The organism is Sphingomonas sp. PAMC 26605, assembly GCF_000241485.1.
Classification (GTDB): domain Bacteria; phylum Pseudomonadota; class Alphaproteobacteria; order Sphingomonadales; family Sphingomonadaceae; genus Sphingomonas.
Genome location: NZ_JH584241.1, coordinates 2622146 through 2667252 on the forward strand (window position 1 = coordinate 2622146; position 45107 = coordinate 2667252).

The window sequence follows — 45107 nt, forward strand, 5'->3', positions numbered from 1 at the left end:
GTGCCTGCGGCGGTTGGTCTCGGTGAGACTCGGCTCCACCCCCAGCCCCTCCCCTGAAGGGGAGGGGAGCAATGGCTACCGCACCCGCACCCCGATCCACAGCGTCCGCGGCGTACCCAAATCGATCGGATTCGCCCCGCCGCTCTCGATCGTCACGTTGCGCGTGATGACGGTCGCGTCGAACAGATTCTCCGCCCGCCCGACGATCGCGACCCGGCGGCTGACCGGCACGGTGATCACCCCGTCGATCGTCGTCACCGCGGGGATCACGTCGGTCTGCTGGTCGTCCTCATACTGATTGCCGACATAACGCACCGTCGCCGACGCGCCGAACCCGGTCTTGCCCGCCCAGGCGAGCGTCGCGCTGCCGGTATGGCGCGGGCTTTGCGACGGGATCTGCCCGTCGAGCAGCCGCTGGCTCCCCGAAGCCTCGACCTTGCTGTCGCTGAACGCATAGGAGCCGTCGAGCGAGAAGGCCCCATGCGACGCATGCGCGGTCAGCTCGACGCCCTTGGCGACGATCGCATCGACATTCTGCCGCTGCCGCAACGTGCTCGACAGCGTGACGTTTGCGATCGCATTCTCGAGCCGGTTGTAGAAGCCGGTGACGCTCAGCGTGACATGGTCGAGCGGCGTGAGATCGACCCCGCCCTCGACCCCGCGCAGCCGCTCGAGCCCGAGCGCGGCATTGGCCTGTGTCGTGATCGGGAAGACGACGAACGGCCGGTAGAGCTCGTTGAGCGTCGGCAGGCGGAAGCCGGTATAGGCCGCCGCCCGCAACGCGATCGCATCGCTCGCATGGAACAGCGCCCCCGCGCGACCCGTCCCCTCGAACCCGTCGCGATCGGCATAGCGCGTGCTGCTGGTGATCGCCCCCGCCGCACTCGCCTCGCGGAAGAAGCCGTCGGTGATCGTCCAGCGATCGCCACGCACTCCTGCGGTCAGCACGAGCTTGCCGAGCGTCCAGTCATCCTCGACGAACGCGCCGAGCGTGCTCGTCGCGCCGCCCGCGGTGCGTCGCGTCGTTATAAGGCCGGACGCGGCATAGGCGTCTTCGTACAGCGTCCCGTTGCCGAGCCGCGCATCGACGCCGACACGCAGCACATGGTCGGCCCCGACCGGCGGCCGCAGCTCGATCTTGCCGCCGAGCCCGGTGGCTGGCGTGTTGCGCTGGTCGAGCGTCAGCTTGGCGGTCGTCGCGCTGATCACGCGGTTGGTGAAGTTCCGCGTCTGGACGTAAGCGAGCGCGTCGATCGCCCACGGCCCACGATGGATCACCCGCACGCTCGCGTCGTTCGCTTCCGAACTGCTGTCCGCCCCGGCGAAGCGCAGCGTGCGGTAATCGCGATAGAGCAGCCCGCGCGCCTGGATCTCGGTCTCGGCGTCGATCGGCACGACCGCGCGCACCCCGCCCGAGAAATCGCGATAGCGCGCCCGCACGGTGGTGGCGGTGAATTGGTCGGCGGGCGTCGTATAGAAGCCGTCGCCTCGCTCGAACTTGCCCGAGAGACTGACGAACCCGCCGCCCACGTTCGGCGAGACGCTCGCCGACACCTCCTGCGCGTTGTTGCTCCCGTAAAAGGCCTCGCCCGCGACCAACGGCAAATCCCGCCGCGTCGCGCTTGCCAGCTCGATCGTCCCCGCGACCGCGCCAGCACCGAACGCCCCCGCGCCGCCGCCACGCGTCACGCGCACCCCGCCGAGCCGATCGGCCGAGATCGCATTGAACGGGATATAGCCGAAGAACGGATCGGCCAGCGGCACCCCGTCGAGCAGCACCAGCGCCCGGCTCGACGCATTGCCGCCGAGGGCGCGCAGCGTCACCCCCTGCGCCGAAGGATTGGCCGAGCGGCTGTCGGCGCGGCGGAACTGCTGGAAGCCCGCGACGTCGAGCAGCACGTCCTCGACCCGGCCCGAGGCGTCGCCGGTCAGCCGGTCGCGCGAGATCGTCACCGAACCATAGGCCGGCACGCCAGGCGGCACCGGCAATGGCTGGCCGAGCACGACGATGTCGGGACCGTCGGTCGGCGGCGGCGGCGGGACCTGCTGCTGCGCCAGCGCGGGGCAGGGCGCGGCGAGCGCGAGGAGCGGCAGGAGCGATACGCGGGAGAAGGGCAAAGCCGGACTTTCAAACGAAACGAGCGGCTTGGCTCCGAATCATTCCGGCGGAACGACTCCGGGCACCGCCTGCAACAGCGACCAGCCCTCTGGCAGATAATCGAGCGACATGTAGAAATAAAACGCGCACGACCCGTCGCCGCGATAGCTCGCGCCCTTCAATATGCCGAGCGCGGTGGTGCCGCTGAACACCGGCGACCCGCTGTCGCCGCCCTTGCAGGTCGGCCCCGACACGGTGACCCAGGTCGGCAGGCAGGGGCCCCCGCACAGATCCCCCGCCGGCGCGAAATCGGTGAGCTGGACGAGCGCGCAGCTATAGCCGGTGCGCTCGCCGCGATGGCAGACGAAGTCGCCCGCGCGCGTGCTCGCCCGGCCGCGCGCACCCGTCACCGGGCGCAACCGGGTGCGCGCCGCATCGGCATAGAAGGTCGGCGGCAGCGGCCCCAGCGCCGCGTTGATCTGCACGTCGCGATAGCCCCAGCCCCATTGCCCGACGAAGCTCAATGGCTCGATGACCCCACGCGCGCCGCGATAGTCGAGATTGTCGACGCAATGCGCCGCCGTCGTCACCGCGCTGCGCACGCCATCGGTGATGTTGAAGCCGGTGGTGCAGACATAGCGCCGGTTGTCGTCGGGGTTGAGCCCCTCGACCCGCGCGCCGCCCTCGGGCGAGAGGTTGACGTCCTTCTGGTTGAGCGCGCGGACCTTGACCGGCACGCCCGCGATCGCGCCGAGCCGCTGCTCGAGGCTGGCGGCGCCCTCGGCGGCGTCGGTGCTGCCGATCGTCACGACGAGCGCGCCGCTATGCGGATCGAGCCCCATGCCGGGCGGGGTGCGAAGCGCCGCGCGGATCGCCGCCTGATGATTGGTCATCGCCCAGATCACGCGCTCGCGCGTGACCGCGGCGCCGGGGCGGAACACGATCGGCACGGTGATCCCGCCCGCGCTGATCTGCTCGGGCGCGACGGGGGCGGTGCCGGTGAGATTGACGACGATGCGATAGGCCGGGCGATGCTCGATCGCGATCCCGGCGAGCCGGTTCCGATATTGCTCGGCGATCCGGTCGGTGACGGGAACGCTCGCGTCCTGCACCGCCAGCCGCGCGATCGCCTCGCGCAAGGGGACGGCGAAGAGCCTGGCATATTCGGCGGCATCCTCGGCGCGCGCGGCGGCGGGGGTTTCGAGGATCGGCAGCGCAACGAGCGGGGGCGGGGCGGTGTGGGGGTCGAGGAGCGGGGAGACCGTTGCGGAGATTGGCGCGGGAAGCGAGATTTGCGGCGGCGGGATCGTCGTCGGGATCGTCGTCGGGATCGACGGGGTGGCCGATTGCGCCCACGCGCTCACCGGCGCGAGCAGGAAGGTGATGGCGAGGGTCAGGATGCGCACGACGCGATGCTAGCGGATCGCGGCGGCGCGGGAAACCGCGGCGATCCCCGCGCACATCGCGCGAGGCGGGGGCCGCTGCTCGACGATACCGGCCGGGGCGCAGGCGGGACGCGCGATGGCCTCCGGTCAAGTGGTTTCGGGGAGGCTCCCTGGAAACGGATATTCCGCGCCGGCGCTCTGCAACAGCTAGGCCATCGCTCCTAGGATCAGCAGCCTGCGGCTATGAACGAGCGCCTTTTGCGCCGCATCGGTCGCCGACTCGCGGACATCATCCAGCCGAGGACCGCACCCTCGCGCATCGTTGACACCGCGCGACGACATGGTGTCACACAGCCGCATCGGACACTCCAGTCCACTCGCGAGGAACCTGCCATGTTTTCGCTCTTCTGGTCCTTCTTGCTGGTCGCGACCTCCGCCGTTCCGGCGAGCTTCGATCCGGGGGCTCACAAGACGCTCTTCGCGGCGCATGGCGAGGGCGCGCAGATCTATGAATGCAGGGTCGGCGCAGGCGGAGTTCTCGCCTGGGCGTTCCGCGAGCCGATCGCCTCGCTGATCGTCGACGGCAAGACGGTAGGTCGCCATTATGCAGGTCCATATTGGGCGCTCGCCGACGGCAGCCTGCTCGAAGGCAAGGTGACCGCGACGATCCCGGGCGCGACGCCGACCGACATACCGCAGCTCAAGCTCGCCGTGGTCGCCCGCCATGGCAAGGGCGCCCTGGCGCAAGCGACGCTGGTGTATCGCATCCGAACGCATGGTGGCACGCTCGCCGGCCCTTGCGGCACCGCAGGCACGTTGCGATCCGTCGGCTATTCCGCCGACTATCTCTTCGAGAAATAGGTCGCCCGATCGACGTTGCGAGAACGTCGGCTATCGATCGGTCGAACCCACCCCCAAAGTCGGTCGGCCGCGGGTCATCAACGCTGGTTCGCGTTTTGCCCGCCGCTCGAATCCAGCCCTCCGGCTACGGCTCGCTCGGGTCCACATCCCAAGTTTGGATCACGTCTCCGACGACGCCTCGAGCCCTGCTCGAACGGACGCTGAGCGCCGGCCTAGAAAATAGAGGAGTTCGGGGACATCCCGAGCAGGAGCCTTCCGTGCAGTTCGTTGCTCGCATCGGCATCGAAGGCAACGTGGCTCGCCATCGTGCCGAGGTCGCGCACGATCCGCTGAAACGGCTGGTCGAGATGATGCACGCTCGATCCTGCGCCTTCCATCATCAGCGCGGCTGCATCGCGGCAGAGTTTCACCGCGAACGCCAGTTCCGCTCGAAGCCGTACGCGTAGCGGTACCTGTTCGCCCGGTTCCAGCCCTGCGGCCGTCTGGCCGAGCCTGCTGGCGTTGCGAACGATCTGTTCGGCGGCGGAAATCATCACGTCGGCTTGCGCCAGCCGCGATTGCGCGAGCGGGTTTTCCGACTGACGGGCCTGACTGCCCTTGACCGTCCTCTCCGGCAGCAACTGCCGGTACAAGTCCAGCAGGCCCTTGGCCGCTCCCAACACGGGAACAACCGCGACGAGGCCTGCAAAGGTTACCATCGGCATGTGGAAAACAGGCTCGGGATGACCGCGCGCACCAATCGTCCCGCCGGCAATCATGCTTCCGATATCGACCATCATGCGATGCTCTGGAATGAAAAGCTCGGTGACGGAAACGTCGTTGCTGCCCGACGACGCTAAGCCATCCATTCGCCACGTATCGGTCACCGTGGCTTCCGCCGCCGGGAAGACCGTCATGACGAATTGCGGGTCTGCCCCTTCGCTTGCGAGCATTGCCATCGCCAGAACCCAGTCGGCGTCCATGATGCCGCTCCCCCAGCTCCAAGCGCCCGAGATGCGGCAGCCGCCATCGACGCGCACGCCCTTGGCGGGCGGCGCGCCGAGACTGGGCGCCACGATGTAGGGAAAGTCGCCGCCCCAGATTTCTTGCTGGGCCTCGACCGGGAACTGGGCGAGCGTCCGGTTGTGCCCGGCGCAGAAGCAGGCGGACCACGCCGTGCCCGGGTCGGCCATCGCCAGCGGCAGCGCAGCATCGATGAAGCCATCCGTGTCCGTCGCCATGCCGCCAAACGCCTTGGGCACAAATTGATAAAAGAAGCCGGACCGACGGATCGCGGACCACACTTCGGCGACCGGACGGCGCAGCGTTTCCGCCTCCGCGGCATGGTCGCGAAGCAAAGGAACGAGGGCCTGCGTTCGTCGTGCCAGCTCGGGGGCGTCGAGTGTGAGCACTTCCGCGGGATCGAGGAAATCGTCACCTTCGGGAATATGTCGCTCGATCAACATCATGCTCCTGTGGTTGTCGAAGCGTCCCTAGGCGCCGCCGCCTCCTTCTCAACGCTCAAAATGGTGTTTGACGGTGGAGCGAGCCGTATTGTCGATGACGGACTTCATCGTCCGCGCGGCGCCGCCACGACCGGCGGTTCGCTATCGACGCGCGTGATACCTGATCAACGGTTCGATTTGAGAAAGCCGGCATGCGAGATGCAAGAATCAAAAGTTTTGCATCAAGAGCACTTCAGGCAGTAATTTTTGTTGACGTACGGTAGTGCACTGACGTAGGGGGTGCATGCACTACGGGAACCGGAGTGCTCGTCAACAATGTTGACGGTAACCTCAGAGAAGGAACTTCTCTTATGACCACTACCCTCACCGCCGCCACTGCCGTTGCCGCCCTTGAAGGCCATCGTACCGAACTGATCGACTACATCAACCGGACGACAGATGTCCTGATCGCTAAGATTGGGGGTACAGGTGCCAGCCACGGCATCGGGGTTAAAATCCCGACGCTGGAACAGGCGCAGGATCCCCGCAACAAAGAGGGCGCAAACCTCACTGGTCGGGGCGCGGAAATCATCTACCGCCTGTTCGATGACGGTGCCGGGTACAATCGGGCGTCCAAGGCCTTGGGGATTACTCAAACCGCAGCGCGCAACCGTAAAGGTCTGTGGGAAAAGCTGGGCGGGATGAACCGCACGCGCGCACCCCTGGACATTGACGAATAGAACAAACGAATGCCTCCGGAGATAATCCGGAGGCATTATTCAGTCTAATATAAAAATAAAACTTGCATCAAAACGATTGAAAATGCCGGGTAAATATCCGGATTCTGCCCTTTCAACGCGTACCCACCAACAACCCCTAGACGATCAGTTAGGCTGTTTCCTCCTCGATAACCCTCTTCATTACATCGTAACAATCCGTAACATGTGAATTTCCCATCCACTTCATGGCTCCGAAACTTACCGTTGCCGAAATAGCAGACCCTACAAATGGGATGTATTTGGCGACAGAAGACGAGGCAATGCGCACACCTACCTTTTTGAGAAGAACAATAGCACTTTCTTTTGTAACGTAGCTTCCAATAAAACTGCTGCCGATGCTGGTAATAATAACTGCCAACTTTTGCTTAATTTCTGGAGAAAGGCTATCGATCTGCTCAGGCGTCAAACCAAACTTACGATTTATAGCTGGGATCAATTCGACTAATAAACCAAGGTCGGCTGCTATATCCACGCCTGGTACCGGGACGACTGCTGCAGCGGCCGAAAGGCCTGCACGGGTGGTAACAAGGCTAAAGCATTCATCGCGAACGCGATCGAGTTCCTTCAAGGTGGTAATCAAAGTCGCGTTCCTATCTGCATGCGCCGATTGGAAAGCTGCCACTCGCGACGACACCGAGCAACCGGTTTTAACCGTTCGCGATGCATAACTCACGACCTGTGCATCAGGCTCGAAACGGCGGAAATCGCGGCATCCCGTGATGGAGCAATCTGATGCGCTATGGCCGCGAGTGTTTGGTTTTGAGTGGAGAGCGGCCCGGCCGCTTTCAGGAAGCAAGATCGTGATAGCTCGCATCTGCTGCCGTCGCCGCTTTCCCGCACAGGAGGGTAGCCCGAACGACCGTCGCGATCGCCGTTTACGCTGACGGTGCGTCGAGCAGCGTGGCAAGCTCGTCAACATAGGCATCCGCTATGTCGAGCTTGCGCAGCTGCTGCGCAAGCTTCGCCACATAGGCCCTGTTCTCGCCTTTGACGCCCTTGGCGGCGCCGATCATGGCGGCCGTCGCAGAACGGGAAAGGCCGCCGACATAGCGCGGATCCTGCTTGTCGGATGCCAGCAGCTGCACCGCGATCTCGCCCTGTGGCGTCATGGCGGTTGCTGTCTCGACCGAATAGTTGAACAGCACGAACTCTCGCCGCGCCAGTATGGCGGTTTCCGCTTCCACGCGGTCAGCCGCTATTCGAAACGCGAGCCCGGCGCATTGGCCCTGTTCCTGCTCCAGCGTCAGCGCCAGACCCGGACGGTCCGGAGAACCCGTCATGATCTCGACCTTCATCGCGAAGCGGCGCTGATATCCATCGACCGTCGCCCGCCGCACTTCCGCGAAGTGGAAACCAGGATCCCACATCAGCGATCCGTAGCCAAAGACCCACAGGTCGCCAGACCCGACACGGTTGGACAATAACTGTCCCCAAGCTTGCGCCATCGCAGCATCGGACTGGCGCCAATCGGCGGCATACCCCATCTCCCGCATGCGTGCGTCCCGCTCCGCCAGTACCTCGGGCGTAAAGCGCATCGTCGATTCCGCAACGGGCACCACATCGCCTCGCAGCTCGGGAAGATGGACGAACGGGTCTTGCGGCACAGGCTGCTCCTCGCGGACGCCCGGGTCATGGATCACGCGACCGACAAAGGACAGGCCGCATCCGAAGCGCGCCCCGTAATCGGAACATCTCGCCTCTCCGCGAACCGCAATGTCCGGTTTCGAGCGCCGCCGTCTAACGCCGGAACGTGTAAGCGGTCACGCGCGCAATGCCTCGCCAGCTCCTGCAGCGATACGCCACTGTCCTACAACCGCCCTTGCATGGTATACGCCTACCGGCTCTTTGACATCGCCCGCCCGCAAGGCCGGCATCGGCACCAAAACGGAAACGATCGCGCTGGAAGACAGCGCGTCTTGGGGTCAATCGAGTCAACCGAACACGGTTCGTCGCAAAAAGGCGCCCGCCATCGCACGGCGGGCGCCCCCTTAATCAGCCAGCCCAGGCCTCGAACGGCAGGTCGAGCGCATCCGCCACAGCCTGGTGGCGGATCTTGCCCGCCGAGACGTTGAGCCCGTTCGCCAGATGCGCATCGGCCTGCATCGCGCCCTCGGCCCCCAGCGTCGCGAGCTTGAGCACGAACGGCAGCGTCGCATTGTTGAGCGCGAACGCCGAGGTCCGCGCGACCGCGCCGGGCATGTTGGCGACGCAATAATGGATCACGCCGTCGACCTCGAACACCGGGTCCTCGTGCGTCGTCGCATGGCTGGTCTCGAAGCAGCCGCCCTGGTCGATCGCGATGTCGACCAGCACCGAGCCGCGCTTCATCGTCTTGAGCATGTCGCGCGTGACGAGCTTGGGCGCCGCCGCGCCGGGAACGAGCACCGCGCCGATCACGAGATGCGCATTCTTCACCGCCGCCGCGATCGCCGCGCGTGAGGCGTAGGCGGTCTTGATCTGGCTGCCGAAGAACATGTCGAGTTCGGCGAGCCGCGCGTTCGAAATGTCGTAGATCGTCACGTCGGCGCGCATGCCGACCGCCATCTGCGCGGCGTTGACGCCCGAGACGCCGCCGCCGAGAATCGCGACCTTGGCCGGCGCCACGCCCGGCACGCCGCCGAGCAGGATGCCGCGGCCGCCCTGCTCCTTTTCGAGATAGTGCGCGCCGACCTGGATCGACATGCGCCCGGCGACTTCGGACATGGGTTTCAGCAGCGGCAGCGAGCGGTCGGCGGCGGTGACGGTCTCGTATGCGATGCAGGTCGCGCCCGACTTCATCAGCCCTTCGGCCTGCGGCTTGTCGGCGGCGAGGTGGAGGTAGGTGAAGAGCAAATGGCGCGGCTCGAGCAAGGCGATCTCGCTCGCCTGTGGCTCCTTGACCTTCACGATCATGTCGCTCTGCGCGAACACCGCGGCTGCGTCGGGCAGGATCGTCGCGCCGGCGGCGACATAATCCTGGTCCTCGAAGTCGATGCCGAGGCCAGCACCTGTCTCGACCGCGACGCTGTGGCCCGCGGCGACGAGGTCGGAGACCGAGGGCGGGGTCAGGCCGACACGATATTCGTGATTCTTGATTTCCTTGGGGACACCGATGCGCATCGAAACTCTCCTATTGAGTGCGCGCCTTTTACCGCAGCGCGCGCGGGAAGTGCGTGCAATCTTCACAGGCAGGCCTTGTACGGCGCGATTGGATTGCAAATATGGGCCGGAATGCGCAACAGCGTCCCGCATGGATACGATCGACAGCAAGATCATCGCGCAGCTCGGGCGGGAGTCGGGGCTGACCAGCGAAGCTTTGGGCGAGCGCGTCGGGCTTTCCCCTTCGGCCGCGCACCGACGGGTGAAGACACTCGAACAGCAGGGACTGATCCTCGGTTACCGCGCCCGCCTGTCGCGCGCGGCGCGCGGCAATCCCTCGACGGTGTTCGTTTCGGTGACGCTGACCGACCAGCGCCAGGCGACGATGCAGCAGTTCGAACAGGCGTTGGAGCGCACCCATCAGGTGAACGAAGCGCATCTGATGAGCGGCGAATCGGACTATCTGCTCAAGGTACTGGTCCGCGACGACGACAGCTACGAGCGGATCCACCGCGAGGTGCTTTCGGCGCTTCCCGGCGTTCACCGCCTTGTCACGCAATTCACGATCCGCACGCTCGCGACCGAGGATTGAGCGTGGCTGAACGCGCGCTGTACGAACGTTGCGGGGGGCAGGGGCGCGTGCTATTGCGCCGCACCATCGGGACCGAGGCCTTCGCCGTCATCCATGACCTATCTGCATGAAATCCGGGCAAGAACACCCTTAGCGTGACCATCACTCAGGCAAGTGCGGGCGGATTGCCCGCCGATCGCGACTCGGCGCCGGATACCGGCGCGGATGACGCGCACCATCACGGCAAGGACGGCATCGCCAAGCTCGCGCTCGGCGCGATCGGCATCGTCTTCGGCGATATCGGCACCAGCCCGATCTACGCCTTCCGCGAGACCTTCGCCGGGCATCACAAGCTCGCGCTCGATCCGGTCCACATCATGGGCGTCGTCAGCCTGATGTTCTGGTCGATGATGATCGTCGTCAGCCTCAAATACGTCACCATCATCATGCGCGCCGACAATAAGGGCGAGGGCGGGAGCCTCGCGCTGCTCGCGCTCGTCAACGGGCGGACCAAGAACAAGCGTTGGTCGCGCGGCATCATCCTGCTCGGCGTGTTCGCGACCGCGCTGTTCTACGGCGACTCGATGATCACCCCGGCGGTGTCAGTGCTGTCCGCGGTCGAGGGGCTCGCGGTCGTCTCGCCAGGGCTCGGTGCGCTGGTGATGCCGATCGCGATGACGATCATCATCGCCCTGTTCTGGATCCAGCGCAGCGGGACGGCGCGGGTCGGGCTGTTCTTCGGGCCGATCATGATCGTCTATTTCGGCGTGATCGCGACGCTCGGCGTGCTCAGCATCGTCAAGACGCCCGAGATCCTGTGGGCCTTCTCGCCGCACTACGCGGTCGAGTTCTTCGCGCTCGACCCGCTGCGCGCGTTCCTCGCGCTCGGGTCGGTCGTGCTCGCGGTGACCGGCGCCGAGGCGCTCTACGCCGATATGGGGCATTTCGGGCGCAATCCGATCCGCGTGTCGTGGCTGTTCGTCGTGCTGCCGGCGCTGATGATGAATTACATGGGGCAGGGAGCGCTGCTTTCGCGCCTCGGGCAGCCCGCGCTCGAGAGCCCGTTCTACGAGCTCGCCTCCGACAACCTCCAGCTTCCGCTCGTCATCCTCGCGACGATGGCCGCGGTGATCGCGTCGCAGGCGGTGATCTCGGGCGCCTTCTCGGTGACGCAGCAGGCGATCCAGTTGGGCTTCATGCCGCGGCTGCGGATCGAGCATACCAGCGCGGCGACGGTCGGGCAGATCTACATCCCGCTGGTCAACTGGCTGCTGCTGACGATGGTCTTGCTGCTGGTGATCTTCTTCCGTACGTCGTCGAACCTAACCTCGGCGTACGGGATCGCCGTGACGGGGGCGATGTTCATCGACACCTGCCTGCTGAGTGTCGTGCTGTTCCGGCTGTGGAACTGGCCGGTCTATTACGCCGTGCCGCTCCTTGCCGTGTTCTTCCTGGTCGACGGCGCCTATTTCTCGGCGAATCTGACCAAGGTGCCGGCGGGCGGCTGGTTCCCGCTGTTGGTCGGCTTCATCATCTTCACGATCCTGACGACCTGGTCGAAGGGGCGGCAGCTGATGATCGACCGGATGCGCGAGGGCGCGATGCCGATCAAGATCTTCATCCAGTCGGCCGCCACCTCGGCGACGCGCGTGCCCGGCACCGCGGTGTTCATGACGTCTTCGCCCGAGGGCGTGCCGCACGCGCTGCTGCACAACCTCAAGCACAACAAGGTGCTCCACGAGCGGATCATCCTGCTGACGATCAAGATCGCCGACGTGCCCTATGTGTCCGAGGGGCATCGCTGCATGATCGAGGATCTGGGGGCCGGCTTCCACCGCATGGTGCTCAAGTACGGCTTCATCGAGGAGCCCGACGTGCCGGTGGCGCTCGCCAACGTGCATCGCTGTGGCGCCGATTTCCGGATGATCGACACGAGCTTCTTCCTGTCGCGCCAGACGCTGCTGCCGTCTTCGCGGCCCGGGATGATGATCTGGCGCGAGAAGCTCTTCTCGTGGATGCTGCGCAACGCCGAGAGCGCGATGGAGTTCTTCCGCCTGCCGACCAATCGCGTGGTCGAACTCGGCAGCCAGCTCGAGATTTGAGCGACGGCGCGCCCGTATCGGCACCCGTGCCGATCATCGTCACCGCGCTGTTCGGCGCGGGTGATGCGGCGTGGTTCGACGCGCTGCGCGTCCGGCACTTCCCGCCCGAGCGCAACCAGCTGAAGGCGCATCTGACGATGTTCCATCACCTCGCGCCGAGCCTCGAGCGCGAGCTCAAGCAGCGGCTCGCGGCGGAGACGAGCCGCGTGCGTGCGCCCGAGGCGCGGATCGCCGGGCTGATGTCGTTGGGGCGCGGTGTGGCGTTCCGGATCGAATCGCCCGCGCTCGAGGATATTCGCGATCGGCTCGCCGATGCGTTCGCGGCCGTACTGACGCCGCAGGACCGCGCCGGCTGGCGCCCGCACGTCACGGTGCAGAACAAGGTCGAGCCGGCGGTCGCCAAGGCGCTGCAGGCCGAGCTCGCCCGCGAATTTCAGCCCCGCACCGTGCGGCTCGCGGGCTTGGCAAGCTGGTGGTATCGTGGCGGCCCGTGGGAGCCGCTCTCGCGCCATATGTTCGCCTGAGATAAAACCGGCGCAAAGGTGGGTTGACCGTCCGGATGTGCCTACTTATAGCCCGCGCCTCGCACACAGCGGCACGCCCCGGTTCGGCCGGGGCCACGGCGAAGTAGCTCAGTTGGTTAGAGCACGGGAATCATAATCCTGGGGTCGGGGGTTCAAGTCCCTCCTTCGCTACCATCGCTGTCACTCGCGAGCTCCCCCTCTGGGGTCCGTCAGTCCCGGTCGCCAAAGCCACCGCGGACTGAAGGGAGCTGACTATCTCAAATTGCCATTCGCCCGATTCGAGCGGGATGGCGTAGATTACGGCGATCAGGTCGCGGATTTGTGCCGCGACCTCTTCGCTCTTGGCGTCGCCGGCGGCGAGGCTATCGGCAAGGCCGCGGATCCTCGCTCGGTACGCTTTGGCGATATGCGGATGCAGCGCGATCACTTGCTCTGCGCCAGCCTCCTCGAGCTCGCGCTTCGCGTTGTCGCGTTCAGCCGTCTTTGTCGCCAGGGCCTCGCGAATATCTGCGAAATCCGCCGCGCCCGACGAGATCGCCCCGACAAGTCGCTTGATCGCCGATTCGGCGGCCTGCAGGCGGCGCGCTAACGTCGCGCGCTCTCGATCCGACTTCTCTTGCCCCCGGCCGAGCTGGCGATGATATTCGCTCACCGCCTCACGCTCGGCCTCTTCCGATAGGAGCTGTTGCTCGAGGCCCGCGAGAACGCGCCGCTGCAATTCGTCCGCCGCAATGCGCCGCGCGTTTTTGCAGGTGCCGCCGCCTCGGTGTGAACCGCAGCCGAAGCGACCGCTCACGACCATGACCATCGTGCCTTCGCAGACCGCGCAGCGCACCAGGCCGGATAGCAGGTGCTTCGGGCGACGCCGCACCGCCAGCGGTTGGCTGGCGCGCACCATGCGAGCCTCCTGGACCGCCTGCCACTCTGCCTCGCTGACGATGGCGAGTTCCGGCATTTCCACAAAGAGCAGTTCCGCCGCCTTGTTCGGTCGCGAGACGCGCTTGCGCGATTCCGGGTCGCGCACCATCCGGACGCGGTTGTAGACCAAGCGGCCGACGTAGATCGGGTTATGCAGCATCCCGATCATGCGCGCGCGATTGCCGACGATCGACGGCGCGCGCCACTCCCCGCCCCGCGGGGCGGGGATGCCCTCGCGGTTCAGATCCCGGGAGATCAGCTTAGGGCTCCGCCCGGCCGCATATTCGCGATAGATGCGCCGCACGACTTCGGCCTGGTCGGGATTGATGGTGCGCTTGCCCTTCACAGCATCGCCCTTGGCGTCGAGCTCGCGGACAACGTCGTATCCATAGCAGAGCCCACCCGGCATCGAGCCGCGCGCCGCCGCGCCGCGCTGCCCCCGCCGGATCTTCTGCCCAAGCTCTTTCAGGAAGAGCGCACCCATGGTGCCCTTCAGGCCGATGTGGAGTTCGTTCACCGATCCTTCGCTGAGCGTCTCGATCCGCACGTCGGCAAATTCGAGGGACTGGAAGATGGTGGCGATATCGGCCTGATTGCGGGCGATCCGATCGAGCGCTTCGGACAGAACGATCTCGAACGAACCTTTCGCGGCGGCCGCGAGCATCATGCTCATGCCCGGTCGCCTGTTCGATGTGCCGGAGATCGCAAGGTCGCTGTAGACTTCGACGACGTCCCATCCTTCGCGATCGGCGCGGTCCTGGCAGACGCGGACTTGATCTTCGGCCGAGGTGGCAGACTGGAGATCGCTGGAATAACGAGCGTAGATTGCGCAACGGGGGCGGGACATTGGCGACTCCGGGATAAGGTTTTTGCGCGCGCAACATCCTCTTCCGCCATCTGGCGGGCAATCGTGCGTACGAGCTCGGCGACAGCAGGGTGCATCACTGCCACTCCATCAGCGCGGGATTGAGCCGGACCTGCTTGCCATTCTCTTCGAGCATTCCTCGGCTGCGTAGCCGTCCGAGGTATGTCGTGAACGTGCCGGCGTTTGCTGTGAGGGTCGCTCCGGCCGCGAGCTCGTTTCGGGACATCATTTGCGGCCAGCGCTTCAAAAGGACTTCCGCGAGCCGACCGCTGGACGGCTGCTTCCCGGCCCAGCGTCGGACCAGATCGGGTCCTGGCGACAGCGCCAAGGCTTCCCACTGCCGCGTGGCGAGGTCGCCTGCGGGTGTGTTTTGCCATCGGCCTCCTCGCTCCTCGATGAGCCCTGCGCCACGAAGCGCGGCCTTATAGGTCGACCAGGTCCCACCCTTGCGAGCGAAGCCCGCCAAGAAAGCCCATTGCTCCTCGGTGACCGACGGCGCGCGGTGATCGGTGATCGAAGCCAGAACCTGTAGTGCCGCCGCGCCTCGAATTGCGTGACGCGCATTTGCCGTCTCACCGGCTGGCACATCTGTCTGCGTCGATGTCCGCACCGACCCGAGGTCATCCAGTTGGCTCGGAGCCGCCCCTTCGAGCGGCAAGGTCTCGGCATGCATATTTGCATCACCAGGATGCATATTCGCAGGCGCGATCGCGGCCTCGATCGCCGCGACCCTCGAGACTAGCGTATCCCAAGCTCCAGGCTCGCGCGCGTCGGCGGCAGCGATCGGATCGGAGGTCGGGCGGCTCGCGGCGAGCGCTTCAGCCAGCGCGACGAAATCGACGTCGGCAAGTGCCTTCGGCTCGCTGGCCTCCTGCCCAGCAACTGGCGCGGCGGAGCTGTCGAAGGTTGTCAGCGCCGGCGATAGGCCGCGCTCGAGCACGGCTTCGACCGGGCTGTAGATCCAGCGCTCGCCACGGCCTAGCCCCGCGAGCGATCCCATCACTTCCTTGCGTACGTTCGCCGCCGCGTGGCTCTTGAGATAGCGATCGATCGGCGCCTGATCCTGCGGCGCGATCAGCCGGTGGACGACCATCGTCTGGGCGAGCGCGAGCACAGACTTGGCGATATCGGCCGGCCGTTGGGTGATGATCGTAAGCACGAAACCGCGGATGCGGCCGCGCTTTGCGATCCACGCGAGCGCGCGCTTGAGCTTGAACGCATCGCTATCTGGGACGAGCTCCGGCGCGATCTCATCGGCCTCATCGATGACGAGGTGGAGATTGCCTATAGGTTTGGTCCGCAAGCGGCTGATGAAAGCCAAGGCAAAGGCCCGCTGCTCTTCCTCATCGAACTCGCTGAGGTCGATGATCGCCGAAACGCGCTGCTCAATGAGCAGCTCGGCCAGGCGGAAACCATCGTCCGCCTCCAGCGGCGCGTTACTATGGAGTCCACCGAACACCGCGATATGGAGACCAGGGCCGTCGCCGGCGGCGTTGGCACGCATGCCCCACCACGCGCCGGTCGGATCGATCACGATCACCTGGCGCCCATCGGCGAGCAGCTGCTCGACATAGCCTTTGCCGGTCACCGTTTTGCCCGCACCGGTCGTGCCGACGATCGCGACATGCGTCTCGAGATACGCAGCGACGGTCATGCCGCGGCCTGCGCTTTCCATTTCGGCAGGTCGGAGACGCGCACGTAGAGCCGGTTGCCACTCTCGTGGACACCAACACGTTCGAGCCGCTCGGTGCCGCCATCGGCCGCCAACATTTCTGCGCCGTACGAAAGCTCGAGGATGACGTTCGTGCGGGCGGCTTTGTCGAGCAGCCATGAGCGCATTGGTTCGCGCGTCCACGATCCGGGGTGCTCGCAGTGGGCGAGGACCGTACCAGCTGCGTTGAGATCGATCACGATCCCGGCTCGATCGGGGCGCATCGCTGCGGGCAGCGCGAGCTGCGCGATCTGCTGCGATGCCAGCCACAGGCACTGAAAGCCGCGGCAGGCATCAGGTCGCGCGTCGTAGATCGAGCAGCCATCGGCCGAGCAATGCTCGCACGTTTGCCGGTCCGGCTTGGGCGGCGTCATCTCAACCCGCATGAGTGTGCAGCATAGCGTGCAGGATCCACAGGCGCCGCTCATTCCGCCGCCTCGAGCGTCTCTGCCGGCGAGGGGGCGATCGGCGCGAACCGCAGCAGCGGATGGACCCAACGCGCGGCCGCATCGGCCATCGATGCGCGGACGGTGGCGGCGGCGCCGGTGACGACCTGCAGCACGAGCGTGGTAATCTCGCTCGACTTTTGGCGCGACCAGGGCGCGAAGCTGGCCGTCTCGACGAACGGCTCGGCGATCGCGAGGCGGTCTGACTTGGGGAGTAGATCGAGCATCGCCCCTGTCGGCCGCCAGAATGTCCGAATTCGCTCATCGTCGAGCAGATCGAGATCCGCCGCGACGGCGTCATGGATCGGCAAGCGATAGGTGCTGCCGCCGAGCGAGCGCTGAAGCGCCATCCCGGTCACGACGGCCGCGGCCATCCGCTTGAGGTGCGAGGCTGAAGCCCGATAGTCGAGATAGGCTTCGGCGAGATCCTCGCATGTGAGGAACGACTGCTGTTGGAGCTCGTGCAGCGCAAGGGCGAAGCGTCGGCTGGCTTCGGTCGCGCCGATATGATCGCGTGCGGAATCCGGGCCGCGCTCTGCAGAAGTAAGCCCGCGCACGCCCACCAGATGAGCCATGTCGCCTTTGACCAGGATCCGAAGCTGGGCCCAGACGAGATAGTCCGTCGCGGCATCCCCGCCCGGCGCGGACGCCTCAGCATTCTCGATCAGGGCGCCGCGCAGGATGGTGGTCCGGATCGAGCGGAAGATCTCAATCCCTTCCTGTGTGAGGCCGGATTCCTGCTTGATCTCGGCGTCGGCCAGCGGCTTCGCGCCGTAAGCCACCATTCCGCCGATCGCCGCGCCGGGCGCACTCAATGACGCGCTGCGCGGCGGGAACGTCGCGGCCGATGTCCCGGGCCGATCCTTCTTACTGCCGTATTTCGCCTTGGAGGTCTCCCACCAGTACGAGACATCGGGCTCGCCGCCCTCGGCTATCCGAATGAAGGCGACGATATCGCCATCGGGAAGCTCGAGGCGATCAGGATTGCCGAGCATGTCGCGGCTGAGCACCTTGGCGGACACGCCCAAGAACAGGTCTGGACCGCCGTGCGAGGCTTGCGGCGGCTGTGCGACAAAGCGGAGATCGGGCCGGCCGGTGCGCTGGCGCGTGCTTTCCTGTACGCCGGCAAGCTTGTCGAACGCGAGTTGGCGCAGCAGATCCTCGTGCTTAATCCGTGCGCGCTCGTCAGCGCCATCTGAGAACAGGTCGAGCTCCAGCGCACCGCCGGCAGCGGTATACGCGTCGGCGCCGACGAAGCGCAGCAGTCGGGTGGTCTCCACATCACTGACGCGCAGGTAAGCGCGGATCTTCGCAGGCGCCTTGTCCCAGTCGTGCAGCTTGTGGAGATGCTCGAACGCATCGATCTGCAGCGCATGGTCTTCGGTCGCGGCATAGGCTTTGGCCTGCTCCTCGGTGATCGCGCCAGCCTCGAGCGCGTTGAACACCGGCTTGGCGAGATTGCCGAGGCGGATCCATTTGCGGATCGTGATGACCTCCTGGCCGCAGATCGCGGCGATCTTCTCTGGGCTGTCGCCGCGGCGATGCGACTTCGCGACGCCCTGGAAGATCTCGTACGATCGGAGCTCGCGCCGCAGGATATTCTCGGCCGCGCTCTCGGCCTGCAGGTCGGCATCGCTCGCCTCGCGGATGACGACGTCGATCGGCCAGTCGCCCGGCAGGTCCCCGCGGCCGATCAGCGCTTTGATCGCGCGGTAGCGGCGGCCGCCGGCGTGCACGCCCCATTTGTTCTTGCGGCCCTTCATTGGATGGACGCGCAGCGCGTGGATTAGGCCGAAGGCGAGGATGGACTTTTCCATCGCGTCGTTCGGACTTGTGTCCTCAGCGTTGGTGCGAACGTTGAACGGCGACAGCTCGAGCTGACCGATGGTCATCGTGCGTCGATCGGCGAGCAATCCCCCTTTCTGGGGATTGACAAAATCTTGGGTGAGTTCGGCGATGCTGGTCATGAGCTTGCTCCGGCGATAGGCCGCGAGCGCGTCTCGACTGTGCGGCTGAAGGGTGCGCTCACGTCGACGGTTGCAGCCGTCGGCGCGTCGGGATCAGAAACGGGGAGGGGGACCGCATCCGGCCGGTCCCCCGAACCGAGCGGGAGTGCCAGCTGCCAGCCCTGGGCCGGATAGCGGCGATCGAGACGCGCGCAGGCGCCGCAGCAGCAGCGCCCAGCCGCGACGTCGGCAATGTCGATTACCACCAGCTGGGCGCGCCGCGCGTTCATGCCTGTTGCTCGATCGCGAGCTTCATAAGCCGCAGGCTGGCCGTCTTGGTCCAGTTCTCGAGCAATCCCTTGTCGGGGCTGAAGGTGCAGGTGGAAACGACGCCGGCGCAGGACAGGCGGCTGCCATCCCACCGCGTGCGGTGCGCGGCGCCGTGATTGGCAACCAGGCCATCAATGATCGTCGCCGGTGCGACCCGAGCCCGCGTCAGCTTGCCGACATAGTCGAAAGCCGCCTGCAGCTTGGGATTATCGGCGCTCACTTCGGCATTCCGAGCAAGCGGATCGCGCCTCGGAGTTCCAGCGTCAGCGCCGAATTCCAGAATAGGTTTCCCCAGTCGATCGGCTGCACGATTCGGGGATCGTGTCGGTACTCGACGATAAAGGGGCGGCTCGATTGATCACGGACGAAGTGATGGCCCGCGACTAGATCTCCCAGGGTCGTGCCCTGACCGGGCTTCGTGAACCGGTCGATCGCAAAGATGATCTCTTTCGGACGATTGAGCGCCCACTCCGTCAGCATGAAGGCGTATGCCTGATCGATCGGAACGGCCAAGGCGACAACGGTCAGATTGTCGTCGTCCCCCAGGACAAGGCCATGAGGGATCGATACCCCAGCTTCGTCGATCGTGGACAACAGCCAGTCATGGAAGGTCTCGGTCAGACGCATCAGTCGAGCCCCAGCGCTTGCTTGTAGGTCTCGAGCAGCGCCTCGGCCTCTTCGCGCTGGTGCTTTTCCATCTTGCGCAGGCGCACGATCGCGCGGGTCGTTTTGACGTCGAAGCCGGTCGATTTGGCCTCGCCGTAGACATCCTTGATGTCGTCAGCGATGCCCTTCTTTTCCTCCTCGAGACGCTCGATCCGGTCGATGAGCAGACGCAGCTGGTCGGCGGCGATGATGTCGCTCATGCCGCCGCTGCCTCTTTCAGGCTTTCGAATCTTGGGTCCTCAAAAGCAGCGCGTTCCACGCCGCCCAGCTCGCGCCAGAGATCGCGCACGGCGCGCGAACCCCAGCAGTGATACGGCGCATAATTGTGAAGGAAGCGCATCAAGTCCGGCAGGCGCTCGAACGACACCTCGTCCGCACCGGTCGCGGCATTAAGCAGATCGTTAGCGAAGGCCGCGCTGAGAAAATTGCCGCTCCGCCTACCGAACAGGATATGCTCGCGGACACCGGTCCACAGATGATCCGGTACGAGCGCACGACCTGCGGCGATTTGCTCGTCTACAGACGCGATAGTGACGCTCACTGGCCAACCAGCGCGCGAAGCGCCGCTCCCAGATTGCCGGTTGCAGCGACAATTACGGCACCGATCGCCATGCCGGCGGCGAACTGCGCGGCCGCGCGGCGCGCCAGGCGCTCGAGCAGCGCGCGACGCGGGTTGCAGCAGGCGTGCGGGCAATCGAGCGGGTGCACGATGTCGGGGCGAATGTGGACGGATTGGGCAGGCTTCATCGTTGCGTCTCCCGCTGGATGATGGCGAACGCGGTGGCGGCGACGAACAGGGCGACCCACAGGGCTGCCATCGCCAGGGAAGGGCGGGTAAGCAGGCGTAAGCTGACGCAGACGCCGATCAGGACGATCGCGATCTCGATGCCGACGAGCGCGCGCGCGACACGCCGATCGCGGCGGTTGGACGGACGATCGCCGCTCACGCGTGCTGCCCCACTGGAGCATCGCCACAGGCCGAGCAGAGATCCTCAGCGACCCACGTGCATCCGTCGCCCATTTCGCTCATGCAGGGGGCGTGATCACTGCAGGCGCAGATTCGGCATAGCCGCGGCGGGGTTGCCTCGATCCCCTGCGCGATTGCCTCGAGCAGTGAAAGGACGTGGATGTCGAAGCGGAAGCCGCGTGTCCGCAAGGCGATGATCGTCCGAAAGCTCGCTGGCGTTGCATCCGCTTCGATCAGTTCGAGCCATTCGCCGCGGAGGTGCTCAGGCGAAGGCGGATCCGTCGGGAGCCGTGCAGCGACGTCAGCGACGGACAGACCGGCCGCCTGCCGACACCGCTTAAGGTACGCGCCTGGCGTAATCACCGCGGTCATGCCCCGGCCCCGGCCTGGCAGGGCGCGGCCTGCTCGGCGATTGCGACCAGATCGATGACCGGGTCGATCGACGCCAGTGAAACCGCGAGGCGCATCTTCGCGTGGATCATGCAATCGCGCGCGGCGTCGATCTGGCACGCCGCCCGGATCGAGGACGTGCCCGCGCGGAGCGCGCGCAGGCGATCGTCGATCGCGTCGAACTCGGTCATGATCGTGATGAGGGCGGCGCGGTTGCTCATGCGGGTTTCCAGGCAACAGGTTTTCCGTCCCGCGACGGCAGTCGTCAGCGGGTTGGGGATCGGGCGATGGTGGTGGGGGCGGCCCGGCGTCAGCCGGATCGGTCGATCAGGATCATGGCGATTCCCCCTGCAGCAACGGTAAGGTCGATGTCAGCGAAGCGATGCCTTCCTCGACCTCACGAAGCGCGCACACGCGGTCGGTGTCAGTTGCGCCCGGCATCGAGGCGCGGACGAGTGCTTCCTCGGCCTGGCTGACCTCGCGTATGACGTCGCAGGTGCGGCGGCCGAGCTCGATCTGATCGGCGAACACGTCGGCGCGCGATTGCTCGAGCAGCAGCGAATAGGTCTCGTGCATCGGCGCGCCGCCACCGCCGGCCGCCTGAAATGCGACGTCGAGCTTGACCGCGGCGTTGATCGTGGGCTGCTGACCCGTGTCGGGATCGCCCCAATTGCGCACGGTCTTTTCAGCCTGGCCGACAACACGGGCCATCTCGGCCCAGCCGATCAGGCCGGCGATGCGCGCCAGTGCGTTGTCGAACGTGAGGGGCGCGCGGACCTTGGTCATCGCGCAGCGCCAACAAGAAGGGACGCCGGCAGCGGGCAGGGGAGCCCCCGCCGCCGGCGCTCGCCGCCCGGATGGCGGCCGAGGGAAAAGGGATGGCTGCACACCTGCGAAAACGGGACGCCGATCGCAAAAGACGACCGACGCCCCGCGCTGGTACGCAGTACAGGCAGACGAAGCGCACTCGTGACGGTGGTGAATGCCAAAACCCCCGAGATCGGGTCCACGTCACAGGTGATCCGGCCGGTCTGCTGGCGGCCGAAAGGGGGGAGGGATGTTGCGGTCATCGCGCTGGCGCCAGATCGTCGAGGGGGCCTGTATTGCGCGCGGTGTGATCGAGACGGTGGGGGGGCTGGTCGGATTCGTCGGGATAGATGTCGGGGGCGAGAAGGTGGCGGGAGACGCCCGTTGCAGCTTCAGCCTTCAGAACGAATCGATGCGAGAGAGGCGACCTCTTTTTGAGCAACTGGTTAATGTTGCCCGGTGTGCAGCCGACGATCCGTGCAAATTCCGACTCGCTCTCCGTCTTTGAGACGGCGAGTTCGAAGGCTTCGAAGGGGGTCAGCGCTACGTCCATGGCAAGGACTTATAGCCAGCTATCAGCTAAGCGCAATAGCAAACAATTATTAGAGCCCTATCAAGCGCGGGTTAGACGTTCTTCGTGATCGGGATCAATCTTGAGCGGCTCGAGCTGGCAATGAACGACTGGGGAAAGGACCAGTCAGCGCTCGCTCGCGTGGTTGGCTGCACCCCGGGTGCTATCAATCAGATCTTCGGTGGCAACGTACAGCGCTCAAAGTTTCTTCCAGACATCGCTGATGCGCTGGGCGTGTCGTTGCGGTGGCTTCGAGGAGAAGACGTCCCGCGTGAGCCCAGCGCACCAATCCAGCCGCGAACCCCCTTGCCAGTTCAGTTCGTGACGTTGCAGGTGGCTCTTCCTAGTGAAGATGCGCTGGCGCGGATGTTTGAGGGCTTACTCCTCTCTGCAGGACAGGCGAAGCCCGTGGACGGGCTTGCTCGAACGCTCGCCAAGCGATTGCCAGTTGGCCTGTCGCAATTGCGAGATCTTCTTCCCGCTGGACCGATGGATGAAGCACCTGCGCTCCCTGCAGGGCGTCGACCTCGCGGCAGAGCTCGTCCCGCACCGCTGCAATCACAGCGCAACTGATCTCGCAGCGTGCGCACCCTTCATCACAACCAGGCGTCGATCGAAATACGGCTACGTTCATCGAGTTCCCCCTTTTGCGAGGGCGTTGTCTTTGGACAGATTTTCCGAGCAAGTGATGAAGGTGAACCAACGATTATGTATACCGCGATATCGCTTCAGGTTTGGAGTGGCAGCCTATGACAGCCGCCGCGATCACATCCATGATGGCCTTCAACTTGGTGTGTTCGGGGACAACCACGACGGAATATGTCGCTCGCAGCAGCAGCGAACCCTACTCCGCAATATACCGCGTCGATCTCGATCGCAGCGAATTTTGCGAGGGTGTATGTGAGGCACCGAGGAAAATATACCGCGTGGAGCCGACCGAGCTCCTTTTAGAATTAAGCGACAATCCTGACGGGATGGTTCGTAGCTCGTTTCTAAATCAAGTCGATCGAAGGACAGGTGAGCAGCGGATTGATCAAACCAATCAAGAAAGTGACGATCACGACGTGATGTGGATCGTGCGATCACGCGGGCATTGCGAAAAAGCGCCGTTCACTGGCTTCCCCAAATTCGATACGAAATTTTGAGCTATGACGAGCGATGCCATCTTCGGCGCAGTCGTGGCCATCGAAACGGCGTGGCTGGGTGCCCTGACTGCTCTCGCCCTCAACCGCCGCAGGCGGTCTCTAGCCCCGATTATCGTCAGCTTGGCGGTTTTCATATTTGCGTACTTCGCGATGCTGATTTGGAATCAAGCGGTTCAGAGCACTGCTATCGCCGTGGCCAGGACCGCGATCCGAGCGACACCGCCCGACACGACGCGCGCTGTCGATGCTCTCTATTTTGGCTGGGAACTCATCACCGCCGCGATCGTGGGTTCCATCTATTGCAGCCTGCTGCCGAAGGTCGCGGACTACGTTAATCCAGATCGGGATGCAGGCGACCTGGATTAGAGCGAACACCTTCACGACCAACATTAGGTCTTCCCATAAGGGCGTGCGCACTCTCATATCGATCACCATGCCCAGTTCTGTGCCATCGGATCTATGGCGTATGTGAAGCATTCCCGCTATGTTCTTCGGGCAGGGGTGCGGACGCTAGCTTACCGATGGATGCGCAATTCGGGCTGACGCCAGTGATGGCCAGTCGCAAGCTGCAAGTGCTCGATTTCGCCAAGGCGTATTTCGTGCGTTGGGGCCGTTCGCCTAGCTACGGCGAGATCGCTCACGGTCTTAGCGTCAGCCGCGACACTGTGAAAAAGCACGTGGCCACGCTCACCCGCGAGGGGCTTATTCGCCGCGAGGCCGGCGATCGCCGCGGCATGTCGTTTCCCGAGCTCGAGGGGCGGCCTAGCATCGAGGAGGCGGCGCGGGTGCTCGCCCTGGCAGGCTGGAAGGTCAACACCAGCGATCAGGCCGTGTCGATCGCGCAGCCCCTTACATTTCCTCCCCTCCCGCGCGTGCCCGAGCTCGGTCATACCTCCGCGTCAGAATTCGGGGGAAATCATGTCGGACAGCAATCCAGCGCAGGCCAAGGTCATGCGGGCGATCATCGATCGCGAACACAAGAAGGCGCTGGCTGAGCGCGAGGCTGCGAAGGCCGCGATACCAGCACCAGAGCCGCGCGGCGTCGGTTGGTCGACCAAGGCGCCGAAACGGCGCAAGCGATCGGAGCTCGAGAAGAGCATCGCCGACGACGTCGAGCTCAACCGCCGGCGCTGGGCGCACAACCACCCGGACATCGCCGGCAGTGAGCGCGCGCTGCGGAAGGGCCGCGCTGAGATGCACGAGCGCTGGGACCACAAGGCGCACGGGACACCCGAGACCCACGAGCACAACGCGCGCCGGCAGGACGGATCTCTGGCCCGCCTGTATATATCCGGCGGCATCGATGCCGAGCAGCTCGCCTCGGCGGTCGAGATCGCCACGGTCGCCGAGCGGATCAGCGCGGCCGTCGAGGTGCGGACCTCGAGCGCCGAGCAACGCGTCGACAAATCCCGCAACGGCGACGACACCTTCTACGAGAAGCTCGGCACAGTGCGACGCGAGATGGCCTATTCGCAATGGCGTCGCGAGGTGCGCGGCCCGATCGCCGCGGTACTGGAAATGGTTGTCGGCGAAACGGTCGGCTTCACGGTCGTCGCCCAGCGCTATCGGATGCACAATCGCCGCGCCAAGCAGCTGCTGATCGATGCGCTGGATCTCTGGCCGGAGATCTACGGCCGGATCTGCAAGCAGGTCGATGGCGCGGCTCTCGACCGCGCCCACGCCAGCATTCTTGGATAATCTGCAGGGGGCTTACAAAAACTCCCCTCGGAAATGGCCACGCAACCTGCCATTTCGACCCCGCGACAATTGCGCCTGACGCCGACCGCCTTCCCCCCGGGCCGGTCGGCGTTCCCGTATCTGGAGCGCTTCCCATGCCCCAGCCGCGCGTCTCCATTGCTGACCAGCTCGAGCGCCTAACGCCCGACTGGGATCGGCTGGTGCACGACGCCCGGCTGGGGCGCCCGGGCCATACGGACTTCGAGGATCTCGAAGAGCGAGCACAGCTGCTCGCCCGCGCGATTGTCGCACCATTTCGTGGAGACCGCCGTTGATCGACCTGACGTCGTTGCGCACCTTCATTGCGGGCCTGAACGGCGACAAGGCCGAGATCTCGAAAGCCAGCCTAGTCGCGATCGAGCGCGAGCTCACCGCAGCGCGGACCGCTGCGGCGCACGCTGGCGCCAATCGTGGCATCCTCGGCGTCGTCGACGAGCTGCTCGCGCCTCGCGACGCAGCGGCTGCGTGAACCGCCAGCTATCGTCGCTCCTGGTCGGCGCTCGCGAGCGCCAGGCGGTCTCGCCGACATCGGCAATGCAAAGGCACATGCCAGCGGGTACCGACGGGGCATCGATCCCCGCCTGCGGTCTCCAACGCGCGGTTTTCCGCCAGATATTCTGAACGGGGCGGAGGGGTTCTCCGCCATTCCTGGAGCCTAAAATGCGACAGACCTCTCTGCTCCTCTGCGCGGCTGCGATGGCATCTTGTGCCACAGTGGCCACGGCCTCGGCGGTTGACCGCCAGCCCCGCGACGTCCAGCCGATGCCGCCCGGACAAGATACCCGGCAGCAGCGCCGGGCCCGCGAGCGCCGCATGCTGAAGCGCCTGGCGTGACCAAGCCGAGCTTCAAGCCGCCGCGCGCGCCGCGCACCGCCGAGCATGCCACAGAGTTGCTCGAGCGCGTCTCCCGCCTCGATGGTGAAGCGGCGACGATCGCCAGCAACCGCGATGCAGCGATCGCCGCTACCAACGCCGTCGCGGACTCCCTGCTGTTGCCTGTGCTCGAGGAGCGGTCGGCGGTCGCCGGCGTGCTCGAGGCGTGGTGGAGCAAGGATGGTAAGTCGCTGCTGACCGGCAAGCGGAAGACCGTCGAGCTGGGCGGCTGCATGATCGGCACCAAGGCGGCTTCCACCTCGCTGACCTTCACAGCCGACGACTTCGAAGCGGCGGTCAGGGCCTTGCAGGCCGAGCGCTGGGCCAAGCCCTACGTCAGCACCAAGGTGTCGGTCGACAAGGCAGCCACCAAGAAGGCGCTCGAGGGCAAGCACGGCGAGCAGCTGCGCACGCTCGGGTTCGGCACCAGCGGCGGCGCCGACGTCTTCGTGCTCACCACGGTCGCCCAGGCCGGCACCGTCGCCGCCTGACGCCGGTGCGCAAGGTCGAGCGACTCCGCGGCAGGGCAGGGCAGGCGCAACGCCTGCGACGCCTGCGTCGCACCAATGGCCTTTGCGAGATGTGCTTGGCCAACGGCCGCACCACCGAGGCCACTCGAGTCGATCATATCAAGCCGCTCGACCATGGCGGCAGCGACGAGGATTCGAACACCCGCAACCTTTGCCAGCCTCATCACCTCGAGGTGACGGCTGAGCAGTTCGGGCATCAGCGCAAGGCGGGCAAGCGCGGCTGCGACGCAAGCGGCCGACCGCTCGATCCCAACCACCCGTGGAAGCACGGAAAAGCGCGGCAACCGGGCTGATCTGGGCTCGAAATGGCACGGATCATGCCCGGCAGCCCGCTGCGGGCGCCGCGGCGGCCCCCCGGGGGGTCGAAAGTCAGCGAGCCGGGTCGCCGGACACCGCTTGCAACCCCCGTGTGCATTGATCGCGTTTTCAAAGTAAAAAGTTCGGGAGAAACGGGTCATGGCGAAGCGACCCGTCACCGCTTCCGGCATCGTCGAGCCGGCATGGAAAGTCCTTCTGCCGACCCCGGCCGAGCGCAAGATCGCGGCTGAGCATTGGCGCCGCATCACCGAGGAGATGAGCAGCCGCGAGACGCTGTCCACCTCGAACGGCCACGCGCTTCAGCGCCTGGTGCTCGCCTACTTGGTGTATGATCGCTGCTCGCGCCAAGTCGCCGACGACGGCATCGTGACCGAACCGAGCGCCGACAACCCGAAGGCGATCGCGCGCCTCTCGATCTATTTCAAGGCGATGCGCGAAGCCGAGAACACGGCCGAGCGCCTCGAGGCGCAGTTGGGGCTCTCGCCCGGGCGTCGCGCCAAGGTCGCGAAGGTGACGAAGCCGCGCGACCGGAGCGCGAGCGCCGATGCCTTCCTCGGTTCCCGTACGGGCTGACGCCCCCGGGGAGATCGACCCGACCACCCGCTGGGCGCAGGCGGCCGTTCGGGGCGACTTCCCGGTCGGCGACTTTGTCCGGGGCTCGGCCGAGCGACACCTCCGCGATCTCCGCGATGCGGAGACACGAGGCTACTTCTTCCGCCCTGAGCTCGCCCAGCGCGCTTTGGATTTCTTCCCGTCGGTCTTCACGATCACCGACGGCCCTGCAGCGGGGAAGCCGTTCCACCTGCTGCCCTACCATGTGTTCGCCGTCGGCTCGCTTATGGGGTGGGTCAACGCGGACGGGCGATGGCGCTTCCGATCGGCTTGGATCGAGACCGGCAAGGGGCAAGCGAAGTCGCCGTTGATGGGCGGGCTCGGCCTCTACGCGATGGGCTGGTGTGGCTTCCCGCGCAGTCAGGTCTACGCGATCGGCGGCGACAAGAACACGGCCAACGTCCTATTCCAGGATGCCGTAGCGATGTGCCGGGCGCAGGTGCCCGGGTACGACGAGGGCGAGACGCTAGAGGGGCTCGGGCACGTTAAGATCGGCGGCGTCGGCAAGAACGCCCACACAATCGAGCATCCAGCCAGCCAGTCGTTCTTCCTGCCGCTCGCCAGCGGCGAGAACCAATCGGGGCCGCGGCCACGCATGGTGCTTGCCGACGAAATTCACGAGTTCAAGACCGACGCGCAGATCGAGATCTGGCGTCGAGCCATCACCAAGGTGGCAGGCTCGGCGATGATGATCCTGGGCACGAACACTGCGGCGATCTCGAGCCATGTCGGCAACGGCTACTCCGAGGTCTACCAGGAGATCGCGACCGGCAAGAAGCGGGATGACACCGCCTTCAGCCTCGTGTTCCGCGTCGACAAGAAAGACCGGGAAACGGTCTTCACCAACGAGGCCGTTTGGCAGAAATCTCTGCCAGCGCTCGGTATCACCTATCCGGTCGCGAATATCCGCGAGGAGGTCCAGACCGCAAAGACCAGGCTGTCGACCGCATCGTCGGTCAAGCGCCTGTATTTCGGGATCCCGACCGGTGCGGCTGACTTCTGGATCGACGAGGAGAAGTTCGCGGCGGTCCTCGGCCCGGTCGATGACGCGGCGATCGCGGCGCTGAAGGGCTGCCGGTGCTGGCTGTCGCTGGATCTGTCGAAGAAGAACGATCTCACCGCGCTCACCGCCACCTGGTTGGACGGCGCCGGCGTGCTTTGGCAGAAGACCTGGTACTGGACGACGCAGGACGGCTTGGCTGACCGGGCGAAGACCGACAACGCGCCGTATGAGGAATGGGTCGAGGCCGGGCACTTGGTCGCAGTCCCGGGCGCGACGATCGACAAGAGCTTCGTAGCCGCCCAGGTCGCGCGGATCTGCGCGGAGCACAATGTCGTCGAGCTGGTGTTCGATCCGGCCCAGTTCGCCGACTTCGAGACCGCATGCGAGGAAATCGCGTTCCCGGCGTGGAAATTTGAAGGACCGGACAAGCCCGAGGGCACCGGCCTCAAGATGGTTCGGCACGCGCAGGGGGTGAAGGTGGTCTTCGAAGACCGTCAGCACTGTATGCCGCGGTCGATCGAGCGGTTCGAGGATCGCATCCTCAAGCAAACGATCGTCATCGACGATTCGCCGGTCACCTACAGCTGCGCGGCCAACGCCGCGATGGCGACCGATGGCCAGGCCAACCGGGCTTTCGACAAGAAACGCTCGCGCGGGAAAATTGACGGCATCGTCACCTGCGCGATGGGCGCCGGTGCGGCCGACAATATCGAGCTCGAAGGGACGAAGTACGATGGCAAGTTCTTCGTCGACCTCGATGACGATGATGACGAGGATCCTCTGTGAGCGTTGACGGCTACAAGCTCTCGCCGCGCGCGGCCGCGGCCGAGGCGCGCCGCGGCGGCGCTGTGCAGAACGCCGTCGAGAGCGCGCCGCTGATCGCCGGCGGCGAAATGTTCGAATGGTTCGGGAGCGGCCAGCGCGCGGCTGGAATGAACGTCACGCCGGAAACGGCGATGCGGTCGACCGCGGTGTGGCGGTGCGTCACGCTGATCTCGGGCGCGCTGATGTCACAGGCGCTGGGCGTCTTTCGGGTGACCGACAAGGGCGAGCTGGTCCGGGACTACGGCCATGCGTACAATCGCTTCCTGTCGGTCGAGCCCAACGAGGAAATGTCGGGCCCGACGTTCGTCGAGAATCAGGCAATCCAGATGCTGCTTCGCGGCAACGGCTACGGCCTGATGCGCCAGGCGCGCAACGGCACCCTGACCGATATCGACTTCTACTTTGCGGCGCGCGTGCTACCGTTTCGCTCTGCCGACCGCTCGATCTGGTACCGGTTCACCAACGAGGACGGCACGACCGAGGATCATCATTCCTCCTACGTGCTGCACTTCAAGGGCCCCGGGCTGAGCATCGACGGGATCCGTGCGCTTTCCCCGATCTCGCACCACGCCCAGTCGGTCGGGATCAGCCTCGCTACCCGCGATTACGAAGCCGGGCAGTTCGAGCGCGGGCTCATGACCAACGATTTCTTCCAGTTTCCGAATGGCGTCACCACCGAACAACGGCGCGACTTCAAGGAGTATCTGCGCAAGAAGGCCCAGGGTGTTGCGAACGCGCACAACCCCCTGCTGCTCGAGCAAGGCGCCGAGTGGAAGCGGGTCGCGGTCACCGCGAAAGACGCGCAGCTGCTCGAGTTGCTGCAATATTCCGTGGTCGACGTCTGCCGGATCTACGGCGTGCCGCCAAACATGGCCGGCGAAACATCGGGCACTTCGAATTGGGGCACCGGCGTCGAGCAGCAGACGATCGGCTTCGATCGCTGGACGATGCTGCCGCACAAGAAGCGCATCGCCGCCGAATACACCCGCAAGCTCTTTCCTGTCGTCGGCGCGCGCGTGTCGCCCTTCGTGGTGTGGTGGGACGACGACTTCCTGCTCTCCGGCGATAGCAAGGCGATCGCCGCCTATCTGCGCGCCGCGCTCGGCGGAAACCAGCTGCCCGGCTGGATCAGCCAGAACGAAGCGCGTCGCAAGGTGAACCTCCCGCCCGTGCCGGATGGCGACGAGATCTACCAGCCAACCGGCGCGCCGGCAGCGCCTGGCGCGCCGGCTGCCGAACCCGAAGAGGAACCCACCGATGCGCAAGCTGCTTAACCTCGCCCAGGACAACCGCGGGAAGGGTTCCGGCCTGCGCTCGGAGGCGACCGGCGCCGATACCACGACGGTCTATCTGTACGACGTAATCGACAGCTTTTGGGGGATCAACGCCGCCGACTTCGCGCGCGAGATCGCCGCGATCACGACCCCGAACGTGGCGCTGCGCATCAATTGCCCCGGCGGCGATGTGTTCGAAGCACGCGCGATGATGACGGCGATCGCCGAGCATCCCGCCAATTTCACCGCCAAGGTTGACGGGCTTGCGGCTTCGGCCGCGACCGCGATCACGCTCGCATGCGACACCGTCGAGATCGCCGACGGGGGTTTCTACATGATCCATCAGGCATGGACGTTCGCGATGGGCAATTCCGACGACATGACCGCGACGGCGGCGCTGCTCGGCAAGATCGATGACGTCCTCGTCGCGGGCTATGCCGGCAAGACCGGCAAGCCGAACGACGAAATCGCGGCGCTCATGCGTGCGGAGACCTGGTTCACGGCGCAGGAAGCAGTCGATGCCGGCTTTGCAGATGCCGTCACCGAATCGCCCGCCAAGAAGGCGAAGGCGCAGGCCAGCGCCTTCAACCTCGCGGCCTTCGCGAACACGCCGAAGTCACTCACCGAACAGGAGCCCGTCCTGGACGAAACGATGCGCACGCGCTCGCTCGCCCGTCTCGGTCTGTACGAGCGAACGGCCGCGTAAGCAGCCGCTCAAACCCGGCGCCGGTCCCCCCGGTCGCCTTTCCGAAGCCTCGCCTCACCAGCGGGGCTTTTTCTTTGGAGACGACACATGATCAATATCAAGGCGCTCCGGGACCAGCGCGCCGCCAAGGCAACCGAAGCCCGCAACCTGCTCGACACCAACACCACGACCTATACCGCCGCGATCGGCGTGCAGGTCGACGCGATCTATGAAGAGATCGACCGCATCGACGAGCAGATCGTGCGCGCCGAGCGCCAAGCGAAGATCGATGGCGATGCTGCAGCCGACGAAGGCAACCAGGAGCGCCAGCAGCAGGCGCTCAACGTCCTTTCGCCCGACGAGCGCGCGAAAGCGATCGCCTACAACGCCGCATTCCGCAATTTCCTGGTGCGCGGCGAGCGCGGTCTTACCAATGACGAGATCACCCTGCTCGTCGCCGGTCGTCCGCAGAACGCACAGTCCGGTCAGCAGTCGAACGGCGCGGCGGGCGGCTATCTCGTGCCGACCGGTTGGGGCGGCGAGCTGCTCGAGGCGCTGAAGGCATTCGGCGGGATGCGCTCGGTCGCTACGGTCGTGCAGACCGCCGGCGGCAACCCGCTGCCGTGGCCGACGGTCGATGAAACCGGACAGGAAGGCGAGCTGGTCGCGGAAAATCAGCCGGCCAGCGCGCAGGACGCGTCCTTCGGCACGATCGATATCGGCGCTTTCAAGTTCAGCTCGAAGATCTTCACGATCCCGTTCGAGCTGCTCCAGGATCAGGGCCCCGGCATCGACATCGAGGCGTTCATCCGTCGCGCGGCAGCCACCCGCATCGCACGCATCCAGAACCGGATGTACACGACCGGCACCGGCACCAATCAGCCGCGTGGCATCGTCACAGCGGCTGTCGCCGGCAAGGTCGGCATGACCGGGCAGACCGCGACCGTGCAGACCGACGACCTGATCGACCTCGAGCATTCGGTCGATCCGGCCTATCGCGCGATGCCGGGCGTCGGCTGGATGTTCCACGACAACACGTTGCGCGTCCTCAAGAAGATGAAGGACAGCCAGAACCGGCCGCTCTGGATGCCGGGCTACACCACCAAGGAGCCGGATACCTTCAACGGCTACAAGTACACGATCAATCAGCAAATGCCGACGATGGCGGCGAATGCGAAGTCGATCCTGTTCGGCGACATGTCGCAGTACATGATCCGCGACGTGATGGCGGTCACGCTGTTCCGCTTCGACGACAGCACCTACACCTCGCGCGGCCAGGTCGGCTTCCTCGCCTGGGCCCGAGGCGACGGCGACCTGATGAGCGCCGGTCAGCCCGTCGCCTACTATCAGAACGCGGCCAGCTGAGCCGATCCACGCCGACGCGCTCCGCGCGTCGGCGCCTGGGCTGATCGACCGAGCCGCGGCGATCGCCAATCTCACCGAAAGGAACCGAAATGGCTGACAAAATCGAGGACGCTCCGGCGTCGGACGTCAAGGTGCGCGTGCTGCTCAAGCATAAGGACCATCTCCCCAATCATGTCATCACCCTTTCGGCCGCCGCGGCCAAGGTGGCCGTGAAGGCTGGCTGGGCAGACGATGATGCCGACGGCGTCGCATACGCCGAAGCCAACGAGCTCCAGCCCGAGGCCGGTGCTTAAGCCATGACTGAGCCCGTCGCGCTCTCCGATATCAAGACGCACCTGCGTCTCGACCAGGGCGCGACGGATGAGGATGGCTATCTCACGATCCTGCTCACCGCGGCGCGCCGCGCGTGCGAGGGCCGGATCCATCGCGCCGTGGTGGGGACCGCCGCGATCGCGACCTTCGATAGTTTCCCGTCGGCGCCGATCGGCGTACCGCTCGAGGTGCAGCAGCCGGATGCGCTTTATCTCGAGCTCGAGGGCGGCACCGTCGCTTCGGTCACCTCGATCTCCTATTTCGACGGCGCCGCCGCCGCGCAAACGCTGGATCCGGCGACCTATATCGTGGACTTGGACCAGATCCCCGCACGCGTCGCTCCGCTCGATGCTTGGCCGATCGCGAAGCAGCGCCCGGGCGCGATCAAGATTTCCTACGTCCTCTCGCCGCTACCGCTGGATGATTTGGCAGCGGTGAAGCAGGCGATCTTCCTGCTCGTCGAGAATTGGTACAGCCATCGCGGCGCGGCCGTCGTGGACACGAAGGGTGTACCGACCGAACTGCCGCTCGCCGTCACCTGGTTGCTATGGCCGCTGACGCAGTTCGCGACCTCGTGACCCTCGCGGCCGGTCGGCTTCGCCAGCGAGTGCGGATCGAGCAGAACAATCCCGTCCGCGTCGGCGCCGGCCGCGAAGACGCCTGGTCGGCGATCGCGAGCGACGTCCCAGCCGAGGTTCTGTCGAAGAACGGGGGCGAGATTTTCGCCCAGGGGCTGGAGCGATCGACGCAGTTCTACGCCATCACGATCCGGTTTCGCACCGACGTGAAGGTCGAGCACCGCCTCATCTGGGGCGACATAACGATGGCGATCCGCACCTGCGCAGATCCGGACAATCGCCGGGAAAGCCTGTTGATCATTGCCGAGTCCGGGGTGCCGACCTGATGGCTTCGCGGGTCAAGGGGATCATTTCGACGCGTCGCCTGCTGAAGCGCATGCCCGATGCGATCCGCAGTGAGCTCGCGACGACGATCCGCGCGGCGGGGCCCGAGCTGCAGAACGCGATCGTCGCGCGCGCGCCGCGCGGAAAGACCGGGCGTCTGGTCGCTGGCGTGTCGTGGAAGTTCTATGCGTCCACGCTACGCCTAGTGGTCGGGTTCGTCGGAAAGCCGACCAACCGGAAGCTGTTCTATGCGCGGATCCTCGAATTCGGCCGCCGTGCGCAGACAGTGACGGTGCATCGGTTGAACAGGAAACACCGGAAGGAATGGGTCGGCCGTATCGGCGCTGGGACCGCGCGCGGAAGCGTGAAGCCCGCGGATCTCGGCACGACCTATAGTCTCCGCGTCAAGGCGCTGAAGCCGCGCCGCTTCGTCTACTCGCCCACAACCAACCTGCGCACCGTGATGAACCAGCGCCTGAACGGGATCTGGGATCGCGCGCTGAAGCGGGTGTCGGGGGGCGGCGATGAGTAGCGCAATGGCGGCGGCCGAGCTCGCGGTCTTCGATGCGCTCACCGCCGGCGTCACGCTCGGCGTGGTGTATCAAGACGTACCCGCGGGCACTCAGGCGCCGATCGTCATTGTCGCCGAGATGACCGAGGATCCGCTGCCGTCGAAAACCTCGAGAACGGTGCAGATCTCGCTCACCATCTCGAGCGAGGTGTGGCAGCCGGCACGCCGGCCGATCTTGCTGCTCAGACAACAGGTGAAGGATGCCCTGCACGGCAAAACGCTCCTGCAGGACAGCTTCGAGATCAAGGTGCTCTGGCTAAACGGCGACGCCCGTCAGGTCGACGAGCGCACGTACTTCGGCACCGACGAATTTACCGTCTTCGCCTCGCCGGTCTGAGAACGGCCGCGCTCCCAAGATTTAACCGATGCGGCTGCCCGGCTGCGTCTTTTCATGGAGGTCCCAATGGGCATCAAACTCGGCAATGACTATCTGCTCTGGATCAAGCCGGCGACCGGCCAGACCTTCCTGGTCGTGATGGGGCAGGGTGATCTCTCCATCAAGCGCACCGCGGCGACGATCGACACCGGTTCGAAGACTTCGGGAGGCTTCGCCACGAAGGCTGCAGGCCTGCGCGACGGCTCCGCGACGCTGAAGATCAATCCCGAACTGCCCGATGCCGGTTATACCGCGCTCGAGAGCGATGCGAAGTCGACGCCGCCCGTGCCGTTCGTCGTCCAGGTCCGCAAGGGCGGCCTCGAGGCGGATACTACCGATGCGGTGTTCGAATGCGAGGTGTACGCTACCGACTTCAACGACGACTACGGCAAGAACAATGTCGTGACAGTCGACACCACGCTGGTCTTCGCCGGTGCGCCGACCATCGACACGCTCGCCTGATGAGCGCGAACGCCGTACGCGGCGAGGTCGATCTCGATCTCGGCGGCGTCACCTTCACGCTGCGACCGTCGTATGACGCGGTCGTGGAGTGCGAGGACGCGACGGGCATGTCGCTGACCGAGATGGCGCTCGCTGCCGATGACGGCAGCATGAAACTCGGCGCGGCGGCGATCATCGTGACCGAGACGGTCAAGGCATGGGGCAAGGCCGAGAAGCGCAATAGCGCGATCGGCGTCGACCGCACCAAGATCGGCCGCCTGATCTTCGACATCGGCGTGATGCACGTCCTGCCGCGGATCGCGATCGTCATGCTCAATGCGGCCTCGGGCGGGGTCGACGCCTCGGGAAAACCGAAGCCGATACCGGAACCGATCCTGCCCGGTATCGGCGAAACCTCGCAGGAATCGCCTCCGCCGCCCTCGGGTGGAGCGCGGACGCCTTCTGGTCGTCGACGTCGCACGAGTTCTTCGCCGCGTTCGAAGCCTGGAAGCAAATGAACTGTCCCGACGAGTCGTGATGGTCAGCAAGGGAGACGTCGATGGCTGACAGTCCAGACGTCAAGCAGCTGCTGCTACAGGTCGACGCTACCACCGAGCTGTTGCGGCGCAACCTCGACCGTGCCCAAGGCGAACTCACGCGCTTCCAGCAGGGCGCGCAGCGTACCCTCGATGCTACCGATCGCGGTTTCGCCAACCTCGGCCAAGGCCTCGACCGCGTTGCGCCGGCCGTCGCGCGCGTCAACGCCCAGATCGGGACGATCGGCGCGTCGGCTGTGCGGATCCAGCACCAGGTCGAGGCATCCTCGCGCGCGATGGCGACCGCGCTTGCCGCGTCGGCGGCGGGGCTCGCTGCAGGTTTCTCGGTGCAAAAGGTAGCTGAATATGCCGATGGCTATACGCGGTTCACCAACGCGCTGAAGATCGCGGGCTTGGAGGGTAGCAACCTCACCTCGGTGCAGGAAAAGCTGTTCCAGTCGGCGCAGAAATACGGCGCGCCGCTTGAGGCACTCGGCACGCTCTACGGTCGCACCGCCCAGTCGGGAAAGGCGCTTGGCGCCAGCCAGAACGATTTGCTCAAATTCACCGATGCCGTGGCGGCTTCGATCAAGGTCCAGGGCGTGTCGGCCGAGGAAGCCAAGGGCGCGCTGCTGCAGCTCTCCCAGGCGTTGGGCACCGGCGTTGTACACGCGCAGGATTACAACTCGGTCGCCGATCAGCTGCGCCCGCTACTGCAGGCGGCGGCCGATGCGAGCGAGAAGTATCGTGGCAACGTCGCGGCGATCAAGAACGACGTGAACGACCAGAAGCTGGCGTCGGCTGATCTTTTCCGCCTAGTGCTCGCCGGCTACGACGGCCTGCAGAAAAAGGCAGGTGCGGCATCGCTGACGATCGCTGCGTCGCTCCAGACGCTCAACAACGCACTCGGCAAGTATATCGGTGAAACCGACGAGGGCCTATCGGCCACTGACCGGTTTGGGATCGGCATCAAGGTGCTGGCGGATAATCTTGGCACGGTGTTGCCCGCGTTGACGGCTATCGCGATTGGCTTTGGTGTCACCAAGGCGGCCGGCCTCGGGTTCAACGCCGTCGCCGGCGTTCTCGCGCACGTCGCTGAAGCTGACCAGGCGCTGGCGCGTCAGGTGCTGCTCGGCAATGCGCAATTCATTGATCGGACGGCGAACGCGGCGGCTTCAGCAATTGCGGTGCAAGAGGCGGCCGCCGCGGAGGTATCCTCGATCGAGGCGACGATCGTAGCACGCCGCGCCGAGCAGGAAGTGCTTCGCGAATCTATTGCGGAAACGCAGGCACTGGCGGCGTCGAAGCGAGCAGAGGCGGCTCTGGCTGCAAACTCCAACATCGCCAATGGCGGAATAAATCTTGCTGCGGCCAACAAGGCTCGCGCCGTAGCGGAAAACGATGCGGCGTTCGCTTCGCAGCGTTTGGCCGCCATGCGCACGCGGCAGGCGGCGGTCGATGTCGAACTGATCGCGGCCGAAGAATCGCTCGCAGCTGCGACCGCAACCTCGGCAACCGCCACTGAAGCCGCTACCGTTGCTACCGCCGCTGCGACTATCGGCGCCCGGGCGGCCGCGACTTCTACGGCTCTCTTCGCCGGAGCGCTCGAACTGGTCTCTGGCGCACTGCCGATCATCGCGATCGCGGCGGTCGTCGCAGCTATCATGTATTTTCGGAGTGAAGCGGAGCGCGCTACTGAGCAAACCAAGGCTTTCGCGGAGCGCCATCGTGAAGCCGCAACCGTGCTTGGGCAGACGGCGATTTTCGCGACCTCGGCGGCCGGGGCCATCACACAGGTCGGCACGAATGCAGCCGCCGCCACTGGGAAGATGGCAGCGTTTGCGGGCAAGGTGGGCGAAGCCGCCGAGCAGCTCCGCCAACTCGCTATTCAGCAACGCGATACCGCATTGGGCAAACTTCAGATCGTCGGCAATTCGGCATCGGCGACGATCCGCGAAGCCTCTTATCGTATTCGCGAGCGTAATTCGCAGGTGCGGGGTAGAGGCGATACTCTGGACTTCTCGTTGACCGACGAGCGTCCAGCCGAAAATGCGAAGGACCAGGCCGCGATCACCAAGGCGCGCGCAGATCTCGCCGAAGCCCGTCGCCAGTATCAGGCTATCGCCGGTCGCCCGCTCGAGAAGAATTTGTCCGCCTCAGCGCTGACGGGCGGCCGCGACATCAAAGGGGACCTCGCGCAGGCTCGAAATGATCTCAAGATCGCGCAGGCCGGCGGCGATAAGACCGAAATCAACAGGCTTAAGGCGACGGTTTACGAGCTCACCCAATATCAGGCGTACCGGAAGGCAGGAGCATCCGACGATTCTGCCAAGGCCCGATCGTCGGCTGATGCGCAGCGGCTTCGTGACGCCGGGCAAGGCAAGATCGACGCCGGCGACGCCAAGCGCAATGCAGCGGCGGGCGCGCGCGCCGATCGAGCGGCCGCGGCTGCTGCGCGTAAGGGCGCGGCCGAGGTAAAGGACGAGGCGAACGATACGCGCGCCTACAAAGCGGCCGAGCGCGCGGCCAACGACAAGATCGCTCAGTCCAATGCCGAGCTGACCAACTCGACCGCCGCGCGGGCGCAGATCGAGCGCGATCGCATCGAAGCCGATCGTATTTCGAAAAACGAGGAGATCGCGCAGCAGGGCAAGGCTGGCCACTATAACGATGAGCGCGTTAGGAATCTCCAGAAGCTGAACGACCAGGCGGCGAAGGCCGCGACCAACGTCGTCGACGTGAAGGAGCGCCGCCAGAACGACCAGGACGGGCTGTCGCTTTACGGGCGGCAGAACGAGATCGATCGCGATCGGTTGGCCAATTACGAGCAACTGGGCCTGACCGTCGCCCAGCGCCGCACGACCGAGCTGCAACTGCTCGCGCTCGCCAAGGAGGAAGAGCGCAGGAAAATCGCGGCGGTCCTCGCGAAGGATAGCGGTGCCAGCGAAGGCGACCGCGCGATCGCCACGCTGGATCAGAATACGCTCGATGAGCGGTATGCTTCCAAGGGCGCAGTCCTCGCCAGCCAGAATGAGGGGCCGTTCGACCAATATCGGCGGAAGCTGAAGGTTAGCACTGCCGATACGAAGAGTGCGCTCGAGCAGCTGAAGGTCAACGGCCTGCAGGGGCTGGAGGATGGGCTCGTCGGTCTTCTCAACGGGACCGAAAGCGTCGCCTCAGCCTTCAAGAAGATGGCATCGTCGATCATTTCTGACCTCGCGCGTATCGCGATCGAGAAAGGCATCTTCTCGCTGATCGGCGCGCCGTTTGGGTTGAGCGTGGGCGGACGGATCCCGGGCAAGGCAACCGGCGGCCGTATCTCGGGCGCAGGTACCGGCACGTCGGATAGCATCCTCGCAATGATCGACGGAAAGGAGCCGCTCGCGGTTTCGAACGGCGAGTCGATCGTCACGGCCGAGGCGACCGCCAAATGGTGGCCGCTGATCGACGCCATGAACAAGGGCAAGCTGCGCGGCCGCGCGGCCGGCGGACGGGTCGGGCCCTCGGTCGGCAGCATTTTTCAGCCCGCGGCGCCTGATATGCGCTCGATCGGCGAGGCGCAGCGCGCAAACCGCACGACGCGCGAGATCCTCTACGTCCAGATCGACAAGTCCGATCTGTTCGATGCGCATGTGCAGCGCGCCGCCGCGCCGCTCGCTCAGGTTGCAATGGTCGGCGGTTCGGCGATGGCGCAGCAGGAATATGCCGACGATCGATCGCGGAGCATCCCATAATGGCGACACCGATCGCCGGCCCGATCCCGCTGCCAAGCTATCCTGGCTTGAAAACCGACAGCCCATCTATGCTCGATTGGGGCGGGGCGTTGGTCGCTACCAACGGCGGCGCGACGCAGACGCTGATGCGCCTCGGAACTCGGCACGCGCTGGAGTTCGCCATCCCGACGATGCCGACCGAGCCTCTCGGCCGGATCTGGTCGGCGCAGCTGCGCCTGGCGAAGCTGTTCGGTGCGCTGGTGCCGTTCGGCCAGGATGGATTCGATGTCGGCGCCCCCGGCGCGCCTGTGGTGGCTGGCGCGGGCCAGTCCGGCATGGCGCTTGCGGTGCGGGGCTTTCGGCGCGGATACAACGTGCGGGTGGGGCAGGCGTTCAGCCACATCCATCTCGGCCGGCGTTATCTCTATTTCATCGCCGCACAGGATCTCTCGCTCGACGGCACGCTCGAGCTGTCGATCTTCCCCATGCTGCGCGTGATCCCGGCCGACGGCGACGTGCTCGAATTCGCGAAGCCGATGATCCAGGGCAGCCTCTCTGGGCAGTCGGTGAAGTGGACCCGGCAGACCGCGCCGTGGAGCGATTTCGGTTCCATAACCGTGACGGAGGACGAGTGATCATGGCCGACGACATCGCAAGCGCGACCGCGCGCCTTGATTACGAGGCGGCGATCGCCGACGCTTCGGAGCGGGTGAAGTATCAGGTCGCGCTCGTCGATCGGGGCCTGCAGAGCCTTATGCTGATCAACGGCGGCGCGCTGGTCGCGCTGTTCACCTTGCTCGGCAGCAAGGCACCGCCGCATTTCGACGCCAGGTTGCTGTGGTACGCCTTCGGCTTTTTCGCGCTCGGCCTGGCCATGACGTTGCTCGCCAACCTCTCGGCCTTCCTGTCGCAAGCCGCATTCTACGCGGTGAGCATGATGGAAGCTTGGGATGCTCAGCGCGCGATCGGCGGGCTCGCTGCCGAGCGGACCACTGATATGCATCGAGCGCATCGCGGCGGGCTGCATGCGCAATATGCCGGCGTCGCTACGGCGGCCCTCGCGCTTTTCGCGTTCGTGCTTGGCTGCGGCCTCGCCTTCGCCGGCGTGCTGCCTAGCTAACCGGGATGTCAGAATTACCACCAGTACTCGCCGCGGCGCTCCGCGGCGAGCGACCGCTGCTGTTCGGGTGCGTCGAGATCAACCTGCCCGGGTACGACCTGATGCTGCTCGACGGATCCGGCCAGTTGATGGTCGGCAACCGGCTCTTCGTCGGGCGCGACCCGACATGGGGCGTGCTCGACACGATCAAGGGCCTTTCCGATACGCTCGACGACCAGGCGCCCTCGATCAGCCTGGGCTTGATCCCCTCGACCGATGTCGCGCTGGCGCGGCTGATCGACCCGGCCCTGCAAGGCTCGACGGTGACGATCGCCATGGGGTGCGTGGACATGTGGACCGGGACCGCAGTGAGCGCGCCGTATGTGCTGTTCGTCGGCGAGCTCGACGTCCCAACTGTTTCCTGGGACGCGAACGATCGCCGACTGGAGTTCAAAGCGACGAGCATCGCCGAGCGGCTGTTCGCGACCGAGGAGGGAAAGCGTCTCTCGGACGCGTTCCACCAGAAGGTCTGGCCTGGCGAGCTCGGGCTCGCTTTCGTCACCGACGTCGAGACCTATGTCCCGTGGGGGCAGAAGCTCGACACCAGCGCGGTCGAGACGCGTACCAACAACTCCAGCATCGGGGCGATCAGCTATGCCCGCACCTGACATCGAGGCGGCGCCGGATCATCCGCTGGTACGCCGGCGCGACGCCGCGCAGATCACGCTCGACACTTGGTCGAAGCGCCCGCAGAAGCTCGGCACAGCCGACTGCGTCCGCATGACGGCCGCGCACTTGCGGTTGCTCGGCTGGAGGGTGAAGCTGCCGCCTGCCGGCAGCTATCGCACCGTCAATTCGGCGATGAAGGCGCTCGCCAGCGCCGGCCACGATTCGATCTCGGCCGCCCTCGACGCACTTGGCCTCGAGCGGATCTCGCCGGCGGCGACGATCGTCGGCGATATCATCCTGATGCCGGCCGATCACGAGCTCGGCGCGCTCGTGATCGTCATGGGCAACGGCCGCGTCGCCGGCTGGCATGACGAATGCGCGGATGGCGTCGTCGTCATGCAGCCGCTGCAGATGCTCGCCGCTTGGCGCGCGGATCCGCAATGAAAGTCCTCAAAATCGCAGCGATCGTCATCGGCGCCGCAGCACTGATCGCGACCGGTGTCGGCGTCGCCGCCGGCTTGAGCATCGGAGCGTCGTTCGCTGGCGTCGCCGGGTCGGTCGGCCTGGCGCTGGGTGTCAGCGGCACTTTGGTCGGCGGCGTCTTGCTCGGTGCGATCGGTATTGCGGTGACGAGCGGCCTTGAGGCGGTGTTACCAAAGCCATCGGCGACCAGTGGAACGCAGACGAAATGGAAGCCGGATCCCTATGCCGGCAACCCGTACCTGATGGGCCGCACGCTCGCGGGCGGCAACATCGTGCTCCGCCGCGGGCACGGCACGAACAACATGTACGAGACCTTCGTTACGATCCTGACGATCTGCACCGCGGCGTCGATCGACACGACCTTCCTCAACAAGACGACGACCGCGTTCGATAGCGGCGGTGCGGCGGTCGGAACCTATGCCGGCCAGGTGTGGCAGCGCCAGCAGCTGGGCCTTTGCCCGGAACCGACGGCGCTGACCTCCCCAGTTGGCAACCCGGCCGGGTTCACGCCCCAGCACAAGCTCTCCGGCCTCGCCGCGACGATGCTGACCTTGAAGTATGACACGCGCACCACGAACGGCCTGACGACCGAGCCGGCACCCGCCTGGATCGGGCATTGGGTCAAGGTCTACGACCCCCGCCTCGACAGCACGTACCCGGGCGGCAACGGCACCTGCAGGGCGTATGACGAGGACACCTACGTGTGGTCCGAGAACCCGCATCTCCATGGCCTGACCTGGGCTATGGGACGATATCAGAACGGCGTGCGCGTGGCTGGTATCGGTGCCGGCGCGCCCGTCGCGGGCGGGACGGTCAAGGGCGTGGACGTCGCCAGTTTCGTCGAGGGGGCAAATCTCGACGACGCGCGGCACTGGACGATCGGCGGCCAGGTCAACACGCGTCCGGACACCCTCTGGAACAGCCTCAAGTCGATGCTCCAGGCGGGCGGCGCGCGCCCGGCGCTGATCGGCGGCGTCATCACCTCGATCAATCGTGCGCCGCGCGTCAGCCTGGCGACCATCACGCGCGACGATATCGTCGGCAAATGCACCTTCGCCGGCACCCAGCCGCGCCGTAACCGCCTCAACGGCATCATCCCGCAATATCGCTCCGAGGCGCACGATTGGGAGATGGTGTCGGCCGGCGAGGTGTCGGTCGCGGATTTCGTCACGCTCGATGGCGACGAACGGACGAAGGAAATTCCGTATCCATTGGTCCAGGACGTCGATCAGGTCGCGCAGCTCGCCGGCTATGACCTGTACGATCTGCGCGAAGCCGGCCCCGGCTCGGTTCCGCTCAAGCCGTGGTGGCTGAACTACAAGGTCGGCGATTGCGTCACCTTCGAGCCCGAAGATGGCCTCTCGATCAAGACGCTCGTCACCGGCCGCGCGATCGAGGCGCAATCCGGCGTCGTGACGTACACGCTGCGCGGCGAGACCGACGACAAGCATTCGTTTGCGCTCGGGCAGACGGGCACCGCCCCGCCGATCGTCAGCTTGGCCTATAGCACCGGCGTCGCAGCGCCAGACGGCGCGGACTGGACCCTCACCGGAACCGCGTTGACGGCGGATGGCGCGTCCCAGCCCGCGCTGCACCTCACCGGTGCGGTCGGCAATTCGAGCGCCGAAGCCGTGATTTTCGAATATCGGACCGCCGGCACCACGGCCGGCGCCTGGACGGCGACGGGCACCGACGCCGCGACGACGATCGAGAAGACCATCACGTCGGTGTCGCAGAACACATCCTATGAGGTTGCGGTGAGCTACCGGGTCCGCGGCGTCACGGGATCACGCCGCGTGCTTGGTCCGGTCACGGCCGGTGCGCTGACCGTGTCCAGCGTCGCCGATGCCGGCAGCGCCGGCGTCGTGAGCGACGGGACCACTTCCTACTCGGCCGAGCAGATCAAAGCCCTCGAGCTGCGCCTCGACGCGGCCGGGCTCTAGAACCCAACCGGAGAATATCATGGCAATTGCGGCTCATCTGCCGATCGTCGCCGATCGGGCGGGCGCCTGTGTGCGAACGGTTCGCTTCGTCGGGCTCGATCTTCGCGCTGCGGCAATGCGCCTACAAGTCCGGCTGAAGCCGGACACGCCGGGCGCTCCCTTGGTCGATCTGAACATCGCCGCAGCCGATGTCGAAGGACTGTCGCTCGCCGAGTTCTCGATCGCTGACGGTGTGCCGACGAGCACGGTGCAGATCCGCATCGCTGAAGCGACGATGAAGGATGACGCGAAGGTCCCCTATATCGGTGAGCTGGGCGATGCCGCGCCGCTCGCTTACGACCTGATCGCCACGATCGGCGGGGATAAGCGTCGGCTGATCTTCGGCGAGTTCGTCGCCTTGGCGACGGTGAACGGCGCGGACGGTGCGCCAGCGTCGCGCCCCGAGGGCGGCGGATCCCGGTCGCAGTCCTGGTCGGCTTGGTCGAATGCGTCGGTGTCTGTCCTTACTGATGTTGCGCAGGTATCGATCGATGGGCTCGACCAGCTGGCGCCAATCGTCGCCACGGCGACCGACGCAGCGGACCGTGCGGAAGCAGCTGAGGCCGGGGCGGTTTCGGCTCTGGAGACCCGAGCACCTAAAAAGGGCGCGCTGTTCGCGCCCGCGGATGGCCTTCCTGCAAATGTTGGCGGTTACGCGAACTTCGAACAGCCGGCGGACTCTGACCTTTCGGCGCCTGCCTTCATCGGCGTGATCGGCAATCGTTTCGTGTTCGGCGATGGCGGCGCAGGCAACCGTGGCGCCGGGCTGGACCTCACGAGAGCCAGTCTCGGCTTCGGCACCAATCTGCTCTTCGACGAAGCTCCGACCATCCGGCCAGCCATGGGCGCGCCGGCCACATTCGGCGGCTACAGCTTCGACATGCGACCCGCCGACGGTTCCGCGCTTAGCGGAGACGTTTTCCGCGGCGTGATCGGCAACCGCTATGTCTTCTACGATTACGGTGCCGGCAATAACGGCTTCGGGATCGATCTGACCCGGTGTTTGCCGGACGTCGGGTCGAACGCGGTCCTGGATAGCGACGGCGCCGGCAATCTGGCATTCGGGTTGATGTACGGCCGCAAGTTTCACACCGACACGCGTTCGGTCGAGATTAATGGCTATTACGCGCCGGGCGAGGCGGGCGTCGCGAACGTCCCGCGCTGGAACCTGGTCCGGGTCACCGCCGGCCCACAGACCTTTGCGCGCTCTCCTGATG

53 protein-coding genes, 1 tRNA gene and 1 pseudogene are annotated in these 45107 nt (G+C 65.5%); 34 read left to right on the top strand and 21 right to left on the bottom strand.

Annotated features, from left to right (window positions below):
* Nucleotides 1–75: 75 nt before the first annotated feature.
* Both RH90_RS12205 and RH90_RS12210 read right to left on the bottom strand, forming a co-directional pair.
* Entirely contained in the window at nt 76–2118 is a 2043-nt protein-coding gene (locus RH90_RS12205) for a TonB-dependent receptor plug domain-containing protein (RefSeq protein WP_010185963.1), read from the bottom strand.
* Between the two features lie 39 nt (nt 2119–2157).
* Complete coding sequence (locus RH90_RS12210; protein ID WP_010185965.1) at nt 2158–3504, bottom strand: S1 family peptidase; 1347 nt, start codon at nt 3502–3504, stop codon at nt 2158–2160.
* A gap of 372 nt (nt 3505–3876) precedes the next feature.
* On the opposite strand from RH90_RS12210, the gene RH90_RS12215 reads away from it, so the two are divergent.
* Nucleotides 3877–4344 carry a DUF3455 domain-containing protein gene (locus tag RH90_RS12215; RefSeq protein ID WP_010185967.1) on the top strand — a complete coding sequence of 156 codons (468 nt, stop codon included), beginning with the start codon at nt 3877–3879 and terminating at the stop codon, nt 4342–4344.
* A 212-nt stretch (nt 4345–4556) separates the two neighbouring features.
* Here the strand turns inward: RH90_RS12215 and RH90_RS12220 are convergent, their stop codons facing one another.
* Nucleotides 4557–5792, bottom strand: coding sequence for an acyl-CoA dehydrogenase family protein (locus RH90_RS12220; protein ID WP_037492758.1), 1236 nt, complete (start codon nt 5790–5792; stop codon nt 4557–4559).
* Nucleotides 5793–6139: 347 nt separating this feature from the next.
* Between RH90_RS12220 and RH90_RS12225 the strand changes: the two genes are divergently transcribed.
* Nucleotides 6140–6508: a hypothetical protein gene (locus tag RH90_RS12225; RefSeq protein ID WP_010185970.1), complete on the top strand. Its 369-nt coding sequence runs from the start codon at nt 6140–6142 to the stop codon at nt 6506–6508.
* Nucleotides 6509–6656: 148 nt separating this feature from the next.
* Here the strand turns inward: RH90_RS12225 and RH90_RS22610 are convergent, their stop codons facing one another.
* The 3 genes from RH90_RS22610 to ald all read right to left on the bottom strand — a co-directional run bounded on the left by RH90_RS22610 (nt 6657) and on the right by ald (nt 9646).
* Nucleotides 6657–7127 (bottom strand): hypothetical protein, encoded by a 471-nt coding sequence (locus RH90_RS22610; protein ID WP_081476938.1) that lies wholly within the window; start codon nt 7125–7127, stop codon nt 6657–6659.
* Nucleotides 7128–7422: 295 nt separating this feature from the next.
* The gene (locus RH90_RS12230) at nt 7423–8151 is read right to left on the bottom strand and encodes a gamma-glutamylcyclotransferase (protein ID WP_010185972.1); all 729 of its coding nucleotides are present in this window, start codon (nt 8149–8151) and stop codon (nt 7423–7425) included.
* Between the two features lie 388 nt (nt 8152–8539).
* The gene (ald, locus tag RH90_RS12235) at nt 8540–9646 is read right to left on the bottom strand and encodes an alanine dehydrogenase (RefSeq protein ID WP_010185973.1); all 1107 of its coding nucleotides are present in this window, start codon (nt 9644–9646) and stop codon (nt 8540–8542) included.
* A 130-nt stretch (nt 9647–9776) separates the two neighbouring features.
* Here ald and RH90_RS12240 point away from each other — a divergent pair, with 130 nt between their 5' ends.
* The 5 genes from RH90_RS12240 (at nt 9777) to RH90_RS24280 (ending at nt 13411) form a co-directional block, all read left to right on the top strand.
* A complete protein-coding gene (locus tag RH90_RS12240; protein WP_010185974.1) occupies nt 9777–10217 on the top strand; it encodes an Lrp/AsnC family transcriptional regulator in 441 nt (146 codons plus the stop codon).
* Between the two features lie 134 nt (nt 10218–10351).
* Nucleotides 10352–12298 (top strand): potassium transporter Kup, encoded by a 1947-nt coding sequence (locus RH90_RS12245; protein WP_037492760.1) that lies wholly within the window; start codon nt 10352–10354, stop codon nt 12296–12298.
* Complete coding sequence (locus RH90_RS12250; protein WP_010185976.1) at nt 12295–12822, top strand: 2'-5' RNA ligase family protein; 528 nt, start codon at nt 12295–12297, stop codon at nt 12820–12822. Before RH90_RS12245 ends, RH90_RS12250 begins: the two co-directional genes overlap by 4 nt.
* Nucleotides 12823–12919: 97 nt before the next feature.
* Nucleotides 12920–12996: transfer RNA gene (locus RH90_RS12255), tRNA-Met, on the top strand.
* 88 nt (nt 12997–13084) lie between these two features.
* Nucleotides 13085–13411, top strand: coding sequence for a hypothetical protein (locus tag RH90_RS24280; protein WP_029625275.1), 327 nt, complete (start codon nt 13085–13087; stop codon nt 13409–13411).
* Nucleotides 13412–13528: 117 nt separating this feature from the next.
* Here RH90_RS24280 and RH90_RS24285 read toward each other — a convergent pair.
* The 14 genes and pseudogenes from RH90_RS24285 to RH90_RS12335 form a co-directional block, all read right to left on the bottom strand.
* Nucleotides 13529–14587, bottom strand: a pseudogene (locus RH90_RS24285) (recombinase family protein); the annotation flags it as partial.
* Between the two features lie 94 nt (nt 14588–14681).
* A complete protein-coding gene (locus RH90_RS12270; RefSeq protein ID WP_029625277.1) occupies nt 14682–16280 on the bottom strand; it encodes an ATP-binding protein in 1599 nt (532 codons plus the stop codon).
* Nucleotides 16256–16690 (bottom strand): hypothetical protein, encoded by a 435-nt coding sequence (locus tag RH90_RS12275; protein WP_232280350.1) that lies wholly within the window; start codon nt 16688–16690, stop codon nt 16256–16258. Before RH90_RS12275 ends, RH90_RS12270 begins: the two co-directional genes overlap by 25 nt.
* A gap of 50 nt (nt 16691–16740) precedes the next feature.
* Nucleotides 16741–18729 (bottom strand): ParB/RepB/Spo0J family partition protein, encoded by a 1989-nt coding sequence (locus tag RH90_RS12280; RefSeq protein WP_010185980.1) that lies wholly within the window; start codon nt 18727–18729, stop codon nt 16741–16743.
* Between the two features lie 265 nt (nt 18730–18994).
* Nucleotides 18995–19258 carry a hypothetical protein gene (locus RH90_RS12290; protein ID WP_010185984.1) on the bottom strand — a complete coding sequence of 88 codons (264 nt, stop codon included), beginning with the start codon at nt 19256–19258 and terminating at the stop codon, nt 18995–18997.
* Nucleotides 19255–19665 (bottom strand): hypothetical protein, encoded by a 411-nt coding sequence (locus tag RH90_RS12295; protein ID WP_010185985.1) that lies wholly within the window; start codon nt 19663–19665, stop codon nt 19255–19257. Before RH90_RS12295 ends, RH90_RS12290 begins: the two co-directional genes overlap by 4 nt.
* Nucleotides 19665–19904, bottom strand: a complete 240-nt coding sequence (locus RH90_RS12300; RefSeq protein ID WP_010185986.1) for a DUF2312 domain-containing protein — start codon at nt 19902–19904, stop codon at nt 19665–19667. The genes RH90_RS12295 and RH90_RS12300 overlap by 1 nt, the downstream gene beginning before the upstream one ends.
* A complete protein-coding gene (locus tag RH90_RS12305; RefSeq protein ID WP_010185987.1) occupies nt 19901–20245 on the bottom strand; it encodes a hypothetical protein in 345 nt (114 codons plus the stop codon). The genes RH90_RS12300 and RH90_RS12305 overlap by 4 nt, the downstream gene beginning before the upstream one ends.
* Nucleotides 20242–20451, bottom strand: a complete 210-nt coding sequence (locus RH90_RS12310; protein ID WP_010185988.1) for a hypothetical protein — start codon at nt 20449–20451, stop codon at nt 20242–20244. Before RH90_RS12310 ends, RH90_RS12305 begins: the two co-directional genes overlap by 4 nt.
* Complete coding sequence (locus RH90_RS12315) at nt 20448–20651, bottom strand: hypothetical protein (protein WP_010185990.1); 204 nt, start codon at nt 20649–20651, stop codon at nt 20448–20450. The genes RH90_RS12310 and RH90_RS12315 overlap by 4 nt, the downstream gene beginning before the upstream one ends.
* Entirely contained in the window at nt 20648–21043 is a 396-nt protein-coding gene (locus RH90_RS12320) for a helix-turn-helix domain-containing protein (protein ID WP_010185991.1), read from the bottom strand. The genes RH90_RS12315 and RH90_RS12320 overlap by 4 nt, the downstream gene beginning before the upstream one ends.
* The gene (locus tag RH90_RS12325; protein WP_010185993.1) at nt 21040–21282 is read right to left on the bottom strand and encodes a hypothetical protein; all 243 of its coding nucleotides are present in this window, start codon (nt 21280–21282) and stop codon (nt 21040–21042) included. Before RH90_RS12325 ends, RH90_RS12320 begins: the two co-directional genes overlap by 4 nt.
* A 112-nt stretch (nt 21283–21394) precedes the next feature.
* Complete coding sequence (locus tag RH90_RS12330; RefSeq protein WP_010185994.1) at nt 21395–21847, bottom strand: hypothetical protein; 453 nt, start codon at nt 21845–21847, stop codon at nt 21395–21397.
* A 280-nt stretch (nt 21848–22127) separates the two neighbouring features.
* Nucleotides 22128–22421 carry a YdaS family helix-turn-helix protein gene (locus tag RH90_RS12335; RefSeq protein WP_010185996.1) on the bottom strand — a complete coding sequence of 98 codons (294 nt, stop codon included), beginning with the start codon at nt 22419–22421 and terminating at the stop codon, nt 22128–22130.
* Nucleotides 22422–22505: 84 nt separating this feature from the next.
* On the opposite strand from RH90_RS12335, the gene RH90_RS23465 reads away from it, so the two are divergent.
* The 20 genes from RH90_RS23465 to RH90_RS12440 all read left to right on the top strand — a co-directional run bounded on the left by RH90_RS23465 (nt 22506) and on the right by RH90_RS12440 (nt 35926).
* Nucleotides 22506–23012: a transcriptional regulator gene (locus RH90_RS23465; RefSeq protein WP_037492763.1), complete on the top strand. Its 507-nt coding sequence runs from the start codon at nt 22506–22508 to the stop codon at nt 23010–23012.
* Nucleotides 23013–23188: 176 nt separating this feature from the next.
* On the top strand, nt 23189–23584 hold the full coding sequence (locus RH90_RS12345) for a hypothetical protein (protein WP_037492765.1): 396 nt from the start codon (nt 23189–23191) through the stop codon (nt 23582–23584).
* A gap of 3 nt (nt 23585–23587) precedes the next feature.
* Nucleotides 23588–23950 (top strand): hypothetical protein, encoded by a 363-nt coding sequence (locus RH90_RS12350; RefSeq protein ID WP_010185997.1) that lies wholly within the window; start codon nt 23588–23590, stop codon nt 23948–23950.
* 155 nt (nt 23951–24105) lie between these two features.
* Nucleotides 24106–24579 (top strand): LexA family protein, encoded by a 474-nt coding sequence (locus RH90_RS22620; protein ID WP_157134582.1) that lies wholly within the window; start codon nt 24106–24108, stop codon nt 24577–24579.
* Complete coding sequence (locus tag RH90_RS12360) at nt 24503–25282, top strand: hypothetical protein (RefSeq protein ID WP_010185999.1); 780 nt, start codon at nt 24503–24505, stop codon at nt 25280–25282. Before RH90_RS22620 ends, RH90_RS12360 begins: the two co-directional genes overlap by 77 nt.
* Before the next feature lie 310 nt (nt 25283–25592).
* The gene (locus RH90_RS12370) at nt 25593–25790 is read left to right on the top strand and encodes a hypothetical protein (protein ID WP_010186001.1); all 198 of its coding nucleotides are present in this window, start codon (nt 25593–25595) and stop codon (nt 25788–25790) included.
* Nucleotides 25791–26151: 361 nt separating this feature from the next.
* Nucleotides 26152–26685 (top strand): host-nuclease inhibitor Gam family protein, encoded by a 534-nt coding sequence (locus tag RH90_RS12375; protein WP_010186002.1) that lies wholly within the window; start codon nt 26152–26154, stop codon nt 26683–26685.
* Between the two features lie 89 nt (nt 26686–26774).
* On the top strand, nt 26775–27017 hold the full coding sequence (locus tag RH90_RS12380) for an HNH endonuclease (protein ID WP_442852472.1): 243 nt from the start codon (nt 26775–26777) through the stop codon (nt 27015–27017).
* A gap of 163 nt (nt 27018–27180) precedes the next feature.
* Nucleotides 27181–27615, top strand: coding sequence for a P27 family phage terminase small subunit (locus tag RH90_RS12385; protein ID WP_010186005.1), 435 nt, complete (start codon nt 27181–27183; stop codon nt 27613–27615).
* Nucleotides 27587–29443, top strand: a complete 1857-nt coding sequence (locus RH90_RS12390; RefSeq protein ID WP_010186006.1) for a terminase large subunit — start codon at nt 27587–27589, stop codon at nt 29441–29443. Before RH90_RS12385 ends, RH90_RS12390 begins: the two co-directional genes overlap by 29 nt.
* On the top strand, nt 29440–30756 hold the full coding sequence (locus RH90_RS12395) for a phage portal protein (protein ID WP_010186007.1): 1317 nt from the start codon (nt 29440–29442) through the stop codon (nt 30754–30756). The genes RH90_RS12390 and RH90_RS12395 overlap by 4 nt, the downstream gene beginning before the upstream one ends.
* Nucleotides 30740–31462, top strand: coding sequence for a head maturation protease, ClpP-related (locus RH90_RS12400; RefSeq protein WP_010186008.1), 723 nt, complete (start codon nt 30740–30742; stop codon nt 31460–31462). Before RH90_RS12395 ends, RH90_RS12400 begins: the two co-directional genes overlap by 17 nt.
* Before the next feature lie 87 nt (nt 31463–31549).
* Nucleotides 31550–32806, top strand: coding sequence for a phage major capsid protein (locus RH90_RS12405; protein WP_010186009.1), 1257 nt, complete (start codon nt 31550–31552; stop codon nt 32804–32806).
* Between the two features lie 89 nt (nt 32807–32895).
* Nucleotides 32896–33099, top strand: coding sequence for a hypothetical protein (locus RH90_RS12410; protein ID WP_010186010.1), 204 nt, complete (start codon nt 32896–32898; stop codon nt 33097–33099).
* 3 nt (nt 33100–33102) lie between these two features.
* The gene (locus RH90_RS12415; RefSeq protein ID WP_010186011.1) at nt 33103–33696 is read left to right on the top strand and encodes a head-tail connector protein; all 594 of its coding nucleotides are present in this window, start codon (nt 33103–33105) and stop codon (nt 33694–33696) included.
* A complete protein-coding gene (locus RH90_RS12420; protein WP_010186012.1) occupies nt 33693–34022 on the top strand; it encodes a head-tail adaptor protein in 330 nt (109 codons plus the stop codon). The genes RH90_RS12415 and RH90_RS12420 overlap by 4 nt, the downstream gene beginning before the upstream one ends.
* Nucleotides 34022–34552: an HK97 gp10 family phage protein gene (locus tag RH90_RS12425; RefSeq protein WP_010186013.1), complete on the top strand. Its 531-nt coding sequence runs from the start codon at nt 34022–34024 to the stop codon at nt 34550–34552. Before RH90_RS12420 ends, RH90_RS12425 begins: the two co-directional genes overlap by 1 nt.
* A 4-nt stretch (nt 34553–34556) precedes the next feature.
* Nucleotides 34557–34928, top strand: a complete 372-nt coding sequence (gene gp17, locus RH90_RS12430) for a tail completion protein gp17 (RefSeq protein WP_010186014.1) — start codon at nt 34557–34559, stop codon at nt 34926–34928.
* Between the two features lie 66 nt (nt 34929–34994).
* Nucleotides 34995–35429 carry a phage tail tube protein gene (locus tag RH90_RS12435; RefSeq protein ID WP_010186015.1) on the top strand — a complete coding sequence of 145 codons (435 nt, stop codon included), beginning with the start codon at nt 34995–34997 and terminating at the stop codon, nt 35427–35429.
* Nucleotides 35429–35926: a hypothetical protein gene (locus RH90_RS12440; protein WP_010186016.1), complete on the top strand. Its 498-nt coding sequence runs from the start codon at nt 35429–35431 to the stop codon at nt 35924–35926. The genes RH90_RS12435 and RH90_RS12440 overlap by 1 nt, the downstream gene beginning before the upstream one ends.
* Before the next feature lie 74 nt (nt 35927–36000).
* Here the strand turns inward: RH90_RS12440 and RH90_RS24290 are convergent, their stop codons facing one another.
* The gene (locus tag RH90_RS24290) at nt 36001–36216 is read right to left on the bottom strand and encodes a hypothetical protein (RefSeq protein ID WP_232280417.1); all 216 of its coding nucleotides are present in this window, start codon (nt 36214–36216) and stop codon (nt 36001–36003) included.
* A gap of 24 nt (nt 36217–36240) precedes the next feature.
* Between RH90_RS24290 and RH90_RS12445 the strand changes: the two genes are divergently transcribed.
* From RH90_RS12445 to RH90_RS23955, 7 genes are all read left to right on the top strand, one after another.
* Nucleotides 36241–39678 (top strand): tape measure protein, encoded by a 3438-nt coding sequence (locus RH90_RS12445; RefSeq protein ID WP_232280405.1) that lies wholly within the window; start codon nt 36241–36243, stop codon nt 39676–39678.
* Complete coding sequence (locus RH90_RS12450) at nt 39678–40292, top strand: hypothetical protein (RefSeq protein WP_010186019.1); 615 nt, start codon at nt 39678–39680, stop codon at nt 40290–40292. Before RH90_RS12445 ends, RH90_RS12450 begins: the two co-directional genes overlap by 1 nt.
* A gap of 2 nt (nt 40293–40294) precedes the next feature.
* On the top strand, nt 40295–40777 hold the full coding sequence (locus RH90_RS12455; RefSeq protein WP_010186020.1) for a hypothetical protein: 483 nt from the start codon (nt 40295–40297) through the stop codon (nt 40775–40777).
* Between the two features lie 5 nt (nt 40778–40782).
* A complete protein-coding gene (locus RH90_RS12460) occupies nt 40783–41424 on the top strand; it encodes a hypothetical protein (RefSeq protein ID WP_010186021.1) in 642 nt (213 codons plus the stop codon).
* Nucleotides 41411–41869: a DUF6950 family protein gene (locus tag RH90_RS12465; protein ID WP_010186022.1), complete on the top strand. Its 459-nt coding sequence runs from the start codon at nt 41411–41413 to the stop codon at nt 41867–41869. Before RH90_RS12460 ends, RH90_RS12465 begins: the two co-directional genes overlap by 14 nt.
* Nucleotides 41866–43851, top strand: a complete 1986-nt coding sequence (locus RH90_RS12470; RefSeq protein ID WP_010186023.1) for a hypothetical protein — start codon at nt 41866–41868, stop codon at nt 43849–43851. The genes RH90_RS12465 and RH90_RS12470 overlap by 4 nt, the downstream gene beginning before the upstream one ends.
* A gap of 19 nt (nt 43852–43870) precedes the next feature.
* A partial coding sequence (locus RH90_RS23955) for a hypothetical protein (RefSeq protein ID WP_010186025.1) occupies nt 43871–45107 on the top strand: 1237 nt, incomplete at its 3' end.

Excerpts from the sequence above, each read along its gene's own strand:
- RH90_RS12300 (WP_010185986.1), bottom strand. The coding sequence starts at position 19,904 with ATGAGCGACATCATCGCCGCCGACCAGCTGCGTCTGCTCATCGACCGG.
- RH90_RS12270 (WP_029625277.1), bottom strand. The coding sequence starts at position 16,280 with ATGGAAAGCGCAGGCCGCGGCATGACCGTCGCTGCGTATCTCGAGACG.
- RH90_RS12215 (WP_010185967.1), top strand. The coding sequence starts at position 3,877 with ATGTTTTCGCTCTTCTGGTCCTTCTTGCTGGTCGCGACCTCCGCCGTT.
- RH90_RS12295 (WP_010185985.1), bottom strand. The coding sequence starts at position 19,665 with ATGCGTCTGACCGAGACCTTCCATGACTGGCTGTTGTCCACGATCGAC.
- RH90_RS12280 (WP_010185980.1), bottom strand. The coding sequence starts at position 18,729 with ATGACCAGCATCGCCGAACTCACCCAAGATTTTGTCAATCCCCAGAAA.
- RH90_RS12385 (WP_010186005.1), top strand. The coding sequence starts at position 27,181 with ATGGCGAAGCGACCCGTCACCGCTTCCGGCATCGTCGAGCCGGCATGG.
- RH90_RS12465 (WP_010186022.1), top strand. The coding sequence starts at position 41,411 with ATGCCCGCACCTGACATCGAGGCGGCGCCGGATCATCCGCTGGTACGC.
- RH90_RS12415 (WP_010186011.1), top strand. The coding sequence starts at position 33,103 with ATGACTGAGCCCGTCGCGCTCTCCGATATCAAGACGCACCTGCGTCTC.
- RH90_RS12405 (WP_010186009.1), top strand. The coding sequence starts at position 31,550 with ATGATCAATATCAAGGCGCTCCGGGACCAGCGCGCCGCCAAGGCAACC.
- RH90_RS12310 (WP_010185988.1), bottom strand. The coding sequence starts at position 20,451 with ATGAAGCCTGCCCAATCCGTCCACATTCGCCCCGACATCGTGCACCCG.
- RH90_RS12225 (WP_010185970.1), top strand. The coding sequence starts at position 6,140 with ATGACCACTACCCTCACCGCCGCCACTGCCGTTGCCGCCCTTGAAGGC.
- RH90_RS12410 (WP_010186010.1), top strand. The coding sequence starts at position 32,896 with ATGGCTGACAAAATCGAGGACGCTCCGGCGTCGGACGTCAAGGTGCGC.
- RH90_RS12220 (WP_037492758.1), bottom strand. The coding sequence starts at position 5,792 with ATGATGTTGATCGAGCGACATATTCCCGAAGGTGACGATTTCCTCGAT.
- RH90_RS12360 (WP_010185999.1), top strand. The coding sequence starts at position 24,503 with ATGTCGGACAGCAATCCAGCGCAGGCCAAGGTCATGCGGGCGATCATC.
- RH90_RS12275 (WP_232280350.1), bottom strand. The coding sequence starts at position 16,690 with ATGACGCCGCCCAAGCCGGACCGGCAAACGTGCGAGCATTGCTCGGCC.
- RH90_RS12455 (WP_010186020.1), top strand. The coding sequence starts at position 40,295 with ATGGCCGACGACATCGCAAGCGCGACCGCGCGCCTTGATTACGAGGCG.
- RH90_RS22620 (WP_157134582.1), top strand. The coding sequence starts at position 24,106 with ATGGATGCGCAATTCGGGCTGACGCCAGTGATGGCCAGTCGCAAGCTG.
- RH90_RS12380 (WP_442852472.1), top strand. The coding sequence starts at position 26,775 with ATGTGCTTGGCCAACGGCCGCACCACCGAGGCCACTCGAGTCGATCAT.
- RH90_RS12330 (WP_010185994.1), bottom strand. The coding sequence starts at position 21,847 with ATGACCAAGGTCCGCGCGCCCCTCACGTTCGACAACGCACTGGCGCGC.
- RH90_RS12390 (WP_010186006.1), top strand. The coding sequence starts at position 27,587 with ATGCCTTCCTCGGTTCCCGTACGGGCTGACGCCCCCGGGGAGATCGAC.
- RH90_RS12460 (WP_010186021.1), top strand. The coding sequence starts at position 40,783 with ATGTCAGAATTACCACCAGTACTCGCCGCGGCGCTCCGCGGCGAGCGA.
- RH90_RS12450 (WP_010186019.1), top strand. The coding sequence starts at position 39,678 with ATGGCGACACCGATCGCCGGCCCGATCCCGCTGCCAAGCTATCCTGGC.
- RH90_RS12350 (WP_010185997.1), top strand. The coding sequence starts at position 23,588 with ATGACGAGCGATGCCATCTTCGGCGCAGTCGTGGCCATCGAAACGGCG.
- RH90_RS12400 (WP_010186008.1), top strand. The coding sequence starts at position 30,740 with ATGCGCAAGCTGCTTAACCTCGCCCAGGACAACCGCGGGAAGGGTTCC.
- RH90_RS12325 (WP_010185993.1), bottom strand. The coding sequence starts at position 21,282 with ATGAGCAACCGCGCCGCCCTCATCACGATCATGACCGAGTTCGACGCG.
- RH90_RS12445 (WP_232280405.1), top strand. The coding sequence starts at position 36,241 with ATGGCGACCGCGCTTGCCGCGTCGGCGGCGGGGCTCGCTGCAGGTTTC.
- RH90_RS12440 (WP_010186016.1), top strand. The coding sequence starts at position 35,429 with ATGAGCGCGAACGCCGTACGCGGCGAGGTCGATCTCGATCTCGGCGGC.
- RH90_RS12335 (WP_010185996.1), bottom strand. The coding sequence starts at position 22,421 with ATGGACGTAGCGCTGACCCCCTTCGAAGCCTTCGAACTCGCCGTCTCA.
- RH90_RS12425 (WP_010186013.1), top strand. The coding sequence starts at position 34,022 with ATGGCTTCGCGGGTCAAGGGGATCATTTCGACGCGTCGCCTGCTGAAG.
- gp17 (WP_010186014.1), top strand. The coding sequence starts at position 34,557 with ATGGCGGCGGCCGAGCTCGCGGTCTTCGATGCGCTCACCGCCGGCGTC.
- RH90_RS12240 (WP_010185974.1), top strand. The coding sequence starts at position 9,777 with ATGGATACGATCGACAGCAAGATCATCGCGCAGCTCGGGCGGGAGTCG.
- ald (WP_010185973.1), bottom strand. The coding sequence starts at position 9,646 with ATGCGCATCGGTGTCCCCAAGGAAATCAAGAATCACGAATATCGTGTC.
- RH90_RS12320 (WP_010185991.1), bottom strand. The coding sequence starts at position 21,043 with ATGACCGCGGTGATTACGCCAGGCGCGTACCTTAAGCGGTGTCGGCAG.
- RH90_RS12470 (WP_010186023.1), top strand. The coding sequence starts at position 41,866 with ATGAAAGTCCTCAAAATCGCAGCGATCGTCATCGGCGCCGCAGCACTG.
- RH90_RS12345 (WP_037492765.1), top strand. The coding sequence starts at position 23,189 with ATGACAGCCGCCGCGATCACATCCATGATGGCCTTCAACTTGGTGTGT.
- RH90_RS12435 (WP_010186015.1), top strand. The coding sequence starts at position 34,995 with ATGGGCATCAAACTCGGCAATGACTATCTGCTCTGGATCAAGCCGGCG.